At 61.3% G+C, this 57,671-nt stretch carries 48 protein-coding genes; 30 read left to right on the top strand and 18 right to left on the bottom strand.

What is annotated here, in order from left to right:
- Positions 1-170: 170 nt before the first annotated feature.
- Positions 171-1,562: a 30S ribosomal protein S12 methylthiotransferase RimO gene (gene rimO / locus EOE18_RS02615; protein ID WP_127705958.1), complete on the bottom strand. Its 1,392-nt coding sequence runs from the start codon at positions 1,560-1,562 to the stop codon at positions 171-173.
- 79 nt (positions 1,563-1,641) lie between these two features.
- On the opposite strand from rimO, the gene EOE18_RS02610 reads away from it, so the two are divergent.
- A complete protein-coding gene (locus EOE18_RS02610; protein WP_127705956.1) occupies positions 1,642-1,998 on the top strand; it encodes a DUF1761 domain-containing protein in 357 nt (118 codons plus the stop codon).
- Positions 1,999-2,015: 17 nt separating this feature from the next.
- Here the strand turns inward: EOE18_RS02610 and EOE18_RS02605 are convergent, their stop codons facing one another.
- The 3 genes from EOE18_RS02605 to serS are packed head-to-tail and all read right to left on the bottom strand — an operon-like array spanning position 2,016 to position 5,278.
- Positions 2,016-3,197 (bottom strand): LysM peptidoglycan-binding domain-containing M23 family metallopeptidase, encoded by a 1,182-nt coding sequence (locus EOE18_RS02605; RefSeq protein ID WP_127705954.1) that lies wholly within the window; start codon positions 3,195-3,197, stop codon positions 2,016-2,018.
- Entirely contained in the window at positions 3,194-3,958 is a 765-nt protein-coding gene (surE, locus tag EOE18_RS02600) for a 5'/3'-nucleotidase SurE (protein WP_127705953.1), read from the bottom strand. The genes EOE18_RS02605 and surE overlap by 4 nt, the downstream gene beginning before the upstream one ends.
- A 51-nt stretch (positions 3,959-4,009) precedes the next feature.
- Entirely contained in the window at positions 4,010-5,278 is a 1,269-nt protein-coding gene (gene serS / locus EOE18_RS02595; protein WP_127705951.1) for a serine--tRNA ligase, read from the bottom strand.
- 162 nt (positions 5,279-5,440) lie between these two features.
- On the opposite strand from serS, the gene EOE18_RS02590 reads away from it, so the two are divergent.
- On the top strand, positions 5,441-6,463 hold the full coding sequence (locus EOE18_RS02590; protein ID WP_127705949.1) for an oxidoreductase: 1,023 nt from the start codon (positions 5,441-5,443) through the stop codon (positions 6,461-6,463).
- On the opposite strand, the gene EOE18_RS02585 is transcribed toward EOE18_RS02590, so the two are convergent.
- Entirely contained in the window at positions 6,460-7,071 is a 612-nt protein-coding gene (locus EOE18_RS02585; protein ID WP_164852644.1) for a TetR/AcrR family transcriptional regulator, read from the bottom strand. The two genes, EOE18_RS02590 and EOE18_RS02585, sit on opposite strands and share 4 nt — an antisense overlap.
- A gap of 146 nt (positions 7,072-7,217) precedes the next feature.
- On the opposite strand from EOE18_RS02585, the gene EOE18_RS02580 reads away from it, so the two are divergent.
- From EOE18_RS02580 to EOE18_RS02545, 8 genes are all read left to right on the top strand, one after another.
- Complete coding sequence (locus tag EOE18_RS02580) at positions 7,218-7,967, top strand: electron transfer flavoprotein subunit beta/FixA family protein (RefSeq protein WP_127705945.1); 750 nt, start codon at positions 7,218-7,220, stop codon at positions 7,965-7,967.
- Complete coding sequence (locus tag EOE18_RS02575) at positions 7,964-8,893, top strand: electron transfer flavoprotein subunit alpha/FixB family protein (protein WP_127705943.1); 930 nt, start codon at positions 7,964-7,966, stop codon at positions 8,891-8,893. Before EOE18_RS02580 ends, EOE18_RS02575 begins: the two co-directional genes overlap by 4 nt.
- 114 nt (positions 8,894-9,007) lie before the next feature.
- Positions 9,008-10,129, top strand: coding sequence for a GNAT family N-acetyltransferase (locus EOE18_RS02570; protein ID WP_127705941.1), 1,122 nt, complete (start codon positions 9,008-9,010; stop codon positions 10,127-10,129).
- A complete protein-coding gene (locus EOE18_RS02565; protein WP_127706603.1) occupies positions 10,126-10,941 on the top strand; it encodes a proline dehydrogenase in 816 nt (271 codons plus the stop codon). Before EOE18_RS02570 ends, EOE18_RS02565 begins: the two co-directional genes overlap by 4 nt.
- A 110-nt stretch (positions 10,942-11,051) precedes the next feature.
- Positions 11,052-12,182, top strand: coding sequence for a fumarylacetoacetate hydrolase family protein (locus EOE18_RS02560; protein WP_127705939.1), 1,131 nt, complete (start codon positions 11,052-11,054; stop codon positions 12,180-12,182).
- Positions 12,179-12,943 carry a D-xylose 1-dehydrogenase gene (gene xylB / locus EOE18_RS02555; protein WP_127705937.1) on the top strand — a complete coding sequence of 255 codons (765 nt, stop codon included), beginning with the start codon at positions 12,179-12,181 and terminating at the stop codon, positions 12,941-12,943. The genes EOE18_RS02560 and xylB overlap by 4 nt, the downstream gene beginning before the upstream one ends.
- The gene (locus EOE18_RS02550) at positions 12,943-13,809 is read left to right on the top strand and encodes an SMP-30/gluconolactonase/LRE family protein (protein ID WP_127705935.1); all 867 of its coding nucleotides are present in this window, start codon (positions 12,943-12,945) and stop codon (positions 13,807-13,809) included. Before xylB ends, EOE18_RS02550 begins: the two co-directional genes overlap by 1 nt.
- Positions 13,810-13,827: 18 nt before the next feature.
- Positions 13,828-15,243 carry a sugar porter family MFS transporter gene (locus EOE18_RS02545; protein WP_425464278.1) on the top strand — a complete coding sequence of 472 codons (1,416 nt, stop codon included), beginning with the start codon at positions 13,828-13,830 and terminating at the stop codon, positions 15,241-15,243.
- Positions 15,244-15,339: 96 nt separating this feature from the next.
- On the opposite strand, the gene EOE18_RS02540 is transcribed toward EOE18_RS02545, so the two are convergent.
- From EOE18_RS02540 to EOE18_RS02525, 4 genes are all read right to left on the bottom strand, one after another.
- On the bottom strand, positions 15,340-16,392 hold the full coding sequence (locus EOE18_RS02540) for a sugar phosphate isomerase/epimerase family protein (protein ID WP_127705933.1): 1,053 nt from the start codon (positions 16,390-16,392) through the stop codon (positions 15,340-15,342).
- A 17-nt stretch (positions 16,393-16,409) separates the two neighbouring features.
- Complete coding sequence (locus tag EOE18_RS02535; protein WP_246027226.1) at positions 16,410-17,531, bottom strand: Gfo/Idh/MocA family protein; 1,122 nt, start codon at positions 17,529-17,531, stop codon at positions 16,410-16,412.
- 88 nt (positions 17,532-17,619) lie between these two features.
- Complete coding sequence (locus tag EOE18_RS02530) at positions 17,620-18,585, bottom strand: sugar phosphate isomerase/epimerase family protein (protein WP_164852643.1); 966 nt, start codon at positions 18,583-18,585, stop codon at positions 17,620-17,622.
- Between the two features lies 1 nt (position 18,586).
- Complete coding sequence (locus EOE18_RS02525; RefSeq protein ID WP_281278034.1) at positions 18,587-19,789, bottom strand: MFS transporter; 1,203 nt, start codon at positions 19,787-19,789, stop codon at positions 18,587-18,589.
- Between the two features lie 148 nt (positions 19,790-19,937).
- On the opposite strand from EOE18_RS02525, the gene EOE18_RS02520 reads away from it, so the two are divergent.
- The 17 genes from EOE18_RS02520 (at position 19,938) to EOE18_RS02440 (ending at position 41,032) form a co-directional block, all read left to right on the top strand.
- The gene (locus tag EOE18_RS02520) at positions 19,938-20,501 is read left to right on the top strand and encodes a gluconate 2-dehydrogenase subunit 3 family protein (protein ID WP_127705927.1); all 564 of its coding nucleotides are present in this window, start codon (positions 19,938-19,940) and stop codon (positions 20,499-20,501) included.
- Between the two features lie 27 nt (positions 20,502-20,528).
- The gene (locus EOE18_RS02515) at positions 20,529-22,214 is read left to right on the top strand and encodes a GMC oxidoreductase (protein ID WP_127705925.1); all 1,686 of its coding nucleotides are present in this window, start codon (positions 20,529-20,531) and stop codon (positions 22,212-22,214) included.
- A gap of 78 nt (positions 22,215-22,292) precedes the next feature.
- The gene (locus tag EOE18_RS02510) at positions 22,293-23,294 is read left to right on the top strand and encodes a LacI family DNA-binding transcriptional regulator (RefSeq protein ID WP_127705923.1); all 1,002 of its coding nucleotides are present in this window, start codon (positions 22,293-22,295) and stop codon (positions 23,292-23,294) included.
- 288 nt (positions 23,295-23,582) lie between these two features.
- Positions 23,583-25,877 carry a TonB-dependent receptor gene (locus EOE18_RS02505; protein ID WP_164852642.1) on the top strand — a complete coding sequence of 765 codons (2,295 nt, stop codon included), beginning with the start codon at positions 23,583-23,585 and terminating at the stop codon, positions 25,875-25,877.
- Between the two features lie 140 nt (positions 25,878-26,017).
- On the top strand, positions 26,018-27,289 hold the full coding sequence (locus tag EOE18_RS02500; RefSeq protein ID WP_127705919.1) for an MFS family transporter: 1,272 nt from the start codon (positions 26,018-26,020) through the stop codon (positions 27,287-27,289).
- A 133-nt stretch (positions 27,290-27,422) separates the two neighbouring features.
- Positions 27,423-29,111, top strand: coding sequence for an ABC transporter transmembrane domain-containing protein (locus EOE18_RS02495; RefSeq protein WP_127705917.1), 1,689 nt, complete (start codon positions 27,423-27,425; stop codon positions 29,109-29,111).
- A complete protein-coding gene (locus tag EOE18_RS02490) occupies positions 29,108-30,226 on the top strand; it encodes an efflux RND transporter periplasmic adaptor subunit (RefSeq protein ID WP_164852641.1) in 1,119 nt (372 codons plus the stop codon). Before EOE18_RS02495 ends, EOE18_RS02490 begins: the two co-directional genes overlap by 4 nt.
- A complete protein-coding gene (locus tag EOE18_RS02485) occupies positions 30,223-31,623 on the top strand; it encodes a TolC family protein (RefSeq protein ID WP_164852640.1) in 1,401 nt (466 codons plus the stop codon). Before EOE18_RS02490 ends, EOE18_RS02485 begins: the two co-directional genes overlap by 4 nt.
- Before the next feature lie 102 nt (positions 31,624-31,725).
- Positions 31,726-32,037, top strand: coding sequence for an STAS domain-containing protein (locus tag EOE18_RS02480; protein WP_127705915.1), 312 nt, complete (start codon positions 31,726-31,728; stop codon positions 32,035-32,037).
- Positions 32,034-32,402, top strand: coding sequence for a response regulator (locus EOE18_RS02475; protein ID WP_127705913.1), 369 nt, complete (start codon positions 32,034-32,036; stop codon positions 32,400-32,402). Before EOE18_RS02480 ends, EOE18_RS02475 begins: the two co-directional genes overlap by 4 nt.
- Positions 32,399-34,417: a chemotaxis protein CheA gene (locus EOE18_RS02470; RefSeq protein WP_127705911.1), complete on the top strand. Its 2,019-nt coding sequence runs from the start codon at positions 32,399-32,401 to the stop codon at positions 34,415-34,417. The genes EOE18_RS02475 and EOE18_RS02470 overlap by 4 nt, the downstream gene beginning before the upstream one ends.
- Before the next feature lie 6 nt (positions 34,418-34,423).
- Positions 34,424-34,927 (top strand): chemotaxis protein CheW, encoded by a 504-nt coding sequence (locus tag EOE18_RS02465; RefSeq protein ID WP_127705909.1) that lies wholly within the window; start codon positions 34,424-34,426, stop codon positions 34,925-34,927.
- Between the two features lie 64 nt (positions 34,928-34,991).
- On the top strand, positions 34,992-36,812 hold the full coding sequence (locus EOE18_RS02460) for a methyl-accepting chemotaxis protein (RefSeq protein ID WP_127705907.1): 1,821 nt from the start codon (positions 34,992-34,994) through the stop codon (positions 36,810-36,812).
- The gene (locus EOE18_RS02455; protein WP_127705905.1) at positions 36,812-37,303 is read left to right on the top strand and encodes a chemotaxis protein CheW; all 492 of its coding nucleotides are present in this window, start codon (positions 36,812-36,814) and stop codon (positions 37,301-37,303) included. The genes EOE18_RS02460 and EOE18_RS02455 overlap by 1 nt, the downstream gene beginning before the upstream one ends.
- 1 nt (position 37,304) lies before the next feature.
- Positions 37,305-38,177, top strand: a complete 873-nt coding sequence (locus EOE18_RS02450; RefSeq protein WP_127705903.1) for a CheR family methyltransferase — start codon at positions 37,305-37,307, stop codon at positions 38,175-38,177.
- Positions 38,178-38,180: 3 nt separating this feature from the next.
- Positions 38,181-39,269, top strand: coding sequence for a protein-glutamate methylesterase/protein-glutamine glutaminase (locus EOE18_RS02445; RefSeq protein WP_127705901.1), 1,089 nt, complete (start codon positions 38,181-38,183; stop codon positions 39,267-39,269).
- Between the two features lie 11 nt (positions 39,270-39,280).
- Complete coding sequence (locus EOE18_RS02440) at positions 39,281-41,032, top strand: hypothetical protein (RefSeq protein ID WP_127705899.1); 1,752 nt, start codon at positions 39,281-39,283, stop codon at positions 41,030-41,032.
- Positions 41,033-41,067: 35 nt separating this feature from the next.
- Here the strand turns inward: EOE18_RS02440 and EOE18_RS02435 are convergent, their stop codons facing one another.
- From EOE18_RS02435 to EOE18_RS02395, 9 genes are read right to left on the bottom strand one after another with little or no spacing between them, the layout of a single operon-like run.
- Positions 41,068-41,997: a Vgb family protein gene (locus EOE18_RS02435; RefSeq protein ID WP_127705897.1), complete on the bottom strand. Its 930-nt coding sequence runs from the start codon at positions 41,995-41,997 to the stop codon at positions 41,068-41,070.
- Between the two features lie 13 nt (positions 41,998-42,010).
- Complete coding sequence (gene atzF, locus EOE18_RS02430; RefSeq protein WP_127705895.1) at positions 42,011-43,783, bottom strand: allophanate hydrolase; 1,773 nt, start codon at positions 43,781-43,783, stop codon at positions 42,011-42,013.
- Complete coding sequence (gene uca / locus EOE18_RS02425) at positions 43,780-47,379, bottom strand: urea carboxylase (RefSeq protein ID WP_127705893.1); 3,600 nt, start codon at positions 47,377-47,379, stop codon at positions 43,780-43,782. Before uca ends, atzF begins: the two co-directional genes overlap by 4 nt.
- Positions 47,376-48,011, bottom strand: coding sequence for an urea amidolyase associated protein UAAP2 (locus EOE18_RS02420; protein WP_127705891.1), 636 nt, complete (start codon positions 48,009-48,011; stop codon positions 47,376-47,378). Before EOE18_RS02420 ends, uca begins: the two co-directional genes overlap by 4 nt.
- Positions 48,012-48,030: 19 nt before the next feature.
- Positions 48,031-48,855, bottom strand: coding sequence for an urea amidolyase associated protein UAAP1 (locus EOE18_RS02415; RefSeq protein ID WP_127705889.1), 825 nt, complete (start codon positions 48,853-48,855; stop codon positions 48,031-48,033).
- Positions 48,852-49,331 carry a CopG family ribbon-helix-helix protein gene (locus tag EOE18_RS02410; protein ID WP_127705887.1) on the bottom strand — a complete coding sequence of 160 codons (480 nt, stop codon included), beginning with the start codon at positions 49,329-49,331 and terminating at the stop codon, positions 48,852-48,854. The genes EOE18_RS02415 and EOE18_RS02410 overlap by 4 nt, the downstream gene beginning before the upstream one ends.
- Positions 49,328-50,083 carry an ABC transporter ATP-binding protein gene (locus EOE18_RS02405; RefSeq protein WP_127705885.1) on the bottom strand — a complete coding sequence of 252 codons (756 nt, stop codon included), beginning with the start codon at positions 50,081-50,083 and terminating at the stop codon, positions 49,328-49,330. Before EOE18_RS02405 ends, EOE18_RS02410 begins: the two co-directional genes overlap by 4 nt.
- Positions 50,080-50,910: an ABC transporter permease gene (locus EOE18_RS02400; protein ID WP_127705883.1), complete on the bottom strand. Its 831-nt coding sequence runs from the start codon at positions 50,908-50,910 to the stop codon at positions 50,080-50,082. Before EOE18_RS02400 ends, EOE18_RS02405 begins: the two co-directional genes overlap by 4 nt.
- 4 nt (positions 50,911-50,914) lie before the next feature.
- Entirely contained in the window at positions 50,915-51,997 is a 1,083-nt protein-coding gene (locus EOE18_RS02395; RefSeq protein ID WP_425464284.1) for a putative urea ABC transporter substrate-binding protein, read from the bottom strand.
- Between the two features lie 359 nt (positions 51,998-52,356).
- Between EOE18_RS02395 and EOE18_RS02390 the strand changes: the two genes are divergently transcribed.
- The 3 genes from EOE18_RS02390 to EOE18_RS02380 all read left to right on the top strand — a co-directional run bounded on the left by EOE18_RS02390 (position 52,357) and on the right by EOE18_RS02380 (position 57,319).
- Positions 52,357-54,780 (top strand): TonB-dependent receptor, encoded by a 2,424-nt coding sequence (locus EOE18_RS02390; RefSeq protein ID WP_342772627.1) that lies wholly within the window; start codon positions 52,357-52,359, stop codon positions 54,778-54,780.
- Between the two features lie 96 nt (positions 54,781-54,876).
- Positions 54,877-55,755 carry a sterol desaturase family protein gene (locus EOE18_RS02385; RefSeq protein WP_127705879.1) on the top strand — a complete coding sequence of 293 codons (879 nt, stop codon included), beginning with the start codon at positions 54,877-54,879 and terminating at the stop codon, positions 55,753-55,755.
- A gap of 28 nt (positions 55,756-55,783) precedes the next feature.
- Positions 55,784-57,319, top strand: coding sequence for a sulfotransferase family protein (locus EOE18_RS02380; protein WP_425464277.1), 1,536 nt, complete (start codon positions 55,784-55,786; stop codon positions 57,317-57,319).
- The last annotated feature ends 352 nt before the right edge of the window (positions 57,320-57,671 follow it).

The following is a 57,671-nucleotide window of genomic DNA, read 5'->3' as shown; positions in this document are numbered from 1 at the left end:
CGCGCTTTTTGGGCAGGGGCCTGCGTTTGTGTGGCAAAAAAATAGCCCGCCAGATGGCGGGCCATGGAAGTTTGGGAGAGGATGCCTGAAAAGGCCTCCTCTTTAAGCCTGAAAACGATATGCATGGCAATTGCCAAGACTGCGTATGGACTTGCGTAAAACGCAAGGCGTCAGCTTTCGACCACGACTCCGAACAGGTCATGGGCGTCGGCTTCTTCTACCAAGACCGAAACGATGTCACCCGCGCGCAGTTCCGGCGAGACATCGCGCAGCAGCACCTGCCCGTCGATTTCGGGCGCATCGGCCTGACTGCGGCCGGTGGCGCCAATGTCGCCATCCTCGTCGGGCTCGCCCACTTCGTCGATGATGACAGGGATCACGCGGCCCACCTTGCGCTGCAGGCGCGCGGCGGAAATGGCCTCGGTCTTTTCCATCAGGCGACGATAGCGGTCTTCCTTGACCTCTTCGGGCACAGGGTTGGGCAGGTCATTGGCCTGCGCGCCTTCCACCGGTTCAAAGCGGAAACCACCCACGCGGTCCAGTTGCGCCTCGTCCAGCCAGTCGAGCAGATATTGGAAATCTTCCTCGGTCTCGCCGGGGAAACCAACGACGAAGGAGGAGCGGATCGCCAGATCGGGGCAGATCTCGCGCCATGCCTTGATGCGCTCCAGCACCTTGGCCTCATTGGCGGGGCGCTTCATGGCGCGCAGCACATTGGGGGCGGCATGCTGGAAAGGAATGTCGAGATAGGGCGTCAGCAGCCCCTCGGCCATCAGCGGGATGATCGCATCCACATGTGGATAGGGATAGACATAATGCATCCGCACCCAGGGCGCATGGCCTTCGGGTGTGCGCAATTGCCCCAGTTCGCGGGCCAGATCGGTCATATGGGCGCGCACCTCGCGGCCTTTCCACATCTGGGCCTCATGCTTGGTGTCCACGCCATAGGCGCTGGTGTCTTGCGAGATGACCAGCAATTCCTTGGTGCCCGCCGCCACCAGCTTTTCCGCCTCGCGCAGCACCGCATCGATGCGGCGGCTGCTCAGCTTGCCGCGCAGATCGGGGATGATGCAAAAGGCGCAGGAATGGTTGCAGCCTTCGGAAATCTTCAGATAGCTGTAATGGCGCGGGGTCAGCTTCACCTCGCCATCGGCGCCAGCGGGGATCAGGTCCACAAAGGGCCCGCGCGTCGGCGGGGCAGCCACATGCACCGCATCCACCACCTGCTCATACTGATGCGCGCCGGTGACGGCCAGCACATCGGGGAAGCGGGCGCGGATCGCCTCGGCTTCATTGCCCATGCAGCCGGTGACAATCACCCGCCCGTTTTCGGCCATCGCCTCGCCAATCGCGGCCAGGGATTCCTCCTTGGCGCTGTCGAGAAAGCCGCAAGTGTTGACCAGCACCACATCGGCGCCGGCATAATCCGCGCTCATCGCATAGCCATCGGCGCGCAGGCGGGTGAGGATGCGTTCGCTATCCACCAGCGCCTTGGGGCAGCCGAGGCTGACCATGCCAACTTTGGGCGATTCCGGAATACGGGTAAGAGTCTTGTCTGCCATGGGCTGCGCCCCTACACGCAAATGGCGCGTTTCGCTAGGCTGGCGACAACACGGCAGCGTTTCAGCTTGGGAGAGGCAGATGGGCCCGATTAATTGGTTGGCGGTGGTTCTGGCGGCCGTGGTGGCGGGCGCTTTGGCGCTGCCCTATTACCGGCTGCTGGGGCAAAAGGCGCCGCGCGGGATCAGCCTGTTAGCGCTTTTGGGACCTGCATGGTTGATCGGGCATAATTTCGCGCGGGTGGGCAGTGCCACGCTGGCCGCCAAGCCTTGGCTCTATCCCATGATGTCGGGCGGTTTTGCGCTGTTTATCGCGGTGCCGCTTATTGTGCTGCTTTACGACCGCCAGGGGCTGGGCTGGCGGGCAAGCGCGGTGGATGCCGCCTATGCCTTGCTGGCCTGTCTGGTGATGGGCGGGGTATTTGCCGCTTTGGCCTGAACCCCGCCATCTAACCTTTAATATCCGTTACGATAACGGTCTGCCGGCGGGTTGAGATCGCGCGGGGGCAGATAGTTGAGCGGATCGACCAAAGTTTTGCCACGGCGCAATTCGAAATGCAGTTCGTCGCGCGTGGCGCGGCCGGTATGGCCGACCAGACCCACACGTTCACGCGGGTTCACGCGGTCACCTTGCCGCACGGTAATGCGGTCCAGAAAGCTGTAAACCGACACCCAGCCGCCATCATGCTGCACCACCACCGTGTTGCCATAGCTGTCAGGCTCGCGTCCGGCGAAGGTGACATATCCGCCGGTGATGGCCCGCACGGCGGTGCCCTGTTGGGCAATAATGTCGATCCCATCATGGTAATCGCCGCCATTGGGCGCACGGGTGCGGGCGGTGAAGCGGCGACGCACGCGGCCATCCACCGGCCAGGTAAAGCGGGCGGACGTACGCAGATAGCTGTTGCTGCCGCTGTAATTGGTATAGCTGGCGCCGCTATTGCCATAGGAGCTGTTGCTGTAGCCGTCATTATAGCTGCCCGAGGAGCGGTTCAGCAGGCTCTGGGGCTGGGCCGGAGGGGCCGGGCGCGGTGTGGGACGGGTCACCGTCGGAATGCGCAGCACCTGACCTATGCGCAGATAGGAATCGGGTGAGAGATTGTTGGCCACCGCGATTTCGGAATAGGGCAGGCCATAACGATAGGCGATGTCAAAGCCGGTCTCGCCCTGTTGCACCACATGGGTGCGCGCGCGCGGGATGATCAGGCGTTGACCGACATAGAGATAATAGGGCGAGGGCAGGCGGTTGGCCTCGATGATCAGATTGGCCGAGACACCGGCACGATCCGCAACACCATTGAGCGTTTCGCCCGATTCGACCACATGCACCGTTTCGCGGCGCAGGCTGCGGTCAATATCGTCATAATCGCGCTGGCCACGGTCATAGCGCGGATCGCGGTCTTCATAATCATCGCGCGTACGCGCAGGGGGCTGATTTCCATAGCCATAGCCGCTTGGCGCATTGGCATAACTGTTGACCGGTGACTTGGCATTGGCTTGCTTCAGAATGCGGTCAATCGGGCTATAATATTGCGCGCTCAACGGCGCGGCAACACCCAGCAGCACCGCGGCGGCGGCCAGCAGGCGAAATCTACGTCCAGCCCCTTGGGTTGTGGGCGCCTTGTCATCGTGGATCATGCGTTAAACTTTTCCGAGAGGGTGGACAGCGATGCTTCGTGGGTCAAATCAAGGTGGAGCGGGCTTACGCTGATGTAGCCATCGGCGATGGCTTCAAGGTCGGTGTTGTGGCCCAATGTGTGTTCGATGCCATGCAGGCCGAACCAGAAGTATCGATAGCCACGCGGGTCAGTGCCTTCCACAACAGAGCCTCTGGAATAGTCATGAAAGCCCTGCCTCACGACCTTGATTCCCTTGATGTCTTGGGGAACGATGTCAGGAAAATTAATATTTATCAATGACCTTTTTGGAAGATCGAATTCCAGAAGCGGTCGGATTACCTTTTCGCCCCAGGCAAGCGCCGCGGCGAAGGAAACTTGGTCTCCCATACCTTCCCTGTTGTAAATTTGACTGAGCGCGATGGATTTGATGCCCGCCAGCGCGCCTTCCATGGCAGCCGAAACGGTGCCCGAATAGGTCACATCATCGCCCAGATTCGCGCCGCGATTGACCCCCGACAGGATGAGGTCGGGCGGTGCGGGCAGAACCTTTTTCAGCCCCATGGTCACCGCATCCGTCGGCGTGCCCGACACCGAGAAGCGCCTTTCGCCATGTTGATGCAGGCGCACCGGCCGGTTGAGCGTCAGCGAATGGCCCGCGCCCGATTGTTCCTCGGCAGGGGCCACCACCCAGATGTCGTCCGACAGGCTGGCCGCAATCGATTCCAGAACCGCAAGGCCGGGAGCGTTGATGCCATCATCATTGGTCAGCAAGATGCGCAAGTGAGGCGACCCTATATTCGGGGGCTTGTGCCCCTCGTTGTCAGCACAGATTTACGGCTTCAAAACTTCGACGCCTCCCATATAGGGGCGCAGCACTTCCGGCACGATCACGCTGCCATCGGCCTGCTGGTAATTTTCCAGCACCGCCACCAGCGTGCGCCCGACCGCCAGACCCGAGCCATTGAGCGTATGCACAAAGCGCGTGGCCTTCTCGCCTTCGGGGCGATAGCGGGCGTTGAGGCGGCGGGCCTGAAAATCACCGCAGTTCGAGCAAGAGGAAATCTCGCGATATTGACCTTGTCCGGGCAGCCAGACTTCCAGATCGAAAGTCTTGCGCGCGGAAAAGCCCATGTCGCCGGTGCAGAGCAGCATGCGGCGATAGGGCAGCCCGAGGCTTTCCAGAATATGTTCGGCAGCAGCGGTCATCCGCTCATGCTCGGCATCCGAATCCTCGGGCTTGGTGACCGAAACCAGTTCCACCTTTTCAAACTGGTGCTGGCGGATCAACCCGCGCGTATCACGTCCTGCCGCGCCCGCTTCGCTGCGGAAACACAGGGTGAGCGCGGTGAAGCGTAAAGGGGCCGAGGCATCGAGGATCTGTTCGCGCACCAGATTGGTCAGGCTGACTTCCGCCGTGGGGATCAGCCAGCGGCCATCGCTGGTCTGGAACAGGTCTTCGGCAAATTTGGGCAGCTGGGCGGTGCCATAGACGGCATCATCGCGCACCAGCACGGGCGGCACGACTTCCTGATAGCCGAATTTGGTGGTGTGCGTGTCCAGCATGAACTGGCCCAGCGCGCGGTTCAGGCGCGCTACCTGTCCGCGCAGATAGGCAAAGCGGGCGCCCGAAACGGCCTGTGCGCTTTCAAAATCCAGACCCAGCGGCGCGCCAATGTCGAAATGTTCCTTGGCACCGGTCGCCTCGCGCGGGTTACCCCAGCGCTTGACTTCGACATTCTGCCCCTCATTCTCACCCAGAGGCACATCCTCGGCGGGAATGTTGGGAAGGGTCGACAGGATGGCGGCAACGGCAGCGTCGGCTTGGCGCTTGGCCTCTTCCTGCGCGGGCAGGTCGGCCTTGATCTTTTCCACCTCGGCCTTCAGCGCGGCGGCACCATCCTTGTCGCCCTTGCCCATCAACGCGCCAATCTGCTTGGAGGCAGCGTTGCGCGAGGCCAGCATCGTGTCCACCGCCATCTGGGCGGCGCGGGCCTGCGCATCGGCGGCCAGAATGGCTTGCGATTGGGGTTCCAGCCCGCGGCGGGCCAGACCGGCGTCGAAAGCTGCGGAATTGTCGCGAATGGATCGGATATCGTGCATAATCCCATCGCGTATTGGCAGCTTGGGCCTTGGTCAAGCACTGTGTTTTCCAAAACACTGACATAATCACTCAATTTGTGCGAAATATGTGGAGTCTCTGGCGCAATACGACCTTGGTGGTAGAAGTTGCGGCAGCTAACTATCTGAAAATGGGTTGAACTAATGGTGAAACTGGGCGTTGGGATCCTTGGCAATGGCATGGCGACGCGGGTTTTCCACGCGCCGCTGATTGGTGCAGTGCCGCAATTGGAATTGCGCGCGATTCATGCGCGTTCGGCAGGCGCGATATCGCCCGTGGCCGGTGTGCCGCTGGTGCAGGATCTTGAAGCCATGCTGGCTGACCCCGAGATCGGCCTGATCACGGTGGCCACGCCCAGCGCCACCCATGCCCAATTGGCCGAGCGCGCCTTGCTGGCGGGCAAGCATGTGGTGGTGGAAAAGCCCTTCGCACTGGAACTGGCGCAGGCACAGGCTCTGGTGGCTTTGGCGCGGGGGCGGGGGCTTTGTCTGGCGGCGTTTCACAACCGGCGTTGGGATAGCGATTTCATGGCGGTGCGCACCGCGATCGAGGCGGGGGCGATCGGGCAGGTGGTGCATTTTGAATCGCATTTCGACCGTTTCCGCCCTCAGGTGCGCGAGCGCTGGCGCGAGGATGGCAGCGCGGGGTCGGGCGTTTGGTTCGATCTGGGGCCGCATATGGTGGATCAGGCGCTGGTGCTGTTCGGCATGCCTTTGGCGGTCAGCGCGGATATGGGCGCCTTGCGTCCCGGCGCAAAGGGCGTGGATTGGGCGCATGTGGTGCTGCGCTATGCCGACAAGCGGGTGATCCTGCATGCAGGCCTTTGCGTGGCGGGCGGCGTGCCGCGTTTTGCGGTGCATGGCACGGGCGGCTCGCTGGTGAAGCAAAAGGCCGATCCGCAGGAGGCGCAGTCGGTGGCGGGCCTGCCCCCGCAGGATGCGGCTTGGGGTGTGGATGAGGATCCGCTGCTGCATTACACCGGCGAGGGCGCTCCGCTGGAACTGCCGGTTCCGCGTGGTTGCCAGCAGAGTTTTTACCAACGCATGGCGCAGGCCTGCCTTGGAGAAGGTGAAGCGCCGAATAAGCCTGAGGAAATTCTGGGTGTGCAGGCGATTATCGAGGCGGCGATCCTCTCGGCCGAGGAGGGGCGTGTGGTGCCGCTTTAAGCGCTGGCCGCACGCAGGATCATTTCGCCAAAGCGCGCCATGAGGGAACCGGGGGCCAGAGCCTCCGGCTCCAGCAGGCTTTGCGCATAGCTGCCATCATGGATCGCCACCAGCAAGCGGGCGAGCAGGTCGCGGTCTACGGTCAGCGACAGGCCGCGATGGGACAGCAATTGCTCAAGCGCATCGGCCACGGTTTCGCGCATCAGTGCGCGGTGCTGGGCCAGTTGGGGCGCCAGAGCGGGCTGGCGCATAGCGTAAAGCTGGAACTCGCTGCTCAGCAGATACCATTCGCGGTCGATGGGGAAATTCTGCGTCAATTCGGCAAAGAGCGTGGCCAGACTTTTGTCGGGATAGGCTTCCGCGCTGGCCTGAATATGAACCAGATGGTCTCGTACGCGGGTCAGCATCCGGTCATAAAGGGCGAGAAACAACTGTTCCTTATTGTCAAAACTGGAATGGAAGGCGCCCCGCGTCAGCCCTGCGCGGGCGCAGATGTCATCCAGCGTGGCACCGTGAAAGCCGCGCTCGACAAAGGCCAGCGTCGCCCCGTCGAGAAGTTTCTCGATTGTCTCTTGGCGGGATGGGCGTTTGCGGGGGGATTTTGCCATGTTGACAGCAGGCATAGCAGGCTGCACAAACGACTCAATACGATTTCGTATCGAAAATCGGATAGAGAAGCCGCAGCTTGCATCGGTATCGGCAAAAAGCTTTATAGCGGGCCGGTGCGCAGCCAGTTTGCAGAGGAGAGAGCGCTGTGAAGATAGTCGTGCCTGTGAAGCGGGTGCTGGATTATAACGTGAAGCCGCGTGTGAAGGCGGATGGCACGGGTGTTGATCTGGCGAATGTGAAGATGAGCATGAACCCGTTTGACGAGATCGCGGTGGAAGAGGCGATCCGTCTGAAGGAGAAGGGCGCGGCTAGCGAGATCGTGGTGGTTTCGGTGGGTCCGCAAAAGGCGCAGGAAACCTTGCGCACGGCGCTGGCCATGGGGGCTGATCGCGCCATTCTGGTGCAGACCGATGATGTGGTGGAACCTTTGGCGGTGGCCAAGTTGCTCAAGGCCATTGTCGAGGCGGAAACGCCCGGTCTGGTGCTGCTGGGCAAGCAGGCGATTGACGATGACAGCAACCAGACCGGCCAGATGCTGGCCGCGCTGACGGGGCGCCCGCAGGGCACCTTTGCCAGCAAAGTCGAGGTGGATGGCGATTTCGTCAATGTCACGCGCGAGGTGGATGGCGGTCTGGAAACGGTGCGTTTGGCTCTGCCTGCGATTGTCACCACCGACCTGCGCCTGAACGAGCCGCGCTATGCCTCGCTGCCCAACATCATGAAGGCCAAGTCCAAGAAGCTGGAGACCAAGTCCCCCGCCGATTACGGCGTGGACATTACCCCGCGCCTGACCGTGCTGAAGGTTACCGAACCGGCGCAGCGTAGTGCTGGCGTGAAGCTGGCCGATGTGGACGCTTTGGTGGGTAAGCTCAAGGAACTGGGAGTAGGCGCATGAGCATTCTGGTTTGGGCCGAGCATGACAATGCGGCTTTGAAAGATGCCACGCTTGGCGCGGTGACGGCGGCGGGCAAGCTGGGCGAGGTGCATCTGCTGGTGGCCGGTTCCGGCGTGGACGGCGTGGCCGCACAGGCGGCGCAGGTGGCTGGCGTGGCCAAGGTGCTGGTGGCCGATGATGCGGCCTATGGCGCCGCTTTGCCGGAAAATCTGGCGCCTTTGATTGTGGGGCTGATGAGCTCCTATGATGCGTTCCTGACGCCTGCCACCACCACGGGCAAGAATATCGCCCCCCGCGTGGCGGCGCTGCTGGATGTGGCGCAGATTTCCGACATTCTTTCGGTAGAAGGCCCCAAGACTTTCACCCGTCCGATTTATGCGGGCAACGCCATCGCTACGGTGGAAAGCAGCGACGCCAAGCTGGTGATCACCGCGCGCGGCACGGCCTTTGCCAAGGCGGAAGCCACTGGCGGTTCGGCGGCGGTCGAGGCTGTTGCCACCACGGGCGATGCGGGTCTGTCCAGCTTTGTCGGCGCCGAACTGGCCAAGAGCGAGCGTCCCGAACTGACCAGCGCCAAGGTGATCGTGTCGGGTGGTCGCGCCTTGAAGGATGCTGAAACCTTTGCCGCCACCATCCTGCCTCTGGCCGACAAGCTGGGCGCGGCGGTGGGCGCATCGCGTGCCGCTGTCGATGCTGGCTATGTTCCCAATGATTATCAGGTGGGCCAGACCGGCAAGATTGTGGCGCCCGAAGTCTATGTCGCGGTGGGTATTTCCGGCGCGATCCAGCATTTGGCGGGGATGAAGGATTCCAAAACCATCATCGCCATCAACAAGGATGAAGACGCGCCGATTTTTCAGGTGGCCGATTTCGGTCTGGTCGCCGATCTGTTCAGCGCCGTGCCGGAATTGACGGGTAAGTTGTAAAAGATTTTGGTTCTGTTCCTGCCGTCAATACTGGCGGCAGGACGGGTCCTTTCCGGTTAAAGTTACACTTTCTTAGCGGCTGCCTGCTACGTATTTCCCCATGGGACTTGCGGCGTGAAGCACGCTCATCTGGCATTTGAAAGCATCGGGAGCACGGCTTGGCCGTTGCTTGAGCATGGCGATGCGCCCCCCTCCAGGGCCGAGGGTGAAGGCTTGCGCGAGGCATGGCGCAGGCTGGAGGCGCAAGCTAGTCTTCCCACGCAACATCATGATTTCGTGCAATCTCTGGCAGGTTCCATGCTGGCGGGGAATGTGCTGGAAGTGTTTGCTGCCACCCGTCAGGGGCAGGTGCAAGCTCTGCTGCCGTTGTGTCGTTCGCATGGTTTTGGCGCGCGTTGGCGCATGGTGGGCGCGCGTGAGGTGTTTGAACCGGCCGATGTGCTGTATGGCGATTCGGCAGTGGTACCGGTTCTGGCGCGGGCCTTGGCGCGATTGTCGCGCCCTATCGCGCTAGACAGAGTTCCGGCGGATTCGCCTTTGGTGCCTGCCCTGCGCAAGGCGATGCGCGGGCGCGGGCTGATCTCGGTGCGCCCAGCGGTGCCTTGCCCGACCATCGCGCTGGATGAGAGTTGGGCGCAGCCCGAGTTGCGTTTTAACGCGGGGCGTCGATCCGATTTTCGCCGCGCAGGGCGCAAGGCGGCGGCTTTGGGCAAGGTAAGCTATGAAATGCTCCAGCCTGATGCCGTGCAATTTGATGCTTTGTTTGATGAAGCCTTGCAGGTGGAACTGGGCAGCTGGAAGCGCGAGGCGGGCACGGCCATCGCCTCTGAACCGGCAAAGGAAGCCTTTTTCCGCAGCTATTTCCGTAGCGCGGCGGCCAAGGGCGATTTGCGCATCGCTTTCCTGCGGATCAATGGGCGGGCGGCGGCCATGCAACTCGCGGTGGAGCAGGGCGGGGCCTATTGGCTGTTCAAGATCGGCTATGATGCGGCCTATCAATCCTGTTCGCCGGGTACTTTGCTGATGCTGCACACGATTGGCTATGCAGCGGGCAAGGGGTTGCGTGCCTATGAATTGCTGGGCGGGGTGGAGCCTTGGATCGCCCAGCTATGGACGCGGGAGGCGCATCCCACTTTGCGTTTGCGGACCTATCCTTTCAACCTGCGCAGCCTATGGGCGATGGCGGTGGATGGCGCGGTGTGGGGCTGGGCGCGGTTCCGGCGGGGCAGGGCATGAGCTTGTGGTCGGCCTTGCGCGATATGCGCTATGCCTTGCCTGCGCAGGTGGAGCGTTGGGTCGATGGTCCCGATGCGGCATCGGTGGCGCGCATGGGGCAGGCGGCGAAGGGGATGCGGGCCACCTATGGCTATTTCCCTGCACAGCAATCTGACCCTGATCAGGTGATGGCTGCCAATCAAGCGATGCTGGCCGCTTTGCGCGGACAGGGTGGCGATGCGCGTCTGGCGGTGAAGGCGCCGCATCTGGGCTTTGATGCGGGGCGGATTGCGGCGCTGGCAGGCCATGTGCCGCTGATCTTCGATGCCCATGCTCCCGCGCAGGCCGATGCCACGCTGGCTCTGGCCACGGCGTTGGGGGAGCAGGGCGCGGTGGGATGTGCTTTGCCTGCGCGTTGGCGGCGGTCGATGGCGGATGCAGCCGATTTGCGCGATGGGCCTTTGATCCTGCGGGTGGTGCAGGGCGAATGGGCCGATCCCGATGGCAGCGCGCCGGACAAGGTTGCCTATCTGGAACTGGTTCGGGCCTTGGCGGGGCGTAGGGCGATGGTGGGGATTGCTACGCATGATCCGACGCTGGGGCAGGCGGCCATGCAGTTGCTGCTGGAGGCGGGCACGCCTTGCGAGTGGGAATTGCTGCGCGGGCTGCCCCGCCGTCGGTGCCGGATTTTGGCGCAGCACTTGGGGGTTCCGGTAAGGCTCTATTGGCCCTTTGGCCCCGGTTGGTGGCCCTATGCGGTGGATAAGGCGCTGGCGCGACCTTATTTGCCATTATGGGCGTTTCAGGATCACTTCTCCCGCGTTAGTCTCTAACGCATTCATGGCGCTTGACACCGTGCTTGGGGTGTGATGGTAGCGCTATCAAGCAATCGTGAATGGCACTTTTGCATCAGATTTATATGACGCGCAAAAGGGAGAGACTTATGGCGCTGGACCTTCCCCTATCCCAACTCCTGCCCGCCGACTGGCGCGAGGGCCGCTTTCTGGGCCGTATCGCCACGCAGGCAGGCCCTACGCCCATTCTGGTGGAAGGCGGCATCGCCTATGACATGAGCCGCGTGGCCCCCACCGTGGCGCAATTGGTCGAGCGCCTGCCTTTGAACGCCGCCGATGGTGTGGCACTGGGATCGCTGGATGCTCTGGCCGATCCCTTGCTCAGCCCGATTGACCTGCAATGCGTCAAGGCCGCTGGCGTCACCTTCGCCACCTCCACACTGGAGCGCGTGATCGAAGAGCGCGCGCGCGGTGATGCGGGCAAGGCGCTGGAAATCCGCGCCCGTATCGAGGAACGCGTGGGCGGTTCGATCCGTTCTGTGGTGCCCGGATCGGTTGAGGCCGAGGCGCTCAAGGAATTGCTGATCGCCGACGGGCTGTGGTCGCAATATCTGGAAGTCGCCATCGGGCCTTACGCCGAAGTCTTCACCAAGGCGCCGGTTCTGGCCACGGTGGGCGCGCTGGAGCAGATTGGCGTGCGCAGCGATTCCACCTGGAACAATCCGGAACCCGAAGTGGTGCTGCTGGTCAATGCCGCGGGGCAAGCGGTCGGCGCGACCTTGGGCAATGACGTGAACCTGCGCGATATGGAAGGGCGCAGCGCGCTCCTGCTCGGCAAGGCCAAGGACAACAACGCCTCCTGCGCGCTGGGGCCTTTGGTGCGCCTGTTTGACGATGGCTTTACCATTGATGACGTGCGCAATGCCGAGGTTGAGTTGCTGATCGAGGGGCCGGAAGGCTATCGTCTGGAAGGCCATTCCAGCATGAACCAGATCAGCCGCGATCCGCTCGATCTGGTGGCGCAAACCTTGAGCGAGCACCAATATCCCGATGGCTTCGTGCTGTTTCTGGGCACGCTTTTCGCCCCCACGCAGGACCGCGATCATGAAGGGCGCGGCTTCACCCATAAGGTGGGCGATGTGGTGAGCATTGCTACCCCGCGCCTTGGCCGTCTGGTCAATGAAGTGGTGACTTCCAAGGATGCCGCCCCATGGACCACCGGCATTGCCGCGCTTTACGCCAATCTGGCATCGCGCGGTCTGTTGGGAGCAGCAGCATGAGCAAAAGCGCGATCTATCCCAGCCTGCAAGGCAAACGCGTTTTCATCAGCGGTGGCGGCAGCGGCATTGGCGAAGGGCTGGTGGAAGCCTTTGTGGCCCAAGGCGCGCGTGTGGCCTTTTGCGACATTGCCGTGGCGGCAGGTGTGTCTGTGGTGGCCCGTGTCTCGCCAGATGCAGCCTATGCGCCGGTGTTCATCCCCTGCGATCTGACCGATCCTGCCGCTCTGGCCGCCATGATGGCGCAGGCCGAGGAGGCTTTGGGCGGGTTCGATGTGGTGGTCAACAATGCGGGCAATGATGACCGGCATAGCGTTGAAGAGGTGACGCCCGCCTATTGGGATGAGCGCATGGCGGTCAATCTCAAGCACCAGTTCTTTGTCGCGCAGGCTGCCGTGCCCGCGATGAAGCGCGCAGGGGGCGGGGCGATCATCAATTTCGGGTCGATCAGCTGGCATCTGGGGCTGAAGGATCTGGTGATCTATCAGACTGCCAAGGCTGCGATCGAAGGCATGACGCGCAGTCTGGCCCGCGAATTGGGGCGGGACAATATCCGCGTGACCGCCATCATCCCCGGCAATGTGAAAACGCCGCGTCAGGAAAAATGGTACACGCCCGAAGGCGAGGCCGAGATTGTGGCGGCGCAATGTCTGGACGGGCGTTTGGTGCCTGCCGATGTGGCGGCGCTGGCGTTGTTTCTGGCTTCGGATGATGCGCGTTTGATTACCGGCCATGAATATTGGATCGATGCGGGGTGGCGCTGATGGAACAGGTTACCGCTGTTTGGCCTTTGGGCGCGACGCTGGGCGAAGGTCCGGTCTGGGTGGAGCGCGATGCCGCCCTGTGGTTTGTGGACATCAAGGCGCCAGCCATCCATCGTTTCGATCCGGCCAGTGGTGCGACCCAAAGCTGGAGCGCGCCCGCGCAAGTGGGCTGGGTGCTGCCGGCGGAGGATGGGTCTTTCATCGCTGGCCTGCAAAGCGGGGTGCATCGCTTTGATCCAGCCACGGGCAGCTTCACCTTGCTGGCCGCGCCAGAGGCAGGTCTGCCGGGCAATCGCCTGAATGATGCCACGGTGGCGCGTGATGGTGCGATCTGGTTCGGATCGATGGATGATGCCGAGGAAGCGGTGACGGGCCGCTTCTATCGCATGGATACGTCGGCTTGTGCTGATACCGGCATCGCGCCGGTTTGCATCACCAATGGTCCGGCCTTCTCGCCCGATGGCGGCACGCTTTATCATGTGGACACTCTGGGCCGCCAGATCTGGGCCTCGCAGGTGGAAGGCGCAGCCGTCATCTCCACCAGCCTGTTTGCAGAAATCGAGGATGGGGCAGGCTATCCCGATGGGCCGGTGGTCGATGCTGTGGGCAATGTGTGGATCGGCCTGTTCGCGGGCTGGGGCGTGCGTTGCTATGCGCCCGATGGCACTTTGCTGCGTTACGTGCGCCTGCCGGTGGCCAATGTGACCAAGATCGCCTTTGGCGGGCCGGACCTGACCACTGCCTATGCCACCACCGCGGCCAAGGGGCTAAGCGAAGCCGAATTGGCAGAGCAGCCTTTGGCGGGGGCTTTGTTTGCCTTTGACGCGGGCGTGGCGGGCATGGCGGGCCATCTGGCCAAAATCTGAAAATATAAGGGAGAGCGCATGATGCAGGAAAGCGGGGAGGCCAAAGCCAATATGGGCTTTGTCGCCGCGATTGTGGCGGTGGCCACGATTGGCGGCTTTATGTTCGGCTATGATTCCGGCGTGATCAATGGCACGCAAAAGGGGCTGGAGGCCGCTTTCGACCTTGGCAAGGTGGGCATTGGCATCAATGTCGGCGCCATTCTGGTGGGCAGCTCGGTCGGTGCCTTTGGTGCGGGGCGTCTGGCGGACCGGATCGGACGGCGCGGGGTGATGAAGCTGGCCGCGCTGCTGTTTCTGGTCAGCGCTTTGCTGGCGGGCGCGGCGGGCAGTTCGGTTTTGTTCATTCTGGCGCGCATCATCGGCGGGTTGGGCGTGGGCGCGGCCAGCGTGATCTCGCCGGTCTATATTGCCGAAGTGGTGCCCGCCAGCGTGCGCGGACGCCTGTCAAGCGTGCAGCAGGTGATGATCATTTCGGGCCTGACCGGCGCTTTCCTCGTCAATTATGTGCTGGCCAATTATGCGGGTGGGTCGACGGCGGAACTGTGGGGCGGCTTCCCTGCATGGCGCTGGATGTTCTGGTTGCAGGCCATTCCGGCGGCGGTCTATTTTGTGGCCTTGCTGTTCATCCCTGAAAGCCCCCGCTATCTGGTGGCGCGCGGGGATGAGGCGGGCGCCGCCCAAGTGCTGACCCGCCTGTTTGACGCCAGCGTGGCGCAATCCATGGTGGCTGACATCCGCGCCAGTCTGGCCGCTGATCATCACCGCCCGCAATTGTCCGATCTGGTGGACAAGGCCACGGGGCGCATCCGTCCCTTGGTGTGGACGGGCATCGGTCTGGCGGTGTTCCAGCAATTGGTGGGCATCAATGTGGTGTTCTATTACGGCGCTACCTTGTGGCAGGCAGTCGGTTTTTCCGAAGCCTATGCGCTGCAAACCAATATCCTGTCGGGCGTGGTGTCGATTGCGGGCTGTCTGGCCGCGCTGATGCTGGTGGACCGCTTGGGGCGCAAGCCTTTGCTGTTGATCGGTTCGGCAGGGATGACGGTGACTTTGGGCACTGTGGCTTGGGCTTTTTCCACCGCAGTGGCGGGCGCGGATGGCGGGCTCAGCCTGCCGGGGCATAATAGCGTGATCGCGCTGTTTGCTGCCAATGCCTATGTGGTGTTTTTCAACATGAGCTGGGGCCCGATCATGTGGGTGATGCTGGGCGAGATGTTCCCCAACCAGATCCGTGGTTCGGGGCTGGCGGTGTCCGGCTTTGCGCAATGGATGGCCAATGCGGCCATTTCGGTCAGCTTCCCCGCTCTGGTGGTCTCGCCCGGTCTGGCGGTCACCTATGGCGGCTATACGCTGGCGGCGGCGGCCTCTTTCTTCTTTGTGCGGGCCAAGGTGCGTGAAACCAATGGCGTGGCGCTGGAGGATATGCAGGGCTGAAACGGCCTGCATAAAGGCATGAAAAAGGGCGGAAGGGGAATGCTCCCTTCCGCCCTTTCTTTTGCGCCCGCCTCCTTGCGAAAGGGGCGCGAGGGATCAGAAGCCCATGATGCGCTTGTTGAGATCGCGATCCGAACCGGAATCGGCGAAGTCGTCGAAGGCATGTTCGGTGACGCGGATGATATTCTTGGCGATGAAGGGCGCGCCTTCTGCCGCGCCCTGTTCGGGATGCTTGAGCGCGCATTCCCATTCCAGCACGGCCCAACCGGCAAAGTCATACTGCGCCATCTTGGAAAAGATCTGCCCGAAATCGACCTGACCATCGCCAAGGCTGCGGAAGCGGCCCGGACGGTTCACCCAGCTCTGATATCCGCCATAGACGCCGCTGCGGCCCGAGGGACGGAATTCGGCATCCTTCACATGGAAGCATTTGATGCGTTCGTGGTAAATGTCGATGAATTGCAGATAATCCAGACATTGCAGCACGAAATGGCTGGGGTCATACAGGATATTGGCGCGCGGGTGGTTGTTCACGCGTTCGAGGAACATCTCAAACGTCACGCCGTCATGCAGGTCTTCGCCGGGGTGGATTTCAAAGCCGATATCCACGCCGTTTTCGTCAAACACGTCAAGGATCGGCTTCCAGCGGCGGGCCAATTCGTCAAATGCATCTTCCACCAGACCTGCAGGACGCTGCGGCCAGGGATAGACATAGGGCCATGCCAAAGCGCCGGGGAAGGATGCATGGGTGGTCAGGCCCAAACGCTGCGAAGCCTTGGCGGCCAGCTTCATCTGTTCCACCGCCCAAGCCTGACGCGCCACCGGATTGCCCCGCACTTCGGGCGCGGCAAAGCCGTCAAACTGCGCGTCATAGGCCGGATGCACGGCGACCAGCTGCCCCTGAAGATGGGTGCTGAGTTCCGTGATCTCCAGCCCCTTGTCGGCCAGCATGCCCTTTACGTCGTCGCAATAGGTCTGGCTTTCGGCAGCCTTGGCCAGATCGAACAGGCGTGCGTCCCAGCTGGGGATTTGCAGACCTTTATAGCCCAGCCCTGCCATATAATCGGCAATCGCGGGCAAAGAGTTGAACGGCGCGGCATCGCCTGCAAACTGGGCGAGGAAAATGCCGGGGCCTTTGATGGTTTTCATGGAAATAATCCTTGGGTTTAAACCGTGAAATCGACCCAGCCAGCGCCAGCAGCAGAAGCCGCCACCGCCGTTTCGATCAGGGCCATGCCGCGCAAACCGTCCTCGATACCGGGGACCAGCGCGCCTTCCTCGCCGCGCAACATGCGGGCAAAGTCACGGTAGAGATTGGCAAAAGCCTCCAGATAGCCTTCGGGGTGGCCGCCTGGCGTGCGGCTTGCCCATTGCGCGTCGCTGCCCAGCGCGGGATCGCCCGCCTGCACCAATTCGCTGCGGCCATCATCATGGAAAATCCAGAGCTGGTTCGGCTCTTCCTGACGCCAGCGCAGGGCGGCCTTTTCACCATAGATGCGGATCGACAGGCCATTGCGCTCGCCCACCGCAATCTGGCTGGCCAGCAGGCTGCCGCGTGCGCCATTGTCGAAACGCAGGAACATCTGGCAATCATCATCCACCGCGCGGCCTTCGACCACCGTGCCCAGATCGGCCAGCAAACGCGTGACACGCAGGCCGGTGATGAATTCGGCCAGATGGAAGGCATGCACGCCAATATCGGCAATGCAGCCGCCTACGCCCGAACGCGATGGGTCGCCGCGCCATTCGGCCTGCTTGCCGGTATCGGGTTTGGACAGCCAGCCCTGCGGATATTCCACCGTCACCTTGCGGATCGTGCCCAAGGCGCCAGCGGCAATACGGGCGCGGGCTTCGCGGACCAGCGGATAGCCCGAATAGGTGTAGGTGAGGGCAAAGGGCTTGCCCGCTTTTTCGATGATGGCGGCCAGTTCATGCGCCTGCGCCAGCGTGGTCGTCGCGGGCTTGTCGCAGATGACGGCAATGCCAGCCTCCAGCGCGGCTTTCGCTGCGGGCAGATGCATGTGGTTGGGCGTGGTAATCGCCACAAAATCAATGCCATCCTCTCGCGCAGCCTCGCTGGCCAGCATGGTGGCAATGTCGGGATAGGCGCGGGCCGGATCGATGCGATAGGTCTCGCCCGCGATCTTCGACTTTTCCGCGCTGCTGGAAAAGGCACCCGCCACCAGTTCAATTTCGCGGTCCAGTTCCGCCGCGATACGGTGGACAGGCCCGATAAACGAGCCAGGGCCGCCACCAATAAGGCCCATGCGTAAACGTCGCGCTACCATTGCACTTTCCTGTCTTTCAGTCAGTCTGGCCTTTTCGCCCCAAAAAGACAGGGGGCAGCGCAAGGCTACCCCCTGCCAGTCAGGGTGTTCAGGCTACGAAGCGGCTGAGGAAGTCGAAGGACTTCTTCACCGCGGTGAAGCGGTCGCTCGCGAAGGGCGGCTCTTGCTCCACAAAATAATTGGTCACGCCCGATGCCGCGCAGGCGGGCAGGATGCGGTGCCAGTCCAGCTTGCCCGAACCCACTTCGGTCGGGTCCTGCTGCAAGGTGTAATTGGTCTTGGTGGTGGGCTTCACATCCTTCAGGTGCACCATGCGGATACGGCCCTTGAGCTTGGCAATTTCGGTTGCCGCGTCATGGCCCGCCGCCGTGGTCCAGCCCAGATCGAGTTCAAGGAACACCAGCTTGGGGTCAAGTTCCTTGGTCAGCACTTCCCAACCGGTGGTGCCGCCCTGCGGTTTGAACTCCATATTGTGGTTGTGATAGCCAAGGTCGATGCCATGCGGCTTCAAGGCTGCCGCGCGTTCGTTAAGCACGCCGCCCAGACGCTTCCACATGTCCAGACCGCCCGCTTCGACGCCCGCGATCAGCGCGGGGCGCATGTCGGCAGGGTTGCTGGGCGGGGTCCAGTTGTCGGGCAGCAACGGCATGGGCAGCACGGCCTGATGAATGCCCAGCGTGCCCAGCGCATCGGCGATTTCCTGCGGGCTGCTCATCAGCGTCAACGAGCCAGGCGGCACGCGTGCGGGCAGCGTCATATGCATGCTGGTGTAACGCAGGCCAGCCTTGTCGGCAGCGGCGCGCAAGGCCTTGGGATCCATGCCATAGAAACCGGGCAATTCGATCTCGCGATAGCCGATGGCGGCCAATTTCGCCAAAGTGCCGTCCAGATCCTTGGTGGCGGCATCGCCCAAAGTGTAAAGTTGAAGCCCGATCGGCTTGTTCAGCTTTGCAAAAAACGGCTTGCGCGGGGCGGCGATGGCAGGGGCGGCGGCGGCAAAGCCCAGCGCGCCCATGCCGGCCAGCAGGCCACGGCGGTTAAGGTTGATCGACATTTTATGCATCCTCCAAGGTCCCGGCCGGTGCGGCCGTGGGTGGGTTAAAGGCGAAGGCAAGCACCAGCGCGCCCAGAGCGGCCAGACCTGCGGGCACGAGGAACAGGGTGGAATAATCCACCTTGCCATCGGCACCGGTCAGGCGGGCGATCAGATTGGGGAACACATAGCTGGCAACCATATTGCCCACGCCCAAGATCAGCAGGTTGAACAGGCCCTGCGCGCTGGAGCGGACATCTTTCGGGAAGGCTTCATCCACGAAGATGTACACGGTGGCAAAGAAGAAGGCGTAGCAAATGCCATGCAGCAGCTGCACCGCGATGATGGCCGGAACGCTATCGGCCAGAAAGGCAAAGGCAAGGAAACGGGCGGCATGGCCCAGAATGCCCACGATCATCGTCTTGCGCCAGCCCAGCTTGCCCAGCACCACGCCCAGCACCAGCATGGTCAGCACTTCGGCAATCTGGCCCAGGCTGAGCACCACCATCGACAGGTTGCCCGCAATGCCCACGCGATTGGTGAGGAAAGCGTCGGCCATCACGAAATAGCCGTTATGCACCACCGAATCGAGGAAGGTGACAAAGAACAGCACTGCCACGAAAGGCTTCTTCAGCAAGCCCAGCGCACGGCGCCATGCCAGCGAATCAAGCCCTTCGCCGCCCTTTTTCGGAGGCGTGTGGGGCAGGGTGAGCGAGAAGACAGCCAGAGCAAACGAGATGCCCGCCGAAACGAGGAAGATCGACCTTACCTGTTCCACGCCGGAATGTTCGGACAGGATGAAAACGAAGGGCCAGCTGGCCATCACCCAGCCTACCGTGCCGCCCGAACGGACCTGGCCGAAGTCCTTGCCATTGGGCAGATTGGCAAAAGCGACCGTGTTGGTGACCGACAGAGTGGGCACGTACACAAGGCTATAGGCCAGATAAAAGGCGAAAAAGGCAGGGAAGCTGGTGGAGTAAGCTGCGCCCAGCAGGCAGATTGAACCGATTACATGGCTGACCGCAAGAAAGCGCTCGGCAGCGAAGTGACGGTCTGCGAACTGATTCGAAAAGAAGATGCCCACCACCGAGGCGATGCCCCAGCAGGAACCCACCAAAGCCTGCTGTCCGGCGGTAAAGCCCAGCATGGACATATAGGGGAACAATTTGGGCGCCCAGGCCCCCCAAATGGCCAATTGTAGAGCCATCATGATGAAAAGGCTCAATTTTCGTGTTTGTGTTGACAAGGTCTGATCCTCTACCCCATATTTTCACCGAGGTTGCCAGAGAAGAATGGCTCTGGTCAAGCCAACATTCTTATTCCTATCCTCCACAAAACAATCGACCACACACAATTGGGAAGAGGCGGTCAAAATGAAGATGATCGAGATGGATCGTCGGCGCATGCTGGAAAGCGTGGCGGCGTTGATCGGGGCGGCTGCGCTTCCGCTGGATGCCATGGCCGCGGCGGCCAAGGCTCCGGCTAAAGGAAAGCCCGCTTTGGATGCGCCGACCATGGCGCTGGTTTCGGCGGTGGCTGATACTCTGGTGCCGCGCACCGATACGCCCGGCGCATTGCAGGTGGGCGTGCCTGCGCGCTTTGCCGGCCTGCTGCAAAACTGGGCCAATGCCGAGCATAAGGCGCAGTTCCTTGCCGCCTTGGCCGCGATTGATACGGCCGCAAAAACCGAGGCAGGCAAGCCGTTTACGCTGTTGCCCGCTAGCCAGCGCGAGGCTTTCCTGCGCACCTATGACAAGGCCCATCTCAAGGTGGATGCGGCCTATACCAAGCTCAAGGATCTGCTGGTGATGCTGTATTATTTCAGCGAGCCGGGTGCCACGGTGGAACTGCGTTACGAACATGTACCCGGTGCATGGGAAGCCTCGATTCCCCTGACGCCGCAGACCCGCGCTTGGGCCGGTGCCAACGTCGGATAAGCAAGAAAAGTTTTTGGGAGAGAAGCCATGTTTGACGCCATTGTAATCGGTTCCGGCATGAGCGGCGGTATCGCTGCCAAGGAACTGTGCGAGCGCGGCTTGAAGACGCTGGTGCTGGAACGCGGTCGCAAGATCGAGCACGGCGCGGATTACAACGACTGGATGCAGCCTTGGGAATTGCCCACGGCGGGCCAAGTGCCTGAAGATGTGCTGGAAAAGGACTATCCGATCCAGCGTCAGTGCTATGCGGTCAACACCGCCACCCAGCAATATTGGGTGAAGGACAGCCAGCACCCCTATGAAACGCCCGAAGGCAAGCCCTTCTCGTGGATCCGCGGCTATCATCTGGGTGGCCGCTCGATCATGTGGGGCCGCCAGACCTATCGCCTTTCGGAAATGGACCTCAGCTCCAACGCGCGCGACGGCCATGGTATCGACTGGCCGATCCGTTACAACGATCTGGCGCCGTGGTATGACAAGGTGGAAACCTTTATCGGCGTGTCCGGCGCCAATGAAGGTCTGCCGCAATTGCCCGATGGCAAGTTCCTGCCCGTCATGCCGATGACCGATGGTGAAAAGCTGTTCAAGGCTGCGGTGGAAAAGAACTTCCCCGATCGCAAGGTCATTCAGGGCCGTTGCGCCCATTTGACCGAGCCGCAGCCCCATCATATCGAGCTGGGCCGCAACCCCTGCCAATATCGTTCGCTGTGCGAGCGTGGTTGCAGCTTCGGCGCCTATCACTCCAGCCTGTCGTCTTCGCTGCCCGCCGCGCAGCGTACCGGCAATATGACGCTGGTGACCGATGCGATCGTGCATTCGATCGTGACCGATCCCAAGACGGGCAAGGCTACGGGTGTCCGTATCATCGACCGCCTGACCAAGCAGGCCCGCACTTACGAGGCCAAGGTGATCTTCCTTTGCGCCTCCACCATTGGCAGCGCGCAGGTGCTGCTCAATTCACGCAATGATGCCAATCCGCGCGGGCTGGCCAATTCCTCGGATCAGGTGGGCCGCAATTTGATGGACCACGTTTATGGTCCGACCGTGATGGGCGTGATGGATGGTCCCGACACCTATCATCGTGGCCGTCGCCCCAACGGTCTTTACATTCCGCGTTATCGCAATGTGGAAAGCCAGAACGAGAGCTATCTGCGCGGCTATGGTTTCCAGGGTGGCGTGATGCGTCAGGGCTGGCGCGGCGTGGCCGGTTCCGAACCGGGCGTCGGCAAGGAATTGAAAGAGCGTACCCGTCACCCCGGTCCTTGGGTGGCACGCCTTTCGGGCTTTGGCGAAATGCTGCCCAATCCGGAAAACCGCGTGACGCTGCATGCCAGCAAGGTTGACGAATGGGGTATTCCCCAGCTGCACATCCATTGCGAACATGGCGAGAATGACAAGGCGCTGGGCCGCGTGATGTTGGAAGATGCCAAGGCGATGCTGAAGGCTGCCGGTGCGACCATCACCTATGAAACCGGTCGTCTGCATCCTCCGGGTCTTGGCATCCATGAAATGGGCACGGCACGCATGGGCGCCGATCCCAAGACTTCGGTTTTGAACAAATATAATCAGGCGCATGACGTGCCCAACCTGTTCATCACCGACGGCGCAGCCATGGTTTCGAGCGGATGTCAAAATCCTTCGCTGACCTATATGGCCATGTCGGCGCGAGCAGCCTATCATGCCAGCGAATTCCTGAAGGCTGGCACCATCTAAAGCCAGCCCGCGAGGGGGAATCTGTGGGGCTCCGGCGGGCATGTGCCTGCCGGAGTGGCATGATGGGAGTGGGTTGCTTTGGTTACCATCCGCGATATTGCGCGGCAGGCGGGCGTGTCTGTTGCTACCGTGTCTCGTACCCTGTCCGAACCGGATGCGGTGCGCGCCGAGACGCGGGCGCGGGTGCAGGAAGCCGTGGCGGCGATGAATTACACGCCCAATGCCATCGCCCGCCAATTGCGGCGCCAGCGTAAGGAAACGATCATTGTGATCGTGCCTGATATCTCGAACCCTTTCTTCAGCGGCATTGTAAAGGGGATCGAGAATCTGGCCCATGACATGGGCTATCGCGTCTTGCTGGGTGAAACACAGGGCAAGCAGGAGCGTCTGGATTATTACGCGGATCTGGTGTTGACGCGGATTGCCGACGGCCTGATCCTGCTGGGATCGCTGTTGCCGACCATGGTGCAGGCCAGTGTGGCGGCGGGGCAGGCGCCTTCCATTCCTCTGGTGCTGGCCTGTGAACGTTTCGACGGGTTGCAATGCCCGACGGTGGGAATCGACAATGTCGCTGCCGCCCGCATGGCAGTGATGCATTTGGTGCAGCGTGGCTGTAGCAAGATTGCCACAATCACCGGCCCTGCCGACAATTCGCTCAGCCTTGATCGTGCGCAGGGCTATCGGGAGGTTTTGGCCGCTGCTGGTTTGCCGATTGATGGCGCAATGATGGGTGAGGGGGACTTTACCATCGAATCGGGCTTTGCTGCGATGAATCTGTTGCTGGACAAGGGTTTGGGTGTTGATGGCGTGTTTTGCGCCAATGACGAAATGGCGATTGGCGCGCAGCAGGCGGTGCTCTCGCGCGGGCTTCGTGTGCCGCAGGATGTGGCGGTGATCGGCTTTGACGACATCCGCTTTGGCGCCTTTGCCTATCCGCCTTTGTCCACTATCCGCCAACCGGTGGGCGATTTGGGCGAAGCGGCCATGCGGGCGCTGGACGAGGTGTTGCATAAAAAGCCCACCGAGCAGCAAAGCGTCATTTTGCCGCATGAATTGGTGGTCAGAGGGTCCACTGCCTAGGGTTAGCGCTATTGCATGGTGCAGGTCATGCTGTTATGCCAACCAACATCAGACAGCGCCGAGATAGAGCGCAGGGGTTTCGGGATTGAAGGGGGCTTGAGGTCGTCACGTCGTGTGGCATTTATTTTTCGGCAGTTCTGTAATCGGTCACATCGGCTCGCCAAGGTTTGAGCGACTGGCGCAAGTGGGCTGCTAAAGAAGGTTTCCTGATATCCCCAAAGAGGGTCGTTCTGCGTGGCATGGCTGCGCAGAATGGAAGAATTTGTGTGTTTTGGAGAGGAGTACACTATGCTGAAGAAATCCGTTTTGGGCGGAGCCTCGCTGCTGGCCGTTCTGGCCGCTGCACCGGCCTTGGCGCAGGAATCGCGCGTTGATGCCAACGGCGACATTATCGTTACCGCCACCCGCTTTGAAACTCTGGCGTCCAAGACCCCGATTGCCCTGACTGCCGTTTCGGGCGACGCTCTGCGCACCGCCGGCATCACCAACCCCACCAACCTGGGTGACCAGGTTCCCAGCGTGATGATCAACCGTAACAACGGTCTGCAGATCACCATCCGCGGCGTGACCAGCGCGGACGGCACCGAAAAGGGCGATCCCTCGGCCGCTTTCATGGGCGATGGCGTTTATATCGCCCGCCAGCAGGCTCAGGAAGTTTCCTTCTACGACATCAGCCGCGTCGAAGTGCTGCGTGGTCCGCAGGGCACGCTTTACGGCCGCAACACCACCGCTGGCGCTGTGAACGTCATCACCAACCGCCCCGATCTGACCAAGCTGTCGGGTTCGGTGGACGCCGCCTATGGTAACTACAACAACACCCAGATGACCGCCGTGTTGAACGCACCCGTGCGCGACAATCTGGGTGTGCGTCTGGCGGTCAACTGGGACCACCGTGACAGCTTCCTGCGCGCTGGCAACAACCTCAATGGTTTGAACCTGTCGCCGTTCAAGGACAACCTGTCGGCCCGTTTCACCACCTTGCTGAAGTTTGACCATGGTGATCTGGTCCTGCGCGCTGACTATGCCCAGATGAAGGGTATCAGCAGCAACGCGCTGCCCACCAGCAACTTCTACTCGGGCTATACCACCACCACGGTGAACCCTGTTTACACCGCCGATGGCAAGAGCAACGCCCAGCTGCTGACGCTGAACGCGCCCACCGCTGATGGCCTGCCCAACATCGGTCTGGCCAATGGTCTGCACCGCAACAATGCCACCTATGGTGGTATGGCCGAATTCAAGTATGACCTTGGCCCTGTGACCCTGAACTATGTCGGTTCCTATCGTGAGTTCCGCCGTAACGAAGGCAATTACAGCTATTATGGTCCGGTGAACGCCACCAACATCGGTGGTCTGGCCCCCAACATGTTCAATGGCTGGTACTGGCAGAACAGCCAGGAACTGCGCCTGTCGACCAATGGTGACGGTCCGGTCCGCGCTCAGGCTGGCCTGTATTACTTCAAGGAACGCGCTGACATCCAGCTGTTCATCTACAACCGCACCAATGGCGCCACGGGCCTGCGCTTCCAGCCCGGCCAGCTGGGCTATGTCTTCGGTTTCCCCCAGCACTATGTGATGTCGGATTCCAAGGCCGCGTTTGGTCAGCTGACCTATAACCCGATGCCCCAGCTGCGCTTCACCGCCGGTGCGCGTTACACCGCCGACCAAAAGGCACGTAACGGCGCGACCGTCACCTGCGCCGTGGACACCAACTGCGCCACCGCCGGTGACGTGCAAACCCCCAACCGCGCCAACCGTCAGTACAAGAAGGCCACGTGGAAGGTCGGTTTCGACTATGACGTGAACCCTGCCACGCTGCTGTTCGGCACCGTGTCGACCGGTTACAAGGCTGGTGGTTTCAACGATGGTTGCGAAGTGGGCACCTACACGGGCTGCACCCTGTCGGCCAGCACGCTGTATTATCAGCCGGAAACCCTGACCGCCTTTGAAATGGGCGTGAAGACCCGCCTGATGGAAAACCGCCTGCGTCTGAACGCGTCGATCTTCCACTATAATTACAACAACCTGCAGCTGACCCAGGTCGGTCCGTTCTGCGCTGGCGGCACGCAGTGCACCCAGACCACCAACGCCGCTTCGGCCAAGGTGGACGGTATCGAAACCGAAGCCACCTTCATGGCCAGCAAGGCTGACAAGCTGGACCTGTCGGTCAACTATCTGAACGCGCGCTATGGTGAGTTCTATCCGAATGCTGCCGCCTATCCGACCCTGAACTGGAAGGGCGTGAAGCTCGACCGTTCGCCGTCGCTGACCATCATGGGTGGTTACAGCCACACCTTCGCCCTGAACAATGGCGGTGAAGTGGTGGCCGCGGTGCGCAGCAAGTATTCCAGCAGCTACACGCTGATGGCGCTGTCGATCATCGGTCGTTTCGCCCAGCCTTCCTATACCCAGACCGAAGCGACCCTGACCTACACGGCTCCTGAAAAGAAGTATTTCGTGCAGGCCTATGTCAAGAATCTGGAAAACAAGCTGCTGGTGACGGCTGCTGGCGCTGGCGTTAACGGCACGCTGCAGGTCTCTGACCCGCGCATGTATGGCGTGCGCGCTGGCATCAAGTTCTAATACGGACCCTGCCGGGCGGGGCTAATCACCCGCCCTCTTTTAGAGGCCCGCCGGTATTATTCCGGCGGGCCTTTTTTATGCGCTGGACCTTGGGGGGCTGTCTCTGCCATCCTTGGTTCTGGCGTTGATGCGGGGGTGTTATGGGTGGCAAGGACAAAGGCAGCGTGGGGGCGATTATCGCGGCCTCCAGCGGCAATCTGGTCGAATGGTTTGATTTCTATATCTATGCCTTCTGCTCGCTCTATTTTGCGCCCGCTTTTTTCCCCAAAGCCGATGCCACGGGCCAATTGCTCAATACGGCAGGGCTGTTTGCGGTTGGCTTTCTGATGCGCCCGATCGGGGGCTGGGCCTTTGGCCGACTGGCCGACCGGCGCGGGCGTCGGTTTTCCTTGCTGGTCTCGGTTTTGTTGATGTGCGCAGGCTCGCTGGCGATCGCCGTGATGCCCACCTATGCCAGCATCGGCCTATGGGCGCCGGCCTTGTTGCTGCTGGCGCGACTGGTGCAGGGTTTTGCGCTGGGCGGCGAATATGGCACTGCGGCGACCTATATGAGCGAGGTGGCAAGCGAGGGACGGCGCGGTTTCCTGTCCTCTTTCCAATATGTCACGCTGGTGGGTGGGCAATTGCTGGCCTCGCTGGTGGTGGTGGTGATGCAGGCCGGTCTGGGCGAGGCTTCGCTCAAGGCCTGGGGCTGGCGCATTCCCTTTGCGTTGGGCGCGGCAGGGGCAATGGTGGCTTTGGCGGCGCGGCGGCGCTTGCCCGAAAGCGCCGAACATGGGCAGGATGTGCAGGAGGCGGGCAAACTGTCAGCTTTGTTGCGCGAACATCCGCGAGCCTTCTTCTCGGTGGTGGGCTTTACGGCGGGTGGCTCGCTGATCTTTTACACTTTCACCACCTATATGCAGAAATTCCTCGTCAACAGTGCGGGCATGCCGATAGCCACGGCCAGTCAGGTGATGACGGTCTGTCTCTTCCTCTTCATGCTGATGCAACCGGTGATGGGCGCCTTGTCCGACCGGATCGGGCGGCGGGCCAATATGCTGATCTTCAGCGGCGGGGGCGCTTTGCTGGTGGTGCCCTTGGTGACTTTGCTGCGCGGCACGGCAAGCCCTTGGGTCGCAGGCGCCTTGATCAGCCTCGCGCTGCTTCTGGTCAGTTTTTACACATCGGTGGCTGGCATCATCAAGGCGGAGCTCTTTCCTTCAGAGGTGCGGGCCTTGGGCGTGGGCTTTGCCTATGCGCTGGCCAATGCCATTTTCGGGGGCAGCGCGGAATATGTCGCGCTCTGGGCCAAGACTCAGGGTCAGGAAGGGGCCTTTTACTGGTATGTCACGGCGATGATGGTTGTGGTGTTCTGGGTCAGCTGGAATTTGCCGCGCCGCGCGCCTTACTTGGGGAAAAGTGAGTCCTAAAGGGCAGGTTTTGTTTCCACTTCCTTGCAGATAGGTTCTCAACCTGTCTCCTCTGTTACATTTTGTGACCGCCTCTTGCGCTAAAATCTCGCCCGCCTAATTCTTGTGCAGTTGCGAAAGGGAGTGCTGTTGCATGGCAAAACAGAATGTGGGTTTAAGGACCGTGGCGGGCTGGTGGGCCCGTGTATTGGGTCCCGATGGCCCCTATCTGCGCATGGCGCTGATGTATGGTGCGGCCATTTCGCTGCTGTCTCTGGCCACGCCCATCTCGGTGCAATTGCTGGTCAATGCCGTGGCCAATATCGCGCTGCCCGCTCCCTTGTTCACGCTTTCGGCCATCCTATTTGGCCTGTTGCTGCTGGCAGGCCTGCTCAGCGCGCTGCGGGTCCATGTCATGGCCCTGTTCGAGCGGCGCTTCTTTGCGCGTATGGTGGCCGAGATTACCCTGCGCGCGGTCCATGCGCGCAATCCCTTCTTTCACGACCGCCGTAACGGAGACCTGTTCAACCGCTTCTTTGACCTTGCCACGGTGCAAAAGGCGCTGACCAGCCTGCTCATCGGCGGCTTTGCCATTGTGTTGCAAAGCGCGGTGGGGCTGGTGGTGACCAGTTTTTACCACCCTTTCTTCCTTGCCTTTAACGCGGTGTTGCTGGCGATCATCCTGATCATCTGGCGCATCTGGTCGCATGGGGCGATGCGCACGGCCATTGCCAAAAGCCATTCCAAACATGCCGCCGCCCATTGGCTGGCCAGCGTGGGCGGTTCCAACGGTTTCTACAAATCCAGTCGCCACATGCATTATGCTATGGACCAGTCCGAGGCTTTGACCGCCGATTACGTGGCCAAGCATAGCGCGCATTTCCGCTATACTTTCAGCCAGACCCTGTGCCTGCTGCTGCTTTACGCGCTGGCCAGCGCCGGTCTGCTGACCTTGGGTGGTATGCTGATCATCGCAGGGGAATTGTCGATCGGGCAATTGGTGGCCGCCGAACTGATCCTGTCGGGCGTGTTTTACGGCATTGCGCAATTGGGCAATTATCTGGAGATTTTCTACGATCTGGTGGGCGGTCTGGAAGAATTGTCGCTGTTCTGGGACGTGCCGCAGGAAGCTCCACCTGCACTGGATGCGCCCGCTTTGCCCCATGGCGCGATCGAGTTTCGCGCAGTCGAACATGGCGGGCACAAGTTTGACTTCAAACTGGCGCCGGGTGAACAGGTGGCCATTCTGGCCGCTGCCGGTGTCGAGCGCAGCCTGTCGGTGCTGCTCAAACGTCTGGAAGTGCCCGGTCGCGGCATGATCAGCATCGGCGGCATCGATCTGGGCACCTTTGACATGGTGCGCCTGCGTTCAGATGTGGTGGTGCTGGATCGGCCCACGATTGTGGAATTGTCGGTCCGCCAATATCTGGCCTTGGCCAGCGGTGACCGGCATGAAGACATGCTGGCCGCGCTGGAACTGGTCGGGCTTGGCGCGCGGGTGGGGCAATTGCCCGAAGGTTTGGACACGATGCTGTCCAACCTTGGCTGGCCCTTGGCGGTGGGGGAGACCATGGCGCTGAAACTGGCCGGAGCCTTGCTGGCGCGGCCCAAGGTGCTGTTGCTCTCGCCGCTTTATGACCTGTTGCCGCCCTTGCGTTTGCAGCAGGTGCTGGAACAATTCCGTCAATCGGGCACCACGGTTCTGCAATTTACCGGCAGGCCCGAAGGCTTGGCGCCCGATAGTTGGCTGTGGCTGGGCAGCCAGAGCCAGCAGCGGGGCCGCGATCTGGATGACATCCGCCAATTTGCCAAGGATAGTTTTGTGACACAGGTGTCGGCATGAGCATGCGTGCGATGCAGATGGAGCGGTTCAGCACGCTGGCCCAGATGAAGCCGCCGCGCGTGATGCGGGCGGTGGCATGGATGGTGGGCATCGCCATTCCCGCCTCTGTGGTGTTCCTGTTGACGGTACCATGGGTGCAAACCGCGCCGGGCACGGGGCAGGTGACCGCGCTGGACCCGCATGACCGCGTGCAGCAGATCACCGCGCTGGTGCCGGGTCGGGTGGAACAATGGTATGTCACCGATGGCCAGTCGGTGAAGGAAGGCGATCCCATCGCCCGCGTGATGGACAATGATCCCGATGTGCTGAGCCGTCTGGCCGCCGAAAGGGCGCAGGTGAAGGCGCAGATTGATGCGGCCAGTCAGGCGATGGCGGTGGCCAAGCTGGATGTGGACCGTTCGCGCATGATGTTTGCCGAAGGTCTGGCCGCGCGGCGCGATTATGAAAATGCGCAGATCAAAGTGGCCGAAATGGGCGCCAAACTGGCCGAGGCCAAAGCCAAGCTGAACCGCGCCGATATTGCGCTTAACCGACAGTCCGCGCAGGTGGTGCGCGCGCCGCGCAGTGGGCGCATTCAGGCGTTGAACACGGCGGCGGGTGCGTCTTTGGTCAGCGCGGGGGACTGGCTGGCCACTCTGGCGCCGGAACATAGCAAGCAGGTGGTGGAATTGCAGGTCGATGGCCGCGATGTGGCCATGGTGCGCAAGGGGCAGCATGTCCGGCTCAATTTCGAAGGCTGGCCCGCGATCCAGTTCAGCGGTTGGCCCTCGGTGGCGCAGGGCATGTTTGACGGGCAGGTGCGCTCGATTGACCCTTCGGCGCTGGATAGCGGCCTGTTCCGCGTGTTGGTGGAGCCTTTGCCCGGTGGGCGGGCATGGCCGGACAATAATTTCGTGCGGCTTGGTTCCAAGGTGCGCGGTTGGATCCAGATGGAGACGGTCAGCGTGGGCTATGAATTGTGGCGCCAGTTGAACGACTTCCCGCTGGAATTCCCCACCCCGCAAAACACCGGCCCGCGCAAGGGTGCTGGCAAGGGGCTGGCCGACAAGGGCGGCAAGGAGGCCAAAAGCAAGGACAAGGCCAAGGGCGGCGATTATGGCGAGGAAGGCAAATGATGCGCTGGATGATCGGCGCGGGCCTGCTGGCGATCTCGTCGGTGGTGCAGGCGCAGGAACTGACTCTCAAGGAAGTGCTGACGTCCTCCGCCTCCTATGCGCCGCAAATTCTGGAGGCAGTCGCGCGGCAGAAACAGGCTGATGCGCGGATGTTGTCGACGCAGGGCCTGTTTGATCTGGTGTTTGATGGCGATACCCAATGGAAGCCGATGGGCTATTACAATGGCGCCACGTTGGAAGCCAAGGCCTCGCGGCCGATGGCCAATAATGGCGGCAATGTCTATGCGGGCTATCGCCTGTCTATGGGGCCCTTTCCCAGCTATGATGGCAAATCCATCACCAACCAGCTGGGCGAGGTGAAGGTCGGCGCGGTCTTCTCGCTGTTGCGTGACCGGTTGATCGATGACCGGCGCGGGCGGGTGCAGATTGCTGGGCTGGACACCGATCTGGCCGAACTGGAACGGGATATGGTGGCGGTGGGCGTGCAGCGCCGCGCGATCGATGCCTATCAGCAATGGGTGGCCGCAGGGCGGCGGTTGAAAATCTACCGCGACCTGTTGGCGCTGGCTAGCGAGCGGCAGGCCTCGATTGAAAAGCAGGTGGCCGCTGGCGCGCGTCAGGCGATGCTGGCAGTGGAAAACCGGCAGAATATCGTGCGCCGCCAATCCTTGCTGGTGCGCGCCGAGCAGGATCTGGCGCTGCAGGCCAATGCCCTGTCGCTGTTCCTGCGCAATGCCGAGGGCGAGCCTGTCGTTCCCACCGCCGATCGCCTGCCCGACAGCCTGCCCAAATTGCAAAGCCGCGCCACGTTGGACGAGGCACAGGCGATTGCCGACCGGCCGGATGTGCAAATGCTGGTAACGCGTCTGGCGCAGGCCAGTTTGCGCGGGGCCATGGCGCAGAATGAATTGCGGCCAAGGCTGGACCTACGGGTCGAAGCCTCCAAGGACATCGGCGAGGGTGGCTATATGGGCTATGTCCGCCGCCCTGCCGAAGCGATTATCGGGCTGCGCTTTACTGTCCCGCTGGAGCAGCGTCAGGCCAAGGGCAAGCTGGCAGAAGTGGCCGCCGAAACCGATGCTTTGGTGCAGCGCCGCCGTTTGCTGGAGCAGCAATTGGGGGTGGAGATTGCCAATCTGAAAACGCAGGTGACCGGTTCGGACAAATTGGCGCAACTGGCCGCCGATGAAGCCGCCCTGTCGGCCCGCATGGCCGAGGCCGAAAGGCGGCGTTTCAGTCTGGGCGCCAGTGACTTTCTGCTGGTAAATCTGCGGGAAGAGGCCGCAGCGGATGCCAGATTGCGCCAAGTTGATGCTGACTATCGTCAATCTTCTGCCAAAGCTGAGCTGGCGGCTACTTTGGTGGATCGCAGTCAATTAGGGTTAGAATCCCAGTAACGCGGTCTAATCAAAGCTGCCTAGGGACAAGCGCGAGGGGGGCTGTGTAACCCCCCCTTGAGGCGGAATGGGCTATTCCCGAAAAGAATTCGGGAGAGCTTGATGAGCACTACAGTTCCCTTTGGCGAAATTGCCACCGTTCAGACCATTGCCGCGACCCATGCCAGCCTGACCGGGGCGATGGAAGGCCATGCCAGCGTGGCGCTGGATCTGGCGGGCGTAAAAGACGCCGACCTGTCTCTCCTGCAATTGGTGGAAGTGGCCCGCGCCTATGCTCTGCGCGAACACAAGGCCATCCGCCTGACCGCACCAGCCAATGCGGTGGTGACCGCCTTGCTCAAACGGGCGGGCATGCTCACCAAACTCACCCCCGAAACCATTGATTTCTGGTTCCACGGAGAACAACCGGCATGAGCGCCTCTATCCTTACAGTCGATGATTCCAGCAGCGTGCGCGTCGCCACCCGCATCGCGCTCACCGGCGCGGGCTATAGCGTGACCGAGGCGGTGGATGGTATGGATGGGTTGAACAAGGCCCGCGCAGCCAAGTTTGACATGATCCTGACCGATCTGAACATGCCCAATATGGACGGGCTGTCGATGATCCGCGAGATCCGCAAGCTGGGCAATCAGGCCGGAACGCCGATCATTTTCCTGACCACCGAGTCGGATGATGCGATGAAACAGGCGGCCAAGGCGGCGGGGGCGACCGGATGGTTGGTTAAACCCTTTGTGCCCGACCAATTGTTGAAAATCGCGCGCAAGGTGTTGGGCCGGTGAGCGGCGATGATCCCATTGCCGCCTTCAGGGTGGAAGCTGGCGATCTGCTGGAAGGTCTGGAGCAGGCGCTGCTGGACCTGAGCCATCAACTCGACAATCGCGGCTTGATCGACGCGGTGTTTCGCGGGCTGCATACGCTCAAAGGTTCGGGCGCGATGTTCGGCTTTGACGCTTTGGCCACATTCACCCACCATTGCGAAAGCGCCTTTGACCGCGTGCGCAAAGGGCTGACGCCAGCCACGCCCGAATTGGTGTCGGTGATCCTTTCGGCCATGGACCATATGCGCGCCTTGGTTGAAGGTGACGGCGCAGGGCTGGAGGCCACGGGCGATGCCATTCTGGAGCGACTGCATGCGGCGATGGGCGATGCGCCGGTTGCGGCGGCGACTGTGGCCGTGGCGGTTGTGGCAGCGGCGGATGGAGCGGTTGTCGCAGATAGCGCCAAGGCACAGGGCTGGAAGCTGTTCTTTCGCCTGCCCCCCGGCGCGATGGCCAATGGCACCAATCCGCTGATCCTGCTGGATGAATTGCGCGATCTGGGCGAGGCGCAAGTGGTGGCGGTCTTGGATGATCTGCCCAATCTGCCCGATTTGGTGCCCACTGACTGTATGATCGGTTGGCAGGTTGAATTGCGGGGCGATATCAGCCGCGAGGATATCGAGGATGTGTTCATCTTTGTGATGGACGACATGGAATTGCGCCTCGAACCTTTGGAATGCACCGAGGAAGCGCCGGTTATTGCCCAGACCCAGGCCGTGCCCGATCAACCGGTTACGGTGGCTACCAATGATGCTGCGGCCACGGCGAAAAACGCCACCCCGCGCAACAGCGAGAGCGTGCGCGTGCCCGCCGAGCGCTTGGACATTTTGATGGACCGCGTGGGCGAATTGGTGATCGTGCAAAGCCGCCTGTCGCAATTGGCCAATAGCGGGGTGGAAGGCGCAGCGGGCGAATTGGCCCTGCGTTCCATTTCCGAAGAGATCGAGCGACTGGCCAGTGAATTGCGCGACACGATGATGGTGTTGCGCATGGTGCCGGTGGCCAGCCTGTTCAACCGTTTCCGCCGATTGGTGCATGACCTGTCCCGCGAAACGGGCAAGACCATCGAATTGGTGACCGAGGGCGAAAGCACCGAGGTGGACAAGACGGTGACCGAGCAATTGGCCGATCCCATCGTCCATCTGATCCGCAATTCCTGCGACCACGGGCTTGAAACGGCCGAAGAGCGTTTGCAGGTGGGCAAGCCTGCGGCAGGTCAGGTCAAGCTGTCTGCCCAGCATGCGGGTGGCGAGGTGTTGATCACCATCAGCGATGACGGGCGCGGCATTGATCGCACGCGGGTGCGGGCCAAGGCGGAGGCCAATGGATTGATCCAGCCTGGTCAGGTGATGACCGACTATGAGCTGTTGCAGCTGATTTTCCATCCCGGCTTTTCCACCGCGGCCCAGATTACCAATCTGTCGGGGCGTGGCGTGGGCATGGACGTGGTCAAGCGCACCATCGAAGGCCTGCGCGGCAGCATCGATGTGGCCAGCGAGCAGGGCAAGGGCTCGACCATCACTTTGCGCATTCCGCTGACCTTGGCGATTATCGAGGGGCTGTTGGTGCGTGTGGGCGATGGGCGTTATGTCATCCCTCTGGCGGCGGTGGAGGAATGTATCGAGCTGCCGGTTTCGGAAGACCTGCGGATGCGTGGGCGTTCCATGATCCAGTTGCGCGACGCTTTGGTGCCTTTCCTGCGCCTGCGCGAAGTGTTCAACACCGGCACCGAGCCGGACCAGTTCCAGAAGATCGTGGTTATCTCCACCGGCGGCGAACGCGTTGGTCTGGTGGTCGACCAGATCATCGGCAGCCACCAGACGGTGATCAAATCCATGTCCAGCCTGCACCGCGAGATCGGCAGTTTCTCCGGCGCTACGATCCTTGGCGATGGCGGGGTGGCGCTCATTCTGGACGTTATGCATCTGGTGGCCTTTGGCCAACAGCGGGAAGCGCGTTTGCGCGCGGTAGGGTGACTGACCATGGCCGAAAGCAACAAGCCGCAATGGAACGAGGATGGCCAGCTGGAAGTGCTGACCTTTGATGTGGGCGAGGAAAGACTGGCGGTCGAAGCGGTGATGATCCGCGAAATCCTTGATCTCTTGCCCGAAACCAAAGTGCCCGGCGCGCCCGATCTGGTGGGCAGCATCGTCAATTTCCGTGGCAAGATCATCCCGATCGCCGATTTGCGCGTGGCCTTTGGCATGGCGATTGAACCATCCACACCCGACAGCCGCATTGTGGTGATCGAAACCGAGCTGGATGGGGAACAGACCCATATCGGTCTGCGCACGGACAAGGTGCATGAGGTTGCCCTGCTCAACCAGCGCGATGCCGCCGATACGCCTGCGGTCGGGCTGCGCTGGCGGCGCGATTATGCGCGCGGGTTGGTGCGTCGCCCTGACGGGGTGATCGTGCTGCCCGATTTACCCCAAATCTTCCAGTCCGCCCAGCGCGGAGGGGACAGAATGGGCCTAGCTTACTGATCAACACAATCTTTCGGGTCAATGAAGGAAGAACGGCGCCAGAAGGCGGAAGGGGATTTGGAACATGCGTGCCACAATAAAGGCCAAACTTGCCGGAGCATTTGCAGCCGTGCTGCTGATTACCGCCACCTTGGGGTTATTCGGCATAAAGCAGATGGGGCAGATCAATGGCCGTTCAACCGAAATCACCACCAATTGGATGCCCAGTATCGACAGCGTTCATCGCCTCAATACGGGGACATCGGATTTGCGTGTGTTGCAGTTCCAGCATGTGGTTTCGACCGATGCCGAGGAAATGCGCAAGGTTGACGGGTTGATCAATGCCACCCTTCGCGAGTTGGGCGCACAGCGGGCGCGCTATGAAAAACTTATATCGTCCGATGAAGAGCGGCAGGTCTATAATCGCTTTTCGGAAAAGTTTTCGCGATATCAAGAGGTTTCCGAGCGGTTTCTTGCCCTCTCTCGACAGAACAAGAATGCCGAAGCAAGCGCTATGCTGATTGGCAGTGCGGCTCTGTATGATGATTATTCCAATGATCTGATGGAGTTGGTCAAAATCAATGTGAAAGGTGGCGACAAGGCCAGTGACGAGGCGCAGCAAACCTATTCTGATGCCAGCACGCTGTTTATTGGTTTGACGGTACTGGCAGTTGTTGTCGGCATCGCTGCCGCCATCTGGATTTCGCTCACGATTTCTAGCGGGTTGAAGCGTATTGCTGATGCCATGAATTATGTGGCCATCGGCGATCTGGATCAGGAGGTGCGCGTCAACAGCGACGATGAAATCCGCGATCTGGTCGATACGGTCAACATGATGACCGCCAATCTGCGCAAGACGGCGCAAGCCGCCGATCGCATTGCCGAGGGCGATCTCACCATTGATTTCAAGGCTCTGTCCGATCGCGATACTTTGGGCAGCGCGCTGGTTGCGATGATCGAACGCTTGCGCAATGTGGTGTCGGACACTTCGGTGGCATCGGAAAGCGTTTCCTCGGGCAGCCAGCAGCTTTCGGCCAGTTCCGAACAGCTTTCGCAAGGGGCCACCGAACAGGCGGCAGCGGCGGAAGAAGCCTCGGCCTCGATGGAGCAGATGGCCGCCAATATCAAACAAAACGCCGACAATGCCGCCCAGACCGAAAAGATCGCCCGTCAATCCTCGCGCGATGCCGAGGCCTCGGGTCAGGTGGTGAACACCGCCGTGCAGGCGATGCGTACCATTGCCGATAAAATCTCCATCGTGCAGGAAATCGCCCGCCAGACCGACCTCTTGGCGCTGAACGCCGCGGTGGAAGCGGCGCGCGCCGGTGAACATGGTAAGGGTTTTGCCGTGGTGGCCAGCGAAGTGCGCAAGCTGGCCGAACGCAGCCAGGCAGCGGCGGCGGAAATCGGTGCGGTGTCCTCCGAAACGGTGAAGGCCGCGACCGAGGCTGGCGATATGCTGACCAAGCTGGTGCCTGATATCCGCCGCACAGCCGAACTGATTTCGGAAATCAGCGCGGCCTGTCGCGAACAGGATATTGGCGCGGCGCAGATCAACGAGGCGATCCAGCAGCTCGACAAGGTGACGCAGCAGAATGCGGGCGCTTCGGAGGAAATCTCCTCCACCAGTGAGGAATTGGCCGCACAGGCCGAGGAATTGCAGGCTAGCATCGCCTATTTCCGCGTCGACAACAATGCCCGCGCCGCTCGCCTTGCCCGCGCCGCCGCGCAACTGGCGCCGGTCCAGCGTGCCGCAGCCCCCGCGCCCAAAGCCAAGGCCAAGCCGCTGAAGAAGGCCAAGCCCAATTCCGTGGCTGACCAGCAAAACCGCCTCAAAGGCTTTGCGCTGGATCTGACCAGTGGCGGGGCGGATGAGGATGACTCCGACTTCGGGCGGGCTGCCTGATGAGCGGCGCGGCGGATATGCAGGTCGTTACTTTCGGCCTTGGGGATGAGGTCTTTGCCGTGCCGGTGGGGCTGGTGCGGGAAATCCTCGACTATCAGGCACCTTCAAAAGTGCCGGGCGGTCCGCCGCATTTTCTGGGGCTGACCGATGTGCGCGGGCAGGGGGTTCCCACCGTGGACTTCCGCTTGCGGTTGGGGCTGGACGCGGCCGAACCGACCTTGGCCACGCGCATCATCATTCTGGATGTGCCTTTGCCCGATCGCAGACTGGCGCTGGGCGTGGTGATCGATCGCGTGCTGGCGGTCAGCGCCTTTGACCGTTCGCGGATCGAGGCCGCGCCCGACATTGGCATTGGCTGGCGTTCCGATTTCATCGCCGGCGTGTTGCGTGAAGAAGGACAATTCGTGTTGATCCTGGATGTAGGCCGCATCTTTGGCTGTGACGAGGCGGTGCATCTGCCGTTCCATGCCTCCATGGGTGTGGAGGGGTAAGATGGCTGCCAAGGCGCAGGCCCTTGCCAAGATTGCGGTGACAGCCCCCAGCACGGATGGGCTGAGTCCGCGCAATTTCAAGCAGCTATCGGCCTTTATCTATGACCGCACCGGCATCCGCATGCCGCCTTCCAAACAGACCATGCTGGAAGGCCGTTTACGGCGGCGCGCAAGGGCATTGGATGCCGAAACGTTGAACGAATATTGCGCCATGGTTTTGCAAGGCGAGGTGGATGACAGCGAGTTGGTGCATCTGATTAATGCGGTAACTACCAACAAGACCGACTTCTTCCGCGAGCCGCGCCATTTCGACTATTTGCGCAACACTTTGCTGCCTGCCTATCAGGCCGCGGGTCGCCGCTCGATCTCTGCATGGAGCGCGGCTTGTTCGATTGGCGCGGAACCCTATACGCTGGCCATGGTGCTGGACGATTATGCGCAGGCGCATGGCGGGCCTGATTACGCCATTCTGGCCACGGATCTGGACACCAATGTGTTGGCGACGGCGATAAGGGGCATTTATTCCGAAGAGATGCTGGAGCCAGTGCCAGCGCTGTTGCGCCAGCGCTATGTGATGCAGGCCAATGACCGGCGGCGGGGCGAGGGTCGCATCGTGCCCGAGCTGCGCTCGCGCATCGGCTTTGCCCAGTTGAACCTGATGGACAGCCATTATCCGATCGGCAAACCGGTGGACATGATCTTTTGCCGCAATGTGCTGATCTATTTCGACAAGCCCACCCAGCAAAAGGTTGTCTCCCGCCTCTGCGACAATCTTGTGAGTGGTGGTTATCTGTTTCTTGGTCATTCGGAGTCTATCACAGGGCTTGATCTGCCGCTCACCCCTGCCTCCAACACCGTGTTCAAAAGGAAATAGGCGATGGGTGCTTCCGCCAAAACCCGTGTGCTGGTCATTGATGACAGCGCCAGTGTCCGCCAGACGTTGAAATCTATTCTGGAAGAAGACCCTGATCTGCATGTGATCGGCACCGCCTGCGATCCCTTCGCCGCGGCGCGCATGTTGGCCGAGGAAGTGCCCGATGTAATCACGCTGGACGTGGAAATGCCGCGCATGGATGGCATAACCTTCCTGCGCAAGTTGATGTCGCAATGCCCCGTGCCGGTGGTGATGTGCTCCTCGCTGACCGAGGATGGGTCGGCCACTTTGATGGAAGCCATGCAGGCGGGAGCCGTGGATGTCATTTTGAAGCCGCGCGTGGGCGTGGCGGACCATTTGGCCGAGCAACGCATGATGATCCGCGATACTGTGAAAGCAGCGGCCCGCGCGCGCGTGAAGGGGGGTAAGGGGCGGCCTGTTCCCGCTCGACTGGAACCGCAGGCCAAGCTGACCGCCGATGCGGTTTTGCCGCCGCCCACCGGTCGCGCCATGACCAAGACGACCGAAATGGTGGTGTGCATCGGCGCCTCCACCGGTGGCACCGAGGCCTTGCGCGAAGTGTTGGAAGCCTTGCCCGCCAATGCGCCGGGCATGGTGATCGTTCAACATATGCCCGAACATTTCACCCGCGCCTTTGCCAAGCGCCTCGACAGCTTGTGCGAGGTCAGCGTGAAAGAGGCCGAGGATGGCGACACGGTGATGCGCGGCCATGTGTTGATCGCGCCGGGTGGCAAACATACGATGCTGGAGCGACAGGGCGCGCGCTATCTGGTGCATGTGCGCGACGGGCCTTTGGTCAGCCGCCATCGCCCTTCGGTGGATGTGCTGTTCCGTTCGGCGGCGCGCTGTGCCGGTTCCAATGCGGTGGGTGTGATCATGACCGGCATGGGGGACGATGGCGCGCGGGGTTTGCTGGAAATGAAGCAGGCCGGCGCCCGTACCTTTGCGCAGGACGAGGCCACATCGGTGGTGTTCGGCATGCCCAAGGAAGCGATTGCGCGCGGCGCGGCGGACCGCATTGTTCCGTTGGAATCCATTGCGGGTGAAGTTTTGCAGGCCACGGCCCGTTAAGGAGAAAACTTTTGGGGCTTGAGCAAAGACTGACCGTGCCTTCATGGGATGTCACTGGTGACAGCCAGCAGGGCACCGCCATGTTGCGCGACCGGATGGAGGACGTTTTGTCCGACCTGCATGCCGGCTTTAGCGGCATCAGCGGGATGCTGGAAAGCGCGGTTGAATCCATCGCCACGGTCATTTCAAGCCTGCAGCATGTCACCGCCGCCTTTGGTCAGGGTGAGGCGGTGGGCGCGGTCAGCAATCTCAAACTGGCCGCCCGCCGCCTGCTTTGCGTGGCGCAACAGGTGGACTATCGCGGCGGTCAGGTGCAATTGATCCGCCAAAGCACCCGCCAGATGGGCGCGCAGGTGGAGGATGTGCGCAAGGCGCTCGAAGTGCTGCGCATCTATGGCATCAACGTCAAAATCACCGCTTTCGGGCGCGAGGAATTTGTCGATTTCGCCAATTTGATGGCCGAAAAGCTGGTGGCAGGAAAAGAATCCGCCGCCGGTTTCGACAGCCAGATTGCCGCGCTGGAAACCAGTCTGGCCCGCATGGAATTGTCCGATGGGCGTCTGGCACGGGAATGCGCCCGCGTGGTGCCCGAAGTGCCCGATCGTCTGGTGCATGATGCGGGCGCGCTGCAGGGGCATCAGCAGAAATTGCTGGATATGGCGCAAACCACCGGCGAACTGGCCAATGCCATCCAGCACAAGATCGCCTCGATCCTCAGCGCGATCCAGATTGACGATATTGCGCGGCAACGCATGGAGCATGTGCTCTATGGCTGCCAATTGCTGGATGAATATGCGCCACGCATGAGCGATCCCGTGACCCAGCAGGCGGTGCGGCACCATGTGCTACGCCTGCTGGAGGCGCAGATGCGCGAAACGGCACAGGATTACGAGCGCGAGGCGCGGGTTCTGATCGGATCCTTGCGCGCGATGGAGCCCGATGCGATGCGTCTGGTGTCCTTGCAACAGGCCAAGGGTGGCGATGACAATGGCGGCCAATTCCTGCGCCGGATGGAGAGCGGCATTGCCGAAGCCACCGCCATGATTGCCCAGTTGCAGGAAGCCGACCGGCAGGCCGAAGAAACGCTGACCATGATTATCGCCACAGTCGATGATCTGGCCGAAAGGGCGGAATCGATCCGCAACCTGCGCATTGATGTGCAATTGATGGCGATTAACATCGGTCTGCAATGCCGCCGTGTGGAGGCGATTGGTCGCCCGATGACGGTGGTGGCCAATGAAATCCGCAGCTATTCGGAGAAGCTGGATACGTCGATCGGCGCGATTACGGCGGCGGCGGACCAGCTTAACACCGCCTCGGAACGGCTGCGCGAACAGGCGCAGGCGGACAAGGGCGACACGGGCGATGAACTGGCCCAATCCTTGGCCACGATCCGCGAAGGCGCGATGCGGACCGAAGAAGCCATGGCCGCCGCTGGTGAGCGCAGCAACGGCATTTCCGACCTGTTACGCCGCACGCGGGACCAGATGGAGGCCAATGTCGGTTTGGGCCAAATGATCGCCTCGACCAGCGTGATGCTGGCCGAACAGGCGGGCGACCCTGCGGCGCTGGATGAAGCGGCTGAGGCGGTGCTCCATGAACTGCTGCCCAATCTGGGGCGCAGCTATACGATGGCCAGCGAGCGCGTGGTGCATGACCGGTTCCTGTTGCCCGGCATGGCGCCGATCAGCAGCGGTTCGGCATCCGTCACCAGCTTTGACGATGATGACGATGATGCCCTGTTTGACGATGCCTTGTTTTAGGGCGCCTTGTTTTAGGGCGCCTTGTTCTAGGCCGCCTATTTACCCGCCGTTTTCCAATCCTGTTTGGGCCACCAGCTTAACGTGTGTTCGTCATGCGCGGTGGTCCAGACGCCATCGGGTGTAAAGCGCAAGGCCCCGCTGCCCGCTGCCTTGCCCAGTCTGGCATCCACCGCCATGGTGGCTGCATCTACCACGACAAACACCTGATCATCGGTGGTGCGCAGCCAGACCTTGCCCGCGCCAGTATCAATATCGCCCCATTTCAAATTGGCGCCCAGTTTAACGCGGCCCAGAATAGCGAGCGATTGCGGATCGATCTTGACCAGCGTGCCATCCACCTGCTCCTGAATCCATACCGCGCCTTCGCCCGCCACCAGAAAGCCGGGCCCGCGCCCCAAGGCCACCTTGCCGGTCACCTTGTTGGTCTTGGGATCGATGCGTTGCAGCATCTGGCTTTGCGGGCTGGCGGCCCAGACGGCATCCAGACCATAGGCCAGATAGGTGGTGGCCGGATCGACCGCGATGGTGGCGATCACCTTGTTGGTGGCCGGATCAATGCGGCTGACCACGCCTTTGGCATCGCTGGCCAGCCAGATTGAGCCAGCGCCTGCCACCACGTTCAATTCGCCTTCTTTCTGGTTGGCGATGCCGGTGGCGATGCTGGCGGCCAATTTGGCTGAGGCGCGATCGATACGGGCCAAAGTGCCATCGCCGCAATTGGCCACAAACAGCGCATCGCCCATAATCGCCATCGCGCCGCAGGGGCGGGCCAGCGGCACTTCGCCCAGCTTGCCCTTGCGCGACCAGTGCTCCACACGGCCACGGTTGGTTACCCAGATGGTATCACCATCCACGGCGATAAAGTCGGCGAAACCGGGGACGGCTTGGGTTTCCACCTGCTGTGCCTGTGCCGCGCTTGCAAAGCTGGCAAAAGCCGCCGTTGCCATCAAGAGGGACCGGATCATGCTAGGCTCTCCCTTAGCTGCGCTGGGCGATATAGGCGCGCCATCCGCCAAGGCTGGTGATGTCTTGCGCGCCGGTGATGGCGCGGGGTTCGGCCACAAAGCCTTTCACGCTGCTGCCATCGGCCAAGGTCACGGTGCCAATCGCCAGAGGTGCGGGCACTTCGACGGTGAAGCTGCCAAATTCGGCGACGCCCAACTCGTAAACCTCCAGCGCAATAGAAGCCCCGCTCTCGTCATAGACCAACGCGGGCTTGGGCGGCACACTGTCGGCTATGGCATAGAGGCGATAGGTGGGCGCCGTTTCAAACGCGCCCACAAATGTGGCATTGCGCGAGGTGAGCTGCCAATGCAGCGGCATATCCTTCAAATGGGCGCCTACCACGGCGAGTTTCACGGTCTGCATCTTGCCCTCCAGATCGAGCATGGGTGGGGGAGGAAGCGCTGCCACATCGGCCCAATGGCGGGCTAGATCGAGCAGGGCGCGGTCAGTATCGGCGGGGCCGATGAAGGTGATGCCAAAGCCGGTGCCATTGGCGCGGGCGCCTGCGGGCACGGCCACAGCGGCCATATCCAGCAGGTTCACGAAATTGGTGTAAAAGCCCAGATTGCTGTTGAGCCCGACAGGGGCCGCCGCCATTTCGGCCACGCGATAGGTGGTGCCGGTGGTGGGGAAGGCCAGCACATCGATGTCGGCCCACATCAGATCGGCATGGCGTTTGATTTCGGCCATGCGATAGATGCCGTTCCACAATTCCACCGCGCTTTTGTCCAGCCCCGCGCTCACCACTTCGCGCACGGTGGGGTCAATCGCTTCTGGATTATCGCGCAATAGGTCGGCGATGGCGGCGGTGCGTTCGGCCACCCATGGCCCGCCATAAAGCAATTGGGCCGCTTCCTGCAGCGGGGCGAGGTCGATCTCCACGACCTGCGCGAAGCTGGCTAGCTTGGCCAGCGCCTGATCATAGAGAAATTCGCTTTCCGCATCGCCAAACCACTGGCGCTGGTCGCGGCGCGGTACGCCGATCACGCGAGGAGCCAGCGGGGCATCGGCCAGAGGTTTGGACCATGGATCGCCCGCATCAAAACCGGCGATCACCTTGTCTACCAGCGCGGCATCGTCCGCATCATCAGTAAACACCGAGATGCAATCGAGCGAGCGACAGGCAGGCACCAGACCTTGCGTGCTCCAGCGCCCCTTGCTGGGTTTAAAGCCGATCAGGTGGTTGAAGGCCGCCGGAACGCGGCCCGAACCCGCCGTATCCGTGCCCAGCGCAAAGGGCACCAGCCCTGCGGCCACGGCTACCGAGGAGCCGGAACTCGAACCCCCGCTGACATAGGCAAGGTTATAGGCATTGCGCGGCGCGCCATAGGGGCTGCGCGTGCCATTGAGGCCGGTGGCAAATTGGTCGAGGTTGGTTTTGCCCACGCAAATGGCGCCAGCGGCCAGCAGGCGGGCGATGACCGTGGCATCGGCTTGCGGACTATAGGCAAAGGCGGGGCAGGCGGCAGTGGTGGCAAGGCCGGCCACATCGATATTGTCCTTGGCCGCAAAGGGCACGCCGGCCAAAGGCAGATTTTCCCCCGCCGCCACACGGGCATCGACCTTGGCGGCAGCCTCCAGCACCTGCGCCGCATCAAAACGGCTAATCCAGATCTGGGGCTGAATCGCATCATAGGCGGCGATACGGGCCAGTGTTTCCTGCAATACCGTAACCGCGCTGGTCTGGCCCGATTGCACGGCATGGGCGATGGCGGCGGCGCTGCGCCGTTCCAGACCCGCGCTCATGCGGTTTCTCTCAGGGCCAACAGCGGCGTTCCGGGGGCCAAAGCCTGACGTTCCTTGATATAGAGCGCGGCAATCGTGCCGCTGCTTGGGCTTTCCACGGGACACTCCATCTTCATGGCCTCGATCACGGCGATTGTGTCGCCCGCCTTCACTTCATCGCCCACATCGACCAACAGCTTCCACAGGCTGCCGCCAAAGGGGGCCTCGATCACATCGGCGCCATCGGGCACCTGAATGGCTTCGGCTTGCGGCGTATCGGCCTCGGCCAGATCGGTGGCACGGTCGAATTCACCCATCTCTTCCCATGCGGCGCGTTCGGCGTCGAAAGCGGCGGTGCGTTGCGCTTCAAAAGCAGCGATGCTGTCGGCATTGTCCGCCAAATAGGCGCGGTAATCGGCCAGACGGAATTGCGTCTGCTCGATCCGCACCGCACGGCGGCCGCTGGGAATATCGCGGCGCCATGCCGCCAGATCCTCGGCGCTGACCGGATAGAAGCGGATTTGGTCAAAGAAGCGCAGCAGCCATGGCTTGCCCTCGATAAAGGCATCGGTCTGGCGATAGGTGTTCCACACTTGGATGGTGCGGCCAAACAGCTGGTAGCCGCCCGGACCTTCCATGCCATAGATGCACATATAGGCCCCGCCAATGCCCACCACATTGGGCGGAGTCCATGTGCGGGCAGGGTTATATTTGGTGGTGACCAAGCGGTGGCGCGGGTCCACCGGCGTGGCTACCGGCGCGCCCAGATAGACATCGCCCAGACCCAGCACGAGATAGGTGGCGTCAAAAATCAGGTTTTCGACCGCTGCGGCATCGGGCAGGCCATTGACGCGGCGGATGAATTCGATGTTGTCGGGGCACCATGGCGCATCATCGCGCACGGCTTGCTGGTATTTCTGGATGGTTTCCAGCGTGGCCGGATCGCGCCAGCTGAGCGGCAGATGCACGATGCGGCTGGGGATGGTGAAATCATCCAGATCGCCCAGCCTTTCCTCTGCCGCCATCAGCGCGGCGAGGGCAGCCTGTTGGTCAAGCTGCGCCCCATCGAAATGCATTTGCAGCGAACGGATGCCGGGCACCAGATCGACCACGCCCGACAGCGCCAGCTTTTCCATCTCGGTCAACAGAGCCTGCACGCGGATGCGCAATTCTACATCCAGCACAATCGGGCCATATTCGACCAGAATGTTGCGGTCCCCCTGCTGGCGATAGACCACGCGGGGGCGGGTTCCGCTGGCAGGGATCTCGGCCAGAATGGGGGAGAGATCGGCCAAGGGGCTGGCAGGGGTTGCTTCCGGCAGAAGGCCTGACGTCAGCAGCTTTTGCTGCGCAGCATCGGCGGCTTTGGCATCTTCCAGTGCGACCGGCACGAAGCGCAGGCGATCGCCCGGAACCAGTTGCCCTATCTTCCACCTGTCGGCAGCAATCACCACGAAGGGGCAGACGAAACCGCCCAGCGAAGGCCCATCGGGGCCAAGGATGATCGGCATGTCGCCGGTGAAATCCACCGCGCCAATGGCATAAGGGTTATCGTGGATATTGGACGGGTGCAGCCCCGCCTCGCCGCCATCCTTACGCGCCCATTGCGGCTTGGGCCCGATCAGGCGCACGCCGGTGCGGTTGGAGTTGTAATGCACCTGCCATTCGGTTTGGGCGATCATGGCAATGTCATCGGGCGTGAAGAAATCGGGCGCGCCATGCGGGCCATAGAGCACGCGCAGTTCCCATTCCTTGGGCAGAGCAGGCAAGGTTTCGAGCGCGGCAGGAGCGGGCTTGCAAGGCGCATCGCCCAGATGCAGCACATCGCCCGCCACCAAGCGCCGTCCGCCATGGCCGCCAAATTGGCCCAGTTCAAACGTGCTGCAACTGCCCAGATAGGGCGCTATATCCAGCCCGCCCGCGATCAGCAGATAGCCGCGCATCCCGCCGCCTTGCGCACGACCCATGGACAAAGTCTGGCCAGCGGCAACCTTGATCACCTGACCCCGCGCCACGGGGACACCGTCGAGTTTCGCGCCAAAATCCGCGCCGGTCAGGCATAGGCGCGTGGGCGCGGTAAAGGATAGCGTTGGGCCAGAGATGGTGATTTCCAGCCCTGCGGTCCCTTCGTCATTGCCCAGCAACAGATTGCCAAGGCGGAAGGATTGATCATCCATCGGCCCTGAGGGCGGAACACCCACCGCCCATAGTTTTTGCCGCGCGGGCCAATCCTGCACTGTGGTGGCCGTGCCGCCGCTGATGACGCGAAAGGCGCGCGGGGCATAGGTCACGCTTTCCAGCGCGCGGGTGGAAACCTCGCCGCTGGTGAAGGCTTCTGCACGCACCACTTGGCGCAGCCAGCGCAGATTGGTTTCCATCCCGTCCAACCGGCTGCTGTCCAGCGCGGCTTGCATGGCGGTGACGGCCTCATCGCGGGTCGGGGCGTGGACAATCAGCTTGGCCAGCATCGGGTCATACCATGCGCTGACCTGACTGCCGGCCATCACCCAGCTTTCCACCCGCGCATCCTGTGGGAAGGTCACATGGGTCAGCGTGCCGGAGGTGGGGCGATAGTCCTGCGCGGGGTCCTCGGCATAGAGGCGGACCTGCACCGAATGGCCTTGCGGTGCTTGCGGTTCTGCGTCGAGGAAGCTGTAATCGCCGCTTGCGCCGCGCACCATCCATTCCACCAGATCAACGCCCATCACCATTTCGGTAACGCCATGTTCGACCTGTAGGCGGGTGTTCATTTCCAGAAAGAAGAAGCTCTCCCGCTCGGCATCATACAGGAATTCGACCGTGCCTGCTGAACGATAGAGCGCCGCCTTGCCCAGATTTTCCGCCGCAGCGTAAAGTTCGCGCCGCACCTTTTCGGGCAGCAAAGGGGCAGGGGCTTCCTCGACGACCTTCTGGTTGCGGCGCTGGAGCGAGCAATCACGCTCGCCAAGTGTGCGGATGCGACCCTGTCCATCGCCAAAAATCTGCACTTCCACATGGCGGGCGCGGCGCACAAAGCTTTCCAGAAACACGCCCGCATCGCCAAAATTGCTCATGCCAAGGCGGGCTACGGCGGCAAAGCCCTCGCGCACATCATCGGCATCCTCGCATACGCGCATGCCAATGCCGCCGCCGCCGGCCGTGGCTTTGAGCATCACCGGATAGCCAATGCGCTCTGCTGCGGCCAAAGCCTCGTCTTCGCTGGTCAGCAGGTCAGAGCCGGGGGCCAAAGGCACCCCATGGGCGGCGGCCAATTCGCGTGCGCTATGCTTCAGGCCAAAGGTGCGGATATTGTCGGGCGTGGGGCCGATGAAGACTATGCCCTGCGCGGCGCAGCTTTCCGCAAACTCGACATTCTCGGCCAGAAAGCCATAGCCGGGATGGATCGCGCCTGCGCCGGTCTTGCGGGCGGCCTCCAGAATGGCGGGAATGTTGAGATAGGAATCCGATGCGCGGGCGGGGCCGATGCAGACCGCCTCATCCGCTTCGGCCACATGCAAGGATGCCTCGTCGGCTTCGGAATAGACCGCGACCGAGCGGAGCCCCATCTTGCGCAATGTGCGGATGATGCGGGTGGCAATGGCGCCGCGATTGGCGATCAGGACCGTATCGAAGCTCATGCGGCAACAATCATGCGAACGGGGGTGGGGTTAAAGGCGTTGCAGGGATTGTTGATCTGGGGGCAATTGGACACCACCACGATCACATCCATCTCCGCGCGCAAATCAAGGCTGAGGCCCGGCGCGGAAATGCCATCTACAATGCCCAAAGCGCCATCGGCCTCAACCGGCACATTCATGAAGAAATTGATGTTGGGCACGATGTCCCTCTTGCCGCGCCCTTGGGTCAGGTTGGCCTCAAGGAAGTTTTCCACGCAGGCATGTTGCGCCTTGGTATGGTGGCCATAGCGTAAAGTGTTGCTTTCACACGAACAGGCCCCGCCGATCGTGTCGTGATATTCCACCTGACTTTCGGCAATGGTCATCATGGCATTGCCCTCGTTGGAGCGCAGCACGGCACCTTTGCGCAGAAACAGATTGCCTTGCGCGGCTACAGTGTCCTGCGCGCTGTAACGCTCGGCATCGTCGGCGGCGGAATAGATCAGGAAATCGACCGCCTGATTGCCTTCCAGATCGACAATGCGCAGGGTCTGGCCTGCTTTCACCTCATGCAGCCAAGGGGCGCGGGCGGGGACGATCTCGTCATGGATGATGGCGCCGGTCAGACCGGCCAGATGCTTGTCCTGGGTCATGCTGGTCCCTTCCTGTGCATCAGCGACGGAAATAGTCTTCGACATTGAGAAAGGCGCGCAGGCCTTCGGGCGTGGCGTTGCGGATCGGGTCCGTTTCCGGCGTCACCTCGCCGCGCCATGCCGATACGCGCAAAGGCGTGACGCTATATTCGGGGCGCGGGTCCAGCACATGCGGGACATTGGCGATCACCACGATCACCTCCATCTCCGCGCGCAGCACCATTTCCCGCGCCGGATCGAAGGGGCCGATGACGGGCGTGATGGTGCCATCGTCCTCGATCCTTGCGCCCTTGAACAGGTTGATGCAGGGGTGGACATCGCGGCGGGTGAGGCCATGCTTGGCAGCCCCCAGCAGGAAACGGTCGCGGCCATTGGGATAGGCGCCGCTGTTGCGACCCTCGCCATATTTGGCCAGATTGGTGGCGGCATTGGATGTGCCGCAGAAACAGTCATGCGTGCCCGCATCATCGGTCACAATGCTCATCAACACCCGCCCCATGTCGGAGAGCAGCAATTTGCCTTCCTCCAGATAGGCGTTCCATTGCACCTTCACCGTATCGGCTACATTGAGCCTTTCGCTGGGCATTTCGGCGTTGAAGATCTGGATGCTGGCGCAGGCATCGCCCTTCAGGTCGATCAGGCGCAGACGGCTGCCGCGCGGCAGGCGGCGGGTGGTATAGCCGCCGCTGGCTATGGTCTCTTCCCATAAATGGTCTTGGCGGACCACGCCTTCGGGCAGGTCATCGGCCTCTGGCGGCAATATGGGCATGGTTTCCACCACAGTACCGCCCATGGCACGGGCATGGTCACGCGCGGCCAGCGGATTGGCGAGAGTTCCGGTCATGCGGCAGCTCCTTCCCTAGATTGTTTGATGCCATCCTGCTCATGCAAAGGCGGCAAAAGCGCGGTGGTGGTGACGAGTTCCAGCTGTTGCACCCCGCGCACGCGGCGCAGGGCATCGGCCAATTCCTTCAGCCGCACCGCAGGCCCTTGCACCAGCAGCACTTCAAGCGACTGGTCATCCTCCAGAAACACATGCTGGCTGGAGATCACCTCTTTCAGGTAATCCAGCTGGGTCTGCGCCAGTTGGTGGCGCACGCCGGTACGGTCGCCGCGATAGACCACGGTGATGGTGCCCGCCAACATCTCGTCGGGGCGGGCATAGGCTTCATGTGCGGCCAGAGCGTGGCGGATCAATTCGGCAATCAATTGCGATCGCGAGGGCAATTGGCGCTCCTCCACCATCATGTCGAGTTTGCGCAGCAATTCGGTGGGCAGGCTCATGCTCAGGCGGGCAAGGCTGGTGGTTTCGGCACTCATGCGGCTAGTTCCGATGGGTTTTCGGCCTTGGTCTTGTCCAAGGGCAGATCGTAAACGGCGGTGGCGCCAAAGCGGTGCGGCGCGTGGGGATCGTGGCGGCGCTTGTCCAGCGCCAGCACGCGGGTGCCCAGAGAGAAAGCCTCGCGTATGTCATGCGTTACCATAATGATGGTCAGGCCATATTCGCTCCACAGGCGGGTGATCAGCGCATGCATATCGGCGCGAATGCCGGGGTCCAGCGCGCCAAAGGGCTCGTCCAGCAACAGGATGCGCGGGCGTTTGATCAGCGCCTGCGCAATGGCCAGACGTTGCTGCATCCCGCCCGACATTTGCGCGGGGTAGAGATGCAGGCTGTCGCCCAAGCCGACCGCTGCCAACATTTCCTCGGCCTGAGCATAGGCCTTGCGGCGGGCGCTGCCAAACAGGCGGCCCAGCAGGGGCGAGCCAGCGCATTCCAGCCCGAAAGCGGTGTTTTCCAGCACGGCGAGATGGGGGAAGACCGAATAGCGCTGGAACACCACCCCGCGATCCGGCCCGCATTCGGGCGACAGGGGCGCGCCATCCAGCAGGATCTGCCCGCGCGAGGGCGCATCCTGTCCAAGGATCACGCGCAGGAAGCTGCTCTTGCCCGCGCCCGATGGGCCTACCACCGAGACGAAGGAACCCGCCTCGATATCGAGGTTCATATTTTCCAGCACCACGCGGTCGCCAAATTCGACCCAGACGTTGCGCAGCGAAAGGAGGGTACTCATGCCTTGTCTCCTTTCGCTTCCAAGCCATGCGCCCAGGGGAACAGGCGACGACTGCCCAGCACCAAGGCCACATCCATGGCAATGGCCAGCAGCGCGATCCACAGCACATAGGGGATGATCACATCCATCGAGAGATAGCGGCGGACAAGAAAGATGCGATAGCCCAGCCCGACATCCGAAGCGATCGCCTCGCCCGAGATCAGGAACACCCATGCTGGACCCAGCGCCAGACGCAAAGCTTCCAGCAGGCGCGGCATGGTTTGCGGCAGCGCGACACGCAGCATGATCTGCCATGTGCTGGCGCCCAAGGTCTGCGCCTTCACCAATTGTTCGCGGGGCAGGGCGGCAACATGGCCCGCAATGTCGCGGATCATCACCGGCGCGATGCCAATAGCGATCAGCGCGATCTTGGCCGTGTCTTCCAGCCCCAAGGCGATGAACAGGATAGGCAGCAGCGCGATCGGAGGGATGACCGCGATGGAGGTGACCAGTGGCCCCAATGTGGCGCGCACCGGCGGCAGGATGCCCAGCACCAACCCGACCAGCAAAGCTGCCGCCGTGGCAATGCCAAGGCCCAGCCCCAGACGCTGCAAACTGGCCAGAGTGTCGGCCCAGAACAGCAGATTGCCCGACAAGGGGTCTGGCTGGAACAGCAAGGCCTGCATCGCCTGCGCCATGCCGGAGGGCAGCGGCAGGATCTTGTCCATCGGATTGGCCGCATGGCGTTGCGCAGCCAGCAGCAGATAGAGCATCAGCAAGGCCACAATGGGCAGCGCGCCCAAGGCCATGCTTTGCTTGCGGCTGATGGAGCGGTTGATCCAGCGCATCGGCTTAAAGCTTCCCGTCCGCTGCCATTTTCATGAAGCTTTCATCAAAGCGCAAGGTGACATGGGCGGCATCGCCCAAAGTCTTGCCATTGGGGAAAGCCATGCCCACGGCATCGGCCGAAGCCGCGCCTTTAAACAGGCCCTTGGAATAGGAGAAGTCGCGCACGCGGGTCATGGTGGTGACTAGCGCGGGCGAGGTGGTGGCCGCCACCGCCGCTTTGGGGTCGGTGTAGAGATAGGTCGTGGTCAACTGGCTGTCGAAAGTTTCGGGGCTGGCACCGGCCAGTTTCGCCATGGCCGCGCGGGCCGCTTTGCCCTGCGCGTCCTGACGCTGCATCACGGCCATGGTTTCATACCAGATGCCTGCCAAGGCCTTGCCGAAATCGGGATTGGCCTTCAGCGTCGCGGTGTCCACCACCAACAGGTCGAGGATTTCACCGGGCACATCGGCCGAGCTGAACACTTGTTTGACGCCAGCCTGACCGCGCATCACCGATAGCTGCGGGTTCCATGCCACGGCGGCATTGACCTGTGGGCTGGCAAAGGCGCCGACAATATCGGCATCGGACGTGTTGGTGGTTTTCACATCGGCAAAGGACAGGCCTGCCTTTTCCAGTGCCCGTGCCAACAGGTAATGCGAGACGGAGAGTTCGGCCAGATAGACCTGACGTCCCTTGATCGCGGCCAGATTGTCGGCGCCTTTGAGCAAGACCCCGTCATTACCATTGGAATAATCGCCAATGATGATCGCGCTGGTGTCCTTGCCGCCTGCCGCCGGAATGGTCAGCGCGTCCATATTGGCCACGGTCACGCCGTCAAACTTGCCCGCGGTATATTGGTTCACCGACTCGACATAGTCGTTCACCTGAACAACCTTGATATCAATGCCGTATTTGTCGGCCCATTTCTTCACAATGCCCGCTTGCTGGGCATAGGGCCAAGGCATCCAGCCAGCATAGATCGACCAGCCAATGGTGAAATCATGCTTTTTGGCGGGAGGCGGCGCGCTGCCCGAGCAGGCGGCCAGCAGCGAGACCGCCGCCAGCAGAGCGAGTTTACGGCCCGTTTTCGCAGAAATGCCGGTCAGCTTGAGCACGAGTCTGTCCCCTTTCGCACCGCAGCATCAGGGGGAAGGGGCGGCTTGTCTATGTCAATATTACGTATAGGCGATTTGGTAATAACGCGGGATGCTCCCCCTCACGCCAGATCCGAAGCGATTGGAAACGCCGATAAAACAAGGCGGCAGGGCTGGTATTCCTAGATCAAGTCCATCGCGCATGCCCGCGGGCCCTACGCCCCTTGCAACCGCGATACGTAACCGACCGTGATGTTACCGAATGAAATGCAGGATGCTCTGGCGGCGGGTTTTACCCCCATGCCGACACAGGGCCCGCATGGGGGATGGGCCAAGGCATCGCGCTTTATCGCAACAGAGTGAGGGCTGCCGTGACGAAGAAATATTTCCGCATGACTTTGCTGGGCGCATCGATGCTCGCCGGTCCTATCGCTGTTGCCAGTCCTGCCATCGCGCTGGCGGCAGAAGCGCCAGCAGACGCCGCCGCATCCGATGATGGTGGCACAATCGTGGTGACCGCCACCCGCCGCGCCACCAGCCTGCAGGACGCGCCGATCAATATCAGCGCGGTTGGCTCGGCCGAATTGGCGCGCGAGCGGGTGGATGACGTCAAGTCGCTCTCCGCCTTTACCCCCGGTCTGACCGTGTCCGATACCGGCCCGGGCTCGACCGGCAATATCATCATGCGCGGCATCAGTTCGGGCGATACCAGCGCTTCGGGTTCCAATTACCAGAGCGCCTTGGGCGTCTATCTGGGCGAAGTGCCGATGTATCTGGATTTCAAGCTGATCGACATTTCCCGCGTGGAAGTGCTGCAAGGCCCGCAAGGCACGCTCTATGGCCTTGGCACGCTGGCTGGCGCGATCCGCTATATGCCCAACCGGCCCAACAGCAGCAAATTCTCGGTCGATGTCCATGCGCGCGGCTTTATGCAGTCGCATAGCAATCTGGCTGGCAAGAATGTGGATGGCACGGTCAATATCCCGATCATCGAGGACCATATCGCCTTCCGCACCACCAATGGCTATTATTACAACCCCGGCTTTATCGACTATAACCACTTGCTGAAAAACCCTGGCGTGTCCGACCCGCAACCGGGGCGTAGCGCGACGGGGGCGGGGGCATCTTTTGGCAGTGCAGCCGATCAGGCGGCCAATTTCACATCCTATAAGGATGCCAATTACGAGCGCACTTTTACCTCGCGCAACCAGTTGCTGTTGCAGGCGAACCAAGGTCTCAAACTCTATCTGACCTATGCCCATCAGCAGACCAGCACGATGGGCCGTCAGGCCAATGGCGGCGGCGTGTTGGGGACGGGGCGCTATGAAGCGCCATGGCGCTATCTGGAGCCGACCACGCGCAAGTCTGACCTGTTCGCCGCCGAATTCAATATTGATTTAGGCCATTTTGCGCAATTGGTGGCGACCACCGCCATCACCAAGCAGAAGATCATGGCCGAGGCGGATAATACCGACCTGCTGCTCGATTTGGACTATGGCTATGAAGCCTTCCCGCAATTTTCCTCGCACAACACGACTGCATCAAATTACAACCAGTTCAATCAGGAAATGCGTCTGGTTTCCACCCATGGCGGGCCGGTCAACTGGGTCGTCGGCAGCTTCTACAACAATATGCGTTATGAGCAGCAATACCGCGAATATGTGCCCGGCTATGCGGCATGGGCGGGCATCAACCGGCCCGATGATCTGGAATATATGCAATTCGTCAAAACCCGCACCAAGGAAATGGCGGTCTATGGCGAGGCGACCTATCGCATCACGCCTGCGTGGCAGGTGACGGGTGGTCTGCGCTATTTCAAATATGATGCCTTTGCGCAGGGCGGCACTGATACGCCCTTGTTCAGCAGCAACACGCCCTATCCCTTGGTGGTGTTTGCGCCCAGCCGGATCAACAGCGGCGCCACCAAGAAGGACGGTATGGTCTGGAAGCTCAACACTTCCTATAAATTCCGCGATGGTTTGTTGGCCTATGCCACCTATAGCACCGGCTATCGCACGGGTAACGTCAACCGCGTGGCGCCCTGCATCCTGCCTTTGAATCCCAATGTGCAGAATGTCTGCGCGCTGGCCAATGAAATGTCCTTTGGGCCGGATAAAACGCGCAATTTGGAATTGGGCCTGCGCGCCAGCCTGTTTGACAAGCATGTGAACCTGACACTCAGCGGTTTCCATGTCGATTGGGATGCGGTGCAAGTGCCCAGCACCACCATCAATGGCGCGGTGGGCATTACCGTCAACGGCGGCAAGGCGGTGTCGCAGGGCTTTGAATTTGCGGGCGAGTGGAAGATTACCCCGCGCCTGTCGCTGCAAACCACCTATTCCTATACCGACGCCCATCTGACGCAGGATGCGCCCGGCATCGTGGTCAGCAGCGGCACGCCCTATGATGCCAAGGCGGGGGATCGTCTGCCCGGTTCCACCAAGAATTCGGGTAGCGCGCAGCTGAATTACACCTATCCTCTGGCCAATGGCGCGGCGATCGATGCCAATTGGGCCGCGACCTATACTGGCAATATTTACTCCCGCGTTGGCCTGCGTGGCAATGGCGAGGTGATCCCCTCCTATGTCACCCATCGCGCCTCGATCACCTATCGCGCCAAGACGTTTGATGTCGGGCTCTATGCCGACAACATCTTCAACAAATATGCGGTGACCGCGATCAGCAATGATTTGAGCTCCTATAACCGCGTCCGCACCGATGTGGTGGAACGCTACTACGCGCAAGGCGTGCTGACCCCGCGCCGCGTGGGGATTGACGTGCATTTCCATTATTGATGGTGTTGGCCCCGCGCACAGGGAATGGGTGACGCGGGGTCTTCCATGGGATATTTATGGCCTGTGACCGGCCGCATGAGAATGACGGAGGATGGCATGAAGAAATCGGCTGTCGACCTGCTGCCTCCCGCCACATTGCTGGCGGTGATCGGCTTTTGGTATCTCGCCCCACATGCATGGGTGGCGCATTGGGCCACCATGACCGGCGTGCTTGTGGTGGTAACTGCTTTTGTGCTGGGCATGGAGTTTCTGTTTGAACGCCATGCCGGCTGGCGCATGAACCAACGTGAGTTTTTCACCGATGTGTTTTATGTGGTGCTCAACGCCACGGTGATTGCCAAGGTGTCCAGCTTCTTGGCCGATGAGCCTTTGATGGCGGCCAAACATGCCATGGGCATTGCCACCCCTTGGCTGGAACATGCGCCCTTTCTGGCGCAGGCGATGTTCGTGGTGTTTCTGGCCGAATTCGGGCAATATTGGATGCATCGCCTGATGCATAATTCGACGCCTTTCTGGCTGACCCATGCGCCGCATCATCACATCACCCAGTTGAACGCCATGAAGGGCGCGGTCGGCAATCCGATCGAACTGTTCCTGATCTCGCTCAGCTTTGTCGCTTTGTTTGATATTGATCAACGCGCGCTGCTTTGCGGCTTTAGCTGCACGCTTGTCATCTCCACCTATGCCCATGCCAATGTGAAGGCGGACCCGCCTTTTTTCTATTCCTATATATTTACCACCATCCGCCATCATAGCCTGCACCATTCGGTGCCCTATGAGGATACGCGCTGCAATTACGGCAATTCGGTGATCCTGTTTGACCGGATGTTCGGCACGTACAAGGAAGGCGAAGCCAGCGTAGTAGGGCAGGACGAACGCCGCCGTTTGAGCATCCGCGAACAATTCCTGTTCCCGTTTCAGCCGGTGATCGCATGGTTCAAGGAAAGGCAGGCCGGTTCTGGCACAGTCGCCTGACAGATTACTGATACAGGCCCGCGCCGCTTTGACGCGGGGGGATCTGGTTGCGGTAGAGCAGGCGGCGCAGGCCTTGGCGCGGATGGATCCGTCAGAGGCCGAGGCGCCATTCCTGCGGGCGATGGCCGAGGCGGGCAGGGGGCGGTTGCGGCTGGCTGTCGCCCATTTGCACGCGGCCATCGCCTTGCAACCAAGGGGCGAATATCGCGCTCAATTGGCCCGTTGTCTGGTGCAATTGCGCGAGGATGGGGCGGCGGCGCAGGTTCTGGCGCAGGCAGAGCAAGCCTTGCCCGATGACGCGCTGAGCCGCGATACGATGGGCTGCGTCTATGCGCGGCTGGGCGATCATGCGGGTGCTTTGCCCCATTTTGCCGAAGCGATCAGGCTGGCGCCTGATGTGGCCGATTATCGCTATAATCATGCCACCACGCTCAATTTTCTGGGGCAGGTGGGGCAGGCGGAACAGGCCCTGCTCGATCTGTTGGTGCGCTTCCCCGATGAGGCGCGCTCTTGGCATCTGCTGGCCCATTTGCGCAAGCAGACGGTGCAGGACAACCATCGCGCAGGGTTGGAGGCAGCCTTGGCCCGCGCGGGGGATGCGCGTTCGCTTGTGTTGCTCGGTTATGCTCTGGCCAAGCTGCTGGATGATCTGGGCGAAGAGCAGGCCGGATTCGCGCAATTTAGCGCCGCCAATGCCACCCATCGCGCCACGCTGAATTATGACTTTGCCCGCGACGCGCAGATTTTTGACGCGGTGGAGAAAGTGTGGCCCGTCGTCGCGCGGACTCCTGTGGCCCATGCCCCGCAGGATGCGCCGGTGTTCATCATCGGCATGCCGCGCACAGGCACCACTCTGGTGGATCGCATCATCACCAGCCATCCGGCCATGGAAAGCGCGGGCGAGTTGCAGGCCATGCCGTTGGCGGTGAAACTGGCCTCGGGCACGCGCAGCCGCATGGTGCTGGATGAGGCAACGATGGCGGCTATGGCGCAGGCCGATATGGGCGCGATTGGCGCGGATTATCTGCGCCGCGCCGCCCATCACCGGCGCGATTCCACCAAGCGCTTTACGGACAAATTCCCGGGCAATTTCCATTATGCAGGCATCATCGCCCGCGCCTTGCCACAGGCCAAGATCATTTGCCTGCGTCGCCATCCACTCGACACGGTGCTGGCCAATTTCCGCAATCTCTTTGCCATCAGCTCGCGCTATTATGACTATAGCTATGATTTGATGGATATTGCCCGCTATTATGCCCGTTTCGACCGGTTGATGGCCTATTGGCAACAGGCCATGCCGGACCGGATCATGGAATTGCATTACGAGGATCTGGTCGCCGATCAGGAAGGCACGACGCGTCGCCTGCTGGCCCATTGCGGGCTGGAATGGGACGAGGCCTGCCTGCATTTCCACCGCAATGCAGCCCCCGTTTCCACCCCCAGCGCCGCACAGGTGCGCCAACCGATCTATACCGCCGCACTGGCGCGCTGGAAAAGGCATGAGTACGCGTTGAGACCAGTGGCAGATTACCTGCGTAGTCTTGGCATAGATTGGACAGATTAGAAAATGGCTGGGGCGGGAGGAGGCGATGGCTGGCAGGTTCTAAGCGACTGATCTATATGCAAGTATATGTATTTCAAGGGTTCCTGTCACCCAAACCGGTCACACAAATCGGTCACACACGGGTCTTTTCGGGGGCCTGAAGAGGCGCTAAATGGGCCTCCATGATCTTCCTGAAGCACAATAAATGGCATGCCAAAGTTCGTGTTCCAAAGCTGTTGAGTTGCGCTGAGAATTGATGGAGTGGATGCCCCCTCCCGACGGCATCGAATGTGCCATTGTGACGTTTTCACAACGTCACAACAGAGGAGAAGGCATCCATGGACGAAGTTAGCATTATCGGTCTGGATTTGGC

It is taken from the genome of Novosphingobium umbonatum (assembly GCF_004005905.1).
GTDB classification, from domain to species: domain Bacteria; phylum Pseudomonadota; class Alphaproteobacteria; order Sphingomonadales; family Sphingomonadaceae; genus Novosphingobium; species Novosphingobium umbonatum.
This window is presented reverse-complemented; position numbering and strand designations above follow the sequence as displayed.

Excerpts from the sequence above, each read along its gene's own strand:
- rimO (WP_127705958.1), bottom strand. The coding sequence starts at position 1,562 with ATGGCAGACAAGACTCTTACCCGTATTCCGGAATCGCCCAAAGTTGGC.
- EOE18_RS02610 (WP_127705956.1), top strand. The coding sequence starts at position 1,642 with ATGGGCCCGATTAATTGGTTGGCGGTGGTTCTGGCGGCCGTGGTGGCG.
- EOE18_RS02605 (WP_127705954.1), bottom strand. The coding sequence starts at position 3,197 with ATGATCCACGATGACAAGGCGCCCACAACCCAAGGGGCTGGACGTAGA.
- serS (WP_127705951.1), bottom strand. The coding sequence starts at position 5,278 with ATGCACGATATCCGATCCATTCGCGACAATTCCGCAGCTTTCGACGCC.
- EOE18_RS02590 (WP_127705949.1), top strand. The coding sequence starts at position 5,441 with ATGGTGAAACTGGGCGTTGGGATCCTTGGCAATGGCATGGCGACGCGG.
- EOE18_RS02585 (WP_164852644.1), bottom strand. The coding sequence starts at position 7,071 with ATGGCAAAATCCCCCCGCAAACGCCCATCCCGCCAAGAGACAATCGAG.
- EOE18_RS02575 (WP_127705943.1), top strand. The coding sequence starts at position 7,964 with ATGAGCATTCTGGTTTGGGCCGAGCATGACAATGCGGCTTTGAAAGAT.
- EOE18_RS02565 (WP_127706603.1), top strand. The coding sequence starts at position 10,126 with ATGAGCTTGTGGTCGGCCTTGCGCGATATGCGCTATGCCTTGCCTGCG.
- EOE18_RS02560 (WP_127705939.1), top strand. The coding sequence starts at position 11,052 with ATGGCGCTGGACCTTCCCCTATCCCAACTCCTGCCCGCCGACTGGCGC.
- xylB (WP_127705937.1), top strand. The coding sequence starts at position 12,179 with ATGAGCAAAAGCGCGATCTATCCCAGCCTGCAAGGCAAACGCGTTTTC.
- EOE18_RS02550 (WP_127705935.1), top strand. The coding sequence starts at position 12,943 with ATGGAACAGGTTACCGCTGTTTGGCCTTTGGGCGCGACGCTGGGCGAA.
- EOE18_RS02545 (WP_425464278.1), top strand. The coding sequence starts at position 13,828 with ATGATGCAGGAAAGCGGGGAGGCCAAAGCCAATATGGGCTTTGTCGCC.
- EOE18_RS02540 (WP_127705933.1), bottom strand. The coding sequence starts at position 16,392 with ATGAAAACCATCAAAGGCCCCGGCATTTTCCTCGCCCAGTTTGCAGGC.
- EOE18_RS02535 (WP_246027226.1), bottom strand. The coding sequence starts at position 17,531 with ATGGTAGCGCGACGTTTACGCATGGGCCTTATTGGTGGCGGCCCTGGC.
- EOE18_RS02530 (WP_164852643.1), bottom strand. The coding sequence starts at position 18,585 with ATGTCGATCAACCTTAACCGCCGTGGCCTGCTGGCCGGCATGGGCGCG.
- EOE18_RS02520 (WP_127705927.1), top strand. The coding sequence starts at position 19,938 with ATGAAGATGATCGAGATGGATCGTCGGCGCATGCTGGAAAGCGTGGCG.
- EOE18_RS02515 (WP_127705925.1), top strand. The coding sequence starts at position 20,529 with ATGTTTGACGCCATTGTAATCGGTTCCGGCATGAGCGGCGGTATCGCT.
- EOE18_RS02505 (WP_164852642.1), top strand. The coding sequence starts at position 23,583 with ATGCTGAAGAAATCCGTTTTGGGCGGAGCCTCGCTGCTGGCCGTTCTG.
- EOE18_RS02500 (WP_127705919.1), top strand. The coding sequence starts at position 26,018 with ATGGGTGGCAAGGACAAAGGCAGCGTGGGGGCGATTATCGCGGCCTCC.
- EOE18_RS02495 (WP_127705917.1), top strand. The coding sequence starts at position 27,423 with ATGGCAAAACAGAATGTGGGTTTAAGGACCGTGGCGGGCTGGTGGGCC.
- EOE18_RS02490 (WP_164852641.1), top strand. The coding sequence starts at position 29,108 with ATGAGCATGCGTGCGATGCAGATGGAGCGGTTCAGCACGCTGGCCCAG.
- EOE18_RS02485 (WP_164852640.1), top strand. The coding sequence starts at position 30,223 with ATGATGCGCTGGATGATCGGCGCGGGCCTGCTGGCGATCTCGTCGGTG.
- EOE18_RS02480 (WP_127705915.1), top strand. The coding sequence starts at position 31,726 with ATGAGCACTACAGTTCCCTTTGGCGAAATTGCCACCGTTCAGACCATT.
- EOE18_RS02475 (WP_127705913.1), top strand. The coding sequence starts at position 32,034 with ATGAGCGCCTCTATCCTTACAGTCGATGATTCCAGCAGCGTGCGCGTC.
- EOE18_RS02465 (WP_127705909.1), top strand. The coding sequence starts at position 34,424 with ATGGCCGAAAGCAACAAGCCGCAATGGAACGAGGATGGCCAGCTGGAA.
- EOE18_RS02460 (WP_127705907.1), top strand. The coding sequence starts at position 34,992 with ATGCGTGCCACAATAAAGGCCAAACTTGCCGGAGCATTTGCAGCCGTG.
- EOE18_RS02455 (WP_127705905.1), top strand. The coding sequence starts at position 36,812 with ATGAGCGGCGCGGCGGATATGCAGGTCGTTACTTTCGGCCTTGGGGAT.
- EOE18_RS02450 (WP_127705903.1), top strand. The coding sequence starts at position 37,305 with ATGGCTGCCAAGGCGCAGGCCCTTGCCAAGATTGCGGTGACAGCCCCC.
- EOE18_RS02445 (WP_127705901.1), top strand. The coding sequence starts at position 38,181 with ATGGGTGCTTCCGCCAAAACCCGTGTGCTGGTCATTGATGACAGCGCC.
- EOE18_RS02435 (WP_127705897.1), bottom strand. The coding sequence starts at position 41,997 with ATGATCCGGTCCCTCTTGATGGCAACGGCGGCTTTTGCCAGCTTTGCA.
- atzF (WP_127705895.1), bottom strand. The coding sequence starts at position 43,783 with ATGAGCGCGGGTCTGGAACGGCGCAGCGCCGCCGCCATCGCCCATGCC.
- uca (WP_127705893.1), bottom strand. The coding sequence starts at position 47,379 with ATGAGCTTCGATACGGTCCTGATCGCCAATCGCGGCGCCATTGCCACC.
- EOE18_RS02420 (WP_127705891.1), bottom strand. The coding sequence starts at position 48,011 with ATGACCCAGGACAAGCATCTGGCCGGTCTGACCGGCGCCATCATCCAT.
- EOE18_RS02415 (WP_127705889.1), bottom strand. The coding sequence starts at position 48,855 with ATGACCGGAACTCTCGCCAATCCGCTGGCCGCGCGTGACCATGCCCGT.
- EOE18_RS02410 (WP_127705887.1), bottom strand. The coding sequence starts at position 49,331 with ATGAGTGCCGAAACCACCAGCCTTGCCCGCCTGAGCATGAGCCTGCCC.
- EOE18_RS02405 (WP_127705885.1), bottom strand. The coding sequence starts at position 50,083 with ATGAGTACCCTCCTTTCGCTGCGCAACGTCTGGGTCGAATTTGGCGAC.
- EOE18_RS02400 (WP_127705883.1), bottom strand. The coding sequence starts at position 50,910 with ATGCGCTGGATCAACCGCTCCATCAGCCGCAAGCAAAGCATGGCCTTG.
- EOE18_RS02385 (WP_127705879.1), top strand. The coding sequence starts at position 54,877 with ATGAAGAAATCGGCTGTCGACCTGCTGCCTCCCGCCACATTGCTGGCG.